Source organism: Paenibacillus lautus NBRC 15380, from assembly GCF_004000945.1.
Taxonomy (GTDB): Bacteria; Bacillota; Bacilli; order Paenibacillales; family Paenibacillaceae; genus Paenibacillus_AQ; species Paenibacillus_AQ lautus.
In genome coordinates this window covers 1-57671 of the sequence record NZ_BIMF01000016.1, presented here as the reverse complement: position 1 = coordinate 57671, position 57671 = coordinate 1, and the positions used below count along the sequence as shown (strand labels likewise).

General features: G+C 48.9%; 53 protein-coding genes, 3 pseudogenes and 1 riboswitch (1 of these 57 running past the window's edge). Of the genes and pseudogenes, 14 read left to right on the top strand and 42 right to left on the bottom strand.

The window, feature by feature from the left end; all coding sequences use genetic code 11:
- From PLA01S_RS23585 to PLA01S_RS23565, 5 genes are all read right to left on the bottom strand, one after another.
- Positions 1–885, bottom strand: partial view of an NAD-dependent succinate-semialdehyde dehydrogenase gene (locus tag PLA01S_RS23585; RefSeq protein ID WP_127594272.1) — the 5' portion only. 540 nt of this gene lie to the left of the window's left edge; the window shows 885 of its 1425 coding nt (coding positions 1–885); its start codon is at positions 883–885; its stop codon lies beyond the left edge, outside the window.
- Positions 886–1065: 180 nt separating this feature from the next.
- Positions 1066–2037, bottom strand: coding sequence for a siderophore ABC transporter substrate-binding protein (locus PLA01S_RS23580; protein ID WP_127594271.1), 972 nt, complete (start codon positions 2035–2037; stop codon positions 1066–1068).
- A 198-nt stretch (positions 2038–2235) separates the two neighbouring features.
- A complete protein-coding gene (locus PLA01S_RS23575) occupies positions 2236–2994 on the bottom strand; it encodes an iron ABC transporter ATP-binding protein (protein WP_076325073.1) in 759 nt (252 codons plus the stop codon).
- Entirely contained in the window at positions 2991–3938 is a 948-nt protein-coding gene (locus tag PLA01S_RS23570) for an iron chelate uptake ABC transporter family permease subunit (protein ID WP_127594270.1), read from the bottom strand. The genes PLA01S_RS23575 and PLA01S_RS23570 overlap by 4 nt, the downstream gene beginning before the upstream one ends.
- A complete protein-coding gene (locus PLA01S_RS23565) occupies positions 3928–4881 on the bottom strand; it encodes an ABC transporter permease (RefSeq protein ID WP_127594269.1) in 954 nt (317 codons plus the stop codon). The genes PLA01S_RS23570 and PLA01S_RS23565 overlap by 11 nt, the downstream gene beginning before the upstream one ends.
- Before the next feature lie 523 nt (positions 4882–5404).
- On the opposite strand from PLA01S_RS23565, the gene PLA01S_RS23560 reads away from it, so the two are divergent.
- Together PLA01S_RS23560 and PLA01S_RS23555 are read left to right on the top strand one after the other, a co-directional pair.
- Entirely contained in the window at positions 5405–6007 is a 603-nt protein-coding gene (locus PLA01S_RS23560; protein ID WP_127594268.1) for a nitroreductase family protein, read from the top strand.
- 182 nt (positions 6008–6189) lie between these two features.
- Positions 6190–6292, top strand: a riboswitch (TPP riboswitch).
- An 84-nt stretch (positions 6293–6376) separates the two neighbouring features.
- Positions 6377–6982 carry a YkoF family thiamine/hydroxymethylpyrimidine-binding protein gene (locus PLA01S_RS23555; RefSeq protein ID WP_127594267.1) on the top strand — a complete coding sequence of 202 codons (606 nt, stop codon included), beginning with the start codon at positions 6377–6379 and terminating at the stop codon, positions 6980–6982.
- Positions 6983–7057: 75 nt separating this feature from the next.
- Here PLA01S_RS23555 and PLA01S_RS23550 read toward each other — a convergent pair whose 3' ends face one another.
- Both PLA01S_RS23550 and PLA01S_RS23545 read right to left on the bottom strand, forming a co-directional pair.
- Complete coding sequence (locus PLA01S_RS23550) at positions 7058–7153, bottom strand: sporulation protein YjcZ (protein WP_100538228.1); 96 nt, start codon at positions 7151–7153, stop codon at positions 7058–7060.
- Between the two features lie 117 nt (positions 7154–7270).
- Positions 7271–7969 carry a nucleotidyltransferase domain-containing protein gene (locus PLA01S_RS23545; protein ID WP_127594266.1) on the bottom strand — a complete coding sequence of 233 codons (699 nt, stop codon included), beginning with the start codon at positions 7967–7969 and terminating at the stop codon, positions 7271–7273.
- A gap of 144 nt (positions 7970–8113) precedes the next feature.
- Between PLA01S_RS23545 and PLA01S_RS23540 the strand changes: the two genes are divergently transcribed.
- Positions 8114–8836, top strand: a complete 723-nt coding sequence (locus PLA01S_RS23540; protein WP_127594265.1) for a class I SAM-dependent methyltransferase — start codon at positions 8114–8116, stop codon at positions 8834–8836.
- 184 nt (positions 8837–9020) lie between these two features.
- Positions 9021–10271: a methyl-accepting chemotaxis protein gene (locus PLA01S_RS23535; RefSeq protein ID WP_127594264.1), complete on the top strand. Its 1251-nt coding sequence runs from the start codon at positions 9021–9023 to the stop codon at positions 10269–10271.
- Between the two features lie 200 nt (positions 10272–10471).
- Here the strand turns inward: PLA01S_RS23535 and PLA01S_RS23530 are convergent, their stop codons facing one another.
- From PLA01S_RS23530 to PLA01S_RS23445, 18 genes are all read right to left on the bottom strand, one after another.
- Positions 10472–11032 carry a histidine phosphatase family protein gene (locus PLA01S_RS23530; RefSeq protein ID WP_127594263.1) on the bottom strand — a complete coding sequence of 187 codons (561 nt, stop codon included), beginning with the start codon at positions 11030–11032 and terminating at the stop codon, positions 10472–10474.
- A complete protein-coding gene (locus PLA01S_RS23525) occupies positions 11029–11493 on the bottom strand; it encodes an NUDIX hydrolase (protein ID WP_127594262.1) in 465 nt (154 codons plus the stop codon). Before PLA01S_RS23525 ends, PLA01S_RS23530 begins: the two co-directional genes overlap by 4 nt.
- A 3-nt stretch (positions 11494–11496) precedes the next feature.
- Positions 11497–12204, bottom strand: a complete 708-nt coding sequence (locus PLA01S_RS23520; RefSeq protein WP_127594261.1) for a class I SAM-dependent methyltransferase — start codon at positions 12202–12204, stop codon at positions 11497–11499.
- Between the two features lie 101 nt (positions 12205–12305).
- Positions 12306–12854: a nucleotidyltransferase family protein gene (locus tag PLA01S_RS23515; protein WP_127594331.1), complete on the bottom strand. Its 549-nt coding sequence runs from the start codon at positions 12852–12854 to the stop codon at positions 12306–12308.
- 348 nt (positions 12855–13202) lie between these two features.
- Positions 13203–13388 (bottom strand): hypothetical protein, encoded by a 186-nt coding sequence (locus PLA01S_RS23510; protein ID WP_074961828.1) that lies wholly within the window; start codon positions 13386–13388, stop codon positions 13203–13205.
- 261 nt (positions 13389–13649) lie between these two features.
- Positions 13650–14561 carry a ribokinase gene (rbsK, locus tag PLA01S_RS23505; RefSeq protein ID WP_127594260.1) on the bottom strand — a complete coding sequence of 304 codons (912 nt, stop codon included), beginning with the start codon at positions 14559–14561 and terminating at the stop codon, positions 13650–13652.
- Between the two features lie 20 nt (positions 14562–14581).
- On the bottom strand, positions 14582–16702 hold the full coding sequence (locus PLA01S_RS23500) for an ADP-ribosylglycohydrolase family protein (RefSeq protein WP_127594259.1): 2121 nt from the start codon (positions 16700–16702) through the stop codon (positions 14582–14584).
- 46 nt (positions 16703–16748) lie between these two features.
- Positions 16749–17903 carry an ADP-ribosylglycohydrolase family protein gene (locus PLA01S_RS23495; RefSeq protein WP_127594258.1) on the bottom strand — a complete coding sequence of 385 codons (1155 nt, stop codon included), beginning with the start codon at positions 17901–17903 and terminating at the stop codon, positions 16749–16751.
- A gap of 13 nt (positions 17904–17916) precedes the next feature.
- The gene (locus PLA01S_RS23490) at positions 17917–19410 is read right to left on the bottom strand and encodes an extracellular solute-binding protein (protein WP_127594257.1); all 1494 of its coding nucleotides are present in this window, start codon (positions 19408–19410) and stop codon (positions 17917–17919) included.
- A 70-nt stretch (positions 19411–19480) separates the two neighbouring features.
- A complete protein-coding gene (locus PLA01S_RS23485; protein WP_100538239.1) occupies positions 19481–20353 on the bottom strand; it encodes a carbohydrate ABC transporter permease in 873 nt (290 codons plus the stop codon).
- 14 nt (positions 20354–20367) lie between these two features.
- Positions 20368–21261, bottom strand: coding sequence for an ABC transporter permease (locus PLA01S_RS23480; RefSeq protein ID WP_127594256.1), 894 nt, complete (start codon positions 21259–21261; stop codon positions 20368–20370).
- Positions 21262–21264: 3 nt separating this feature from the next.
- A complete protein-coding gene (locus PLA01S_RS23475) occupies positions 21265–21591 on the bottom strand; it encodes a DUF4387 domain-containing protein (RefSeq protein WP_127594255.1) in 327 nt (108 codons plus the stop codon).
- A gap of 13 nt (positions 21592–21604) precedes the next feature.
- Positions 21605–22954: an acyclic terpene utilization AtuA family protein gene (locus tag PLA01S_RS23470; protein WP_246059787.1), complete on the bottom strand. Its 1350-nt coding sequence runs from the start codon at positions 22952–22954 to the stop codon at positions 21605–21607.
- A gap of 90 nt (positions 22955–23044) precedes the next feature.
- Entirely contained in the window at positions 23045–23743 is a 699-nt protein-coding gene (locus PLA01S_RS23465) for a FadR/GntR family transcriptional regulator (protein ID WP_100538243.1), read from the bottom strand.
- 339 nt (positions 23744–24082) lie between these two features.
- Complete coding sequence (locus PLA01S_RS23460) at positions 24083–24376, bottom strand: hypothetical protein (RefSeq protein ID WP_246059785.1); 294 nt, start codon at positions 24374–24376, stop codon at positions 24083–24085.
- A 48-nt stretch (positions 24377–24424) separates the two neighbouring features.
- Positions 24425–25216, bottom strand: coding sequence for a lipid II flippase Amj family protein (locus PLA01S_RS23455; RefSeq protein ID WP_127594253.1), 792 nt, complete (start codon positions 25214–25216; stop codon positions 24425–24427).
- A gap of 96 nt (positions 25217–25312) precedes the next feature.
- Complete coding sequence (locus tag PLA01S_RS23450; RefSeq protein ID WP_127594252.1) at positions 25313–26224, bottom strand: IolE/MocC family protein; 912 nt, start codon at positions 26222–26224, stop codon at positions 25313–25315.
- A 29-nt stretch (positions 26225–26253) separates the two neighbouring features.
- Positions 26254–27336 (bottom strand): Gfo/Idh/MocA family protein, encoded by a 1083-nt coding sequence (locus tag PLA01S_RS23445; RefSeq protein ID WP_127594251.1) that lies wholly within the window; start codon positions 27334–27336, stop codon positions 26254–26256.
- Positions 27337–27702: 366 nt separating this feature from the next.
- Here PLA01S_RS23445 and PLA01S_RS23440 point away from each other — a divergent pair, with 366 nt between their 5' ends.
- Genes PLA01S_RS23440 through PLA01S_RS23430 form a run of 3 tightly spaced genes read left to right on the top strand, consistent with a single transcriptional unit; the run spans position 27703 to position 31557 of the window.
- Complete coding sequence (locus PLA01S_RS23440; RefSeq protein WP_127594250.1) at positions 27703–29241, top strand: spore germination protein; 1539 nt, start codon at positions 27703–27705, stop codon at positions 29239–29241.
- A 25-nt stretch (positions 29242–29266) separates the two neighbouring features.
- A complete protein-coding gene (locus PLA01S_RS23435; RefSeq protein WP_127594249.1) occupies positions 29267–30358 on the top strand; it encodes a spore germination protein in 1092 nt (363 codons plus the stop codon).
- Positions 30355–31557 (top strand): Ger(x)C family spore germination protein, encoded by a 1203-nt coding sequence (locus tag PLA01S_RS23430; RefSeq protein WP_127594248.1) that lies wholly within the window; start codon positions 30355–30357, stop codon positions 31555–31557. Before PLA01S_RS23435 ends, PLA01S_RS23430 begins: the two co-directional genes overlap by 4 nt.
- Here PLA01S_RS23430 and PLA01S_RS23425 read toward each other — a convergent pair.
- The 3 genes from PLA01S_RS23425 to PLA01S_RS23415 all read right to left on the bottom strand — a co-directional run bounded on the left by PLA01S_RS23425 (position 31536) and on the right by PLA01S_RS23415 (position 33559).
- Positions 31536–31964, bottom strand: a complete 429-nt coding sequence (locus PLA01S_RS23425; RefSeq protein WP_127594247.1) for a GNAT family N-acetyltransferase — start codon at positions 31962–31964, stop codon at positions 31536–31538. The genes PLA01S_RS23430 and PLA01S_RS23425 overlap by 22 nt on opposite strands.
- A 13-nt stretch (positions 31965–31977) precedes the next feature.
- Complete coding sequence (locus PLA01S_RS23420; RefSeq protein WP_174819243.1) at positions 31978–32352, bottom strand: sensory rhodopsin transducer; 375 nt, start codon at positions 32350–32352, stop codon at positions 31978–31980.
- Positions 32353–32452: 100 nt separating this feature from the next.
- Positions 32453–33559 (bottom strand): rhamnogalacturonan acetylesterase, encoded by a 1107-nt coding sequence (locus PLA01S_RS23415; RefSeq protein WP_127594245.1) that lies wholly within the window; start codon positions 33557–33559, stop codon positions 32453–32455.
- Positions 33560–33785: 226 nt separating this feature from the next.
- Here PLA01S_RS23415 and PLA01S_RS23410 point away from each other — a divergent pair, with 226 nt between their 5' ends.
- From PLA01S_RS23410 to PLA01S_RS23385, 6 genes and pseudogenes are all read left to right on the top strand, one after another.
- Positions 33786–35519 carry a cache domain-containing sensor histidine kinase gene (locus tag PLA01S_RS23410; RefSeq protein WP_127594244.1) on the top strand — a complete coding sequence of 578 codons (1734 nt, stop codon included), beginning with the start codon at positions 33786–33788 and terminating at the stop codon, positions 35517–35519.
- Between the two features lie 13 nt (positions 35520–35532).
- On the top strand, positions 35533–37080 hold the full coding sequence (locus PLA01S_RS23405; RefSeq protein ID WP_127594243.1) for a response regulator: 1548 nt from the start codon (positions 35533–35535) through the stop codon (positions 37078–37080).
- Between the two features lie 143 nt (positions 37081–37223).
- A complete protein-coding gene (locus PLA01S_RS23400) occupies positions 37224–38564 on the top strand; it encodes an ABC transporter substrate-binding protein (protein ID WP_127594242.1) in 1341 nt (446 codons plus the stop codon).
- A gap of 118 nt (positions 38565–38682) precedes the next feature.
- A complete protein-coding gene (locus PLA01S_RS23395; protein ID WP_127594241.1) occupies positions 38683–39582 on the top strand; it encodes a carbohydrate ABC transporter permease in 900 nt (299 codons plus the stop codon).
- 5 nt (positions 39583–39587) lie between these two features.
- Positions 39588–40421: a carbohydrate ABC transporter permease gene (locus PLA01S_RS23390; RefSeq protein ID WP_127594240.1), complete on the top strand. Its 834-nt coding sequence runs from the start codon at positions 39588–39590 to the stop codon at positions 40419–40421.
- 43 nt (positions 40422–40464) lie between these two features.
- A pseudogene (locus PLA01S_RS23385) lies at positions 40465–41495 on the top strand (glycoside hydrolase family 88/105 protein).
- Positions 41496–41704: 209 nt separating this feature from the next.
- Here the strand turns inward: PLA01S_RS23385 and PLA01S_RS23380 are convergent.
- Complete coding sequence (locus tag PLA01S_RS23380) at positions 41705–43786, bottom strand: peptidoglycan D,D-transpeptidase FtsI family protein (protein WP_127594239.1); 2082 nt, start codon at positions 43784–43786, stop codon at positions 41705–41707.
- Positions 43787–43813: 27 nt separating this feature from the next.
- Positions 43814–44431, bottom strand: a complete 618-nt coding sequence (locus PLA01S_RS23375; RefSeq protein WP_127594238.1) for an NUDIX hydrolase — start codon at positions 44429–44431, stop codon at positions 43814–43816.
- A gap of 147 nt (positions 44432–44578) precedes the next feature.
- Here PLA01S_RS23375 and PLA01S_RS23370 point away from each other — a divergent pair, with 147 nt between their 5' ends.
- Positions 44579–45061 (top strand): hypothetical protein, encoded by a 483-nt coding sequence (locus PLA01S_RS23370; protein WP_127594237.1) that lies wholly within the window; start codon positions 44579–44581, stop codon positions 45059–45061.
- Between the two features lie 164 nt (positions 45062–45225).
- Here PLA01S_RS23370 and PLA01S_RS23365 read toward each other — a convergent pair whose 3' ends face one another.
- From PLA01S_RS23365 to PLA01S_RS23310, 12 genes and pseudogenes are all read right to left on the bottom strand, one after another.
- The gene (locus PLA01S_RS23365; protein ID WP_127594236.1) at positions 45226–45564 is read right to left on the bottom strand and encodes a potassium channel family protein; all 339 of its coding nucleotides are present in this window, start codon (positions 45562–45564) and stop codon (positions 45226–45228) included.
- 103 nt (positions 45565–45667) lie between these two features.
- Positions 45668–49003 carry a DEAD/DEAH box helicase gene (locus PLA01S_RS23360; protein ID WP_127594235.1) on the bottom strand — a complete coding sequence of 1112 codons (3336 nt, stop codon included), beginning with the start codon at positions 49001–49003 and terminating at the stop codon, positions 45668–45670.
- 246 nt (positions 49004–49249) lie between these two features.
- Positions 49250–49759, bottom strand: coding sequence for a GNAT family N-acetyltransferase (locus PLA01S_RS23355; RefSeq protein ID WP_100538261.1), 510 nt, complete (start codon positions 49757–49759; stop codon positions 49250–49252).
- A gap of 105 nt (positions 49760–49864) precedes the next feature.
- Positions 49865–50755 (bottom strand): TIGR01777 family oxidoreductase, encoded by an 891-nt coding sequence (locus PLA01S_RS23350; protein ID WP_127594234.1) that lies wholly within the window; start codon positions 50753–50755, stop codon positions 49865–49867.
- Between the two features lie 129 nt (positions 50756–50884).
- Entirely contained in the window at positions 50885–52018 is a 1134-nt protein-coding gene (locus PLA01S_RS23345; RefSeq protein ID WP_246059781.1) for a class I SAM-dependent methyltransferase, read from the bottom strand.
- Positions 52019–52039: 21 nt separating this feature from the next.
- Positions 52040–52609: a methyltransferase domain-containing protein gene (locus PLA01S_RS23340; protein ID WP_127594233.1), complete on the bottom strand. Its 570-nt coding sequence runs from the start codon at positions 52607–52609 to the stop codon at positions 52040–52042.
- Between the two features lie 23 nt (positions 52610–52632).
- Complete coding sequence (locus tag PLA01S_RS32105) at positions 52633–52800, bottom strand: hypothetical protein (protein WP_164817503.1); 168 nt, start codon at positions 52798–52800, stop codon at positions 52633–52635.
- A gap of 25 nt (positions 52801–52825) precedes the next feature.
- A pseudogene (locus PLA01S_RS33200) lies at positions 52826–54087 on the bottom strand (glycosyltransferase family 4 protein).
- A gap of 220 nt (positions 54088–54307) precedes the next feature.
- Positions 54308–55237 (bottom strand): phosphotransferase family protein, encoded by a 930-nt coding sequence (locus PLA01S_RS23325; protein ID WP_127594230.1) that lies wholly within the window; start codon positions 55235–55237, stop codon positions 54308–54310.
- Positions 55234–55779, bottom strand: a complete 546-nt coding sequence (locus PLA01S_RS23320; RefSeq protein WP_127594229.1) for an STM3941 family protein — start codon at positions 55777–55779, stop codon at positions 55234–55236. Before PLA01S_RS23320 ends, PLA01S_RS23325 begins: the two co-directional genes overlap by 4 nt.
- A gap of 62 nt (positions 55780–55841) precedes the next feature.
- On the bottom strand, positions 55842–56729 hold the full coding sequence (locus tag PLA01S_RS23315; protein WP_127594228.1) for a PhzF family phenazine biosynthesis protein: 888 nt from the start codon (positions 56727–56729) through the stop codon (positions 55842–55844).
- 262 nt (positions 56730–56991) lie between these two features.
- Positions 56992–57671 (bottom strand): annotated as a pseudogene (locus PLA01S_RS23310) (collagen-like protein); the annotation flags it as partial.

Below are 57671 nucleotides of genomic sequence, written 5' to 3'. Positions count from 1 at the left end.
CTCCTGCGCAATGCCTTCCTGAACATAAACCCGGTTGGCACATACGCAGGTCTGTCCCCCGTTGCGGAACTTGGAGGAGATTAATCCCGCAGCCGCTTGATTCAGGTCAGCCTGATCCGTCACGATAAACGGCGCATGACCGCCCAGCTCCAGCGATATTTTCTTGACGTTAGCGGCAGCTCCGGCCATCAGCTGTTTCCCCACTTCGGTTGATCCTGTAAAAGACAGCTTTCTTACGCGGCTATCCGCCTGCCACACGCCGGAAATGTCGCTTGAAGATCCGGTTACGATGTTAATGACCCCGGCAGGAATCCCGGCCTGATCGGCAAGCTCCACCAGCTTGATGGCCGTGAACGGCGTCTCACCGGATGGCTTGATCACCACGGTGCAGCCGGCGGCCAGAGCAGGCGCCACTTTGCGGGTAATCATGGATGCCGGAAAGTTCCACGGGGTAATCGCTGCTACGACGCCAACGGGCTGCTTCGTTACGATGATGCGTTGGCGGCTGGATGATCCGGGTATGGTCTCGCCGTAGATTCGTTTGCCTTCCTCCGCATACCAGGACACAAAGCTGTTGGCATATTGTATCTCGCCCGCTGCTTCCTTAAGCGGTTTCCCCTGCTCTGTTGTCATAATCCGCGCCAATTCATCCGTATGTTCCTCTATGAGCTGATGCCAGCGGTGCAGCAGTTCCCCCCGCTCATTCGCCGTTCTACGGGACCACGCCGGAAAAGCATCGGCTGCCGCATCGACGGCAAGCCCGGCTTCCTTCTTGCCGGCCTTGGACACGGTTCCTATCACCTTTCCATCCGCCGGATTATATACATCCATTTGTTCCTCGGTCTGAATCCATTGTCCAGCAATATAGATTTGATTTCGAAACATAGTAAAGACCTCCTCATCGTCTCTTCATGGCTGCAAGTGCTTGTTGATCATCATCTGCTCAGGTCACGATCTTTCCTTCTTATTATCCGATACCCACTTACCCTAATGCAAAAAAATAAAACACCGGAGCTTCATGTGGAGGCTCCAGTGTTTCCTATATTCATAACGATTACGCTAAACTTATTTAATAGCTGCATCTACTTCCGTGATCATTTCGGATACGGACGTCAGGCCGCCACCGGAAAGATACCAGAAATCCGGGTTCAAGTAAACGATGTTACCCTCTTTCGCCGCATTCGTTGTTTTCACAAGTTCATTCTCAACCACCGCTTTAGCGCCTGAATCCCCTTCACCGGTGGCAACCGCTGCGCCACGGTCAACAACAAAGAGATAATCCGGGTTCATCTCAACGATGTACTCATTCGAAATGTCTTTACCATGTGTGCTGACTTCGATGTTAGGATCTACGGCTCCGAAACCGAACACGTCATGCAGAATGCCGAAACGGGAACCTGGTCCGTATGCACTGATTTTGCCTTCGTTAGCCAGGATGATCAATGCCTTCTTGCCGGTTGCTGTAGCTTTCTCATTCAAAGCTTTGATGTTCTCATCGATCGTAGCAAGCTCTTTTTCAACTTCTGCTTCTTTACCGAAGATTTGACCCAGCGTGTTCATGTTTGCTTTAAAGGATTCCATGTATTTGCTTGTATCAACACCCAGGAAGATGGTTGGAGCAATTTTGCTAAGTTCCTCATACGCATCTTGCTGTCTGCCGGAAATGATGATCAGATCCGGGTTAATGCTGTTGATTTTCTCAAAGTCAGGCTCTTTCAGGCTGCCCACATTCTCGTATTTCTTGTCTTCGAATTTGGACAGGTAGGCCGGGATATTGGCTTGTGGAACGCCCAAAACCTCAATACCCAATTTATCGACAGAGTCCAGAATACCAAAATCGAAAACAACGACGCGGGAAGGATTCTTCTTGACAGGTGTTTCACCCAGTTGATGGGTAATCGTGATTTCTTCGGTTGCAGCCGGTGTATCTCCAGTTGCATCTCCGCCACCCGTGCCGCTTGTTTTATCGTCTTGACCACAAGCCGCGAGTACAAGCGTGAACATTGCTACCATAAATAAAGCCAACCATTTTTTCATTGTTACACCCCATTTTTTATAATTAAAAGCTTCTATAATTCAACATATTTTTGAATTTATAGTTGAATATGTAATTCAATTTGAACAGATTAAACCATGCCGTCCTATATCCAAGGCAGCCCTGTCCTTGTATTTGATAAGGATTCCGTGCTGTTATCTTCCAGAATCCTTATCCTCTACTCTCTAATATCATGTCGCTTAGCCGTAGTATACGCACACCCGGTTGTCATTAATCTCTTCGATCTCAATATCCATGTCATAGATTCCGCGAAGCACATTGCTCTGAATGATATTCTCGGTCTTCCCTTCGCTTTCAATGGCTCCATCCTTCAATGCGACGATGTAATCCGAATAGAACGAAGCGAAGTTGATGTCATGAATAACGATGACAATCGTCTTGTTCAGATCAGCGACAAGCTTTCTGAGAATCTTCATAATCTGTACGGAGTGTTTCATGTCCAGATTGTTCAGTGGCTCATCCAGCAGGATATACTCTGTATTCTGGGCGATGACCATCGCTATGTAAGCACGCTGGGTCTGACCGCCGCTGAGCTGATGAAGATATTTATGCTGCATATCCCCAAGCTCCATATAAGAGATAGCCTCATCCACGTATTTCTCGTCTTCCGCGTTCAATCTGCCCTGTGAGTAAGGAAAACGACCGAAGGATACAAGCTCCCGCACCGTCAGACGGAGGCTGATATGGTTCGATTGTTTCAGGATCGAAACCTTCTTCGCCAGATCGCCGCTCTTCCATTGGCTAACCTCTTTACCGTCCACCGTAATTTGTCCGCTGTCCTTGCCTGTTAATCTGCTAATCATAGACAGCAACGTACTCTTGCCGGCGCCGTTCGGGCCGATAAAGGAAGTGATTTGACCTTTCGGGATCGTAACCGACACGTTATCAACGACTTTTTTGCCGCCATAGACTTTCGATACGTTCGTAACCTGGATCATGCTTTACTCTCCTTTAGTAGCAGGTATATGAAGTAGACACCGCCAATGAAATTGATAATGACGCTGAGCGTTGTAGAGAACGTGAACACCCGCTCTACAACCAATTGACCGCCGACCAGTGCAATAACGCTAATCAGTATGGATGCTGCAATTAAATATGAATGCCTATATGTCTTCATCACTTCGTACGCAACATTGACCACCAGAAGCCCGAGGAATGTAATCGGACCTACCAAAGCGGTAGCCACCGAGATCAGAACGGCAACCACAATCAGAAGCCGCTTCACAACATAATCATAATTCACGCCGAGGTTGATCGCCTGCTCACGACCTAGTGCCAACACGTTCAGGTACTTGGCAAATCGGGCAAAATACAGCAAGGTCAGCGCTACGACAATGACGGAAAGGACCAGAAGCTCGGTCTTCACATTGTTAAAGCTGGCAAACATTTTGTCGGCTACAAACTGGAACTCGTTCGGGTCAATCAGCACTTCCATAAAGGAAGACATGCTGGAGAACAGGGTTCCGAAGATCATGCCGATCAGCAGCAGGAAGTAAATGTTGTTCCCTTCCCTTTTGAACAGAATCTTATATAAGACTCCGGCAAACAGGATCATCCCGCCGACGTTGATCAAAAAGTTAACGTTGCTGCCCAGTTTGTACAGCGTAAAGGATCCGAAGACAAAGATGACGGTGGTCTGGATTAGTATATATAAGGAATCTAATCCCATAACGCTTGGCGTCAGTATCCGGTTATTCGTGACCGTTTGAAACACCGTGGTAGACAGAGCAATCGCTCCGCCGGTCAGAATAATGGCCAGCACCTTCTTGATTCTTCTTGGAAGCGCGTAATCCCAATTGCCGCCAAGATCAATGAACAGAAAGACTGCCACCAGGATGATTGCCGCTGCGGCCAACAGGCCGAGTTTGGCTTTATAAGTCATATGCCTTTCTCCTCATCAGTAAGAAAATGAATATACCGCTTCCGAGTACGCCCACGGTTAGACTAATCGGAATTTCATAGGGATAAATAATGATCCGGCCCAGGATGTCACAGAACAGTACGAACCCGGCCCCCAACAGCGCGGTATGCGAAAGGCTTTTTTTCAAATGGTCTCCTAAGTATAAACTGACAATATTAGGTATGATCAGACCAAGAAACGGAATCACGCCGACGGTCAGCACCACGGATGCCGTAACCAGCGCCACGATGACCAGTCCCAGATTCACAACTCTCCGGTAGTGAAGGCCCAGGTTGGTTGCAAACTCCTCTCCCATTCCGGCCACCGTAAACTTGTTGGCAAACAGATACGCCAGAATCACAAGCGGGATACTAATATAGAGCATTTCATACTGGCCCTTCATGATCATGGAAAAATCACCCTGAAGCCATGCGGACATATTCTGAATAAGATCATATTTGTAGGCAAAGAAGGTGGCTATCGAACTGACGATATTACCAAACATCAGTCCAACGAGCGGGATGAAGATCGAATCCTTGAACTTGATCCGATCCAGGATCTTCATGAAGATAAAGGTTCCTGCCAGAGCGAATACAAATGCCACAAGCATTTTGATAAGCGGTCCGCTTGTCGTGAAGACGAGCATCGCTACCAAAATCCCCAGTCTAGCTGAGTCCATCGTACCTGCCGTGGTCGGCGATACGAACTTATTGCGGCTGAGCTGCTGCATGATCAATCCGCAGATGCTCATGCTGACACCCGCCAATATGAGACTGACAAGCCTAGGAATCCGGCTGACAAGCATAATATGCTGTTGTTGTTCTGTCATCGAAAACAGTTGCAGTGGCGAGATATCTTTAACTCCAATAAATAATGAAATTATGGAGAGTACCACAACGGCTGCAAATAAGTATCTAATCTTCATGGCTCTTCCTTCTATGCGTATGTCTCTAAACACCCGGGATCTTGCAATTTTCATCACCATTCTCATTGAGATTGATTATCAATCGCGTTCTGATATGCATTATATCATCCTCATTCTGGCTCGACAAGTATAATTGAGAATGAAAATCAATTAATTGGTTCATATATGTATATTTTGTTCATGAATTGTTCATAATATGAAGTTTCGAGGAGACATAACTAATATCCACAGGCAGAGTCACACTTTCGTTAAACTTCCCTTTAATGAGGCTTCTCTAAAAACTAGACGAATTCAATTCATATTAAATACATAAGAAAAATTATATTTAATCAAAAGCCGTTGACAATTGCTCTAAGTTATATTAATATCCTAACATAATTATTATTTCTAACTAAACGTAAGTTAATATGGAATGATAATTAAATTGATTGCAAAAAAAAGCAAAATGCATATTTGCTTGAAGTAAAGGACATCTTCTTATCAGGCGAATGCAAATTCGATTACACCAGGAGGTTTTTTTTCAATGTCTAAAGATTTTTCAACTGCACTCAAAAATCGCCGTTCTTATTACGGGATTAGCAAAGAATCCGTTATCTCGGACGAGCGTATTCAGGAAATCGTAAACGAAGCGGTTAAGTATACCCCTTCTTCTTTCAACTCCCAAAGTGCACGCGTCGTTGTATTGCTTGGCGAACAGCATGATAAACTGTGGAACATGACGGAAGGCATCCTGAAGGAAGTCGTTGGCGATGAAGAAGCCTTCAAATCCACGGCCGACAAAATGGCTGCATTCCGCGCTGGTTACGGTACGGTATTGTTCTTCGAGGACAACAACGTCATTGCCGGGCTGCAACAAAACTTTGCCGCTTATGCCGACAACTTCCCGGTTTGGTCCAACCAATCCAACGGCATGCTGCAATTTGTAGTATGGACATCCCTTGAATCAGAAGGTCTGGGTGCATCCCTGCAGCACTACAACCCGCTGATCGACGAAAAAGTAAAATCCGAATGGAACATCCCGGAAAGCTGGAAGCTGATTGCTCAAATGCCTTTCGGTAAGCCGGTTGCTGAACCAGGCGAAAAAGAATTCGCGCCGCTGGAAGATCGCGTGAAAGTATACAACTAATCCAATAGATGAAAAAACCGCCTCCCTAAGTTCCTGCAACTGGGATAGGCGGTCTTTTTTATAATGGGCAAAGATTGAAAAACCGATCGCAAAACGATACAATTACACAGGTAAGAACCCTCGAACTCCTACGATAACGGAGGCTCCGGGGCAAACTTACAATAACCAACTACATAGGATGTTGGCTGTACTAGGGGTGCCATGTGCTGAGAGACGGCGGGCTGCCGTTAACCCTTATCACCCGATCTAGGTCATACTAGCGTGGGGAAGTGTAGCATTTATGTTTATTTCTTTTCGTAGGCATAACTGCACCTTCTTCATGGGGTGCGGTTTTTTTGCGTGGACTTATATTATGGGGAGGAAATGACAATGAATGAGCTTGTATGCGGAACCAGCCGGATCGTCGGATGCCGGTTCTCGGTATTTCCCATGACGGACCGGTTTGTGGAGGTCATCATGGACGCACTACAATCTGTGGATACGGAGAAAGTGTGGATTCAGACAGATGATGTGAGCACCTGTATTCGTGGACGAGCAGAGCATGTCTTTGATGTTACAAGGGCGATATTCGCCCATGCCGCGGCGAGTGGCGTGCACACCGTTTTTAATGGTACTTATTCCATCGGTTGCCCCGGTGATACGGACGCCGATGTATATATGACTGAGGATTCGACCCTCTTAAACCGTGACATCGGAGAACATGCCAAAATCGAGACTGCCTGCCAATTCGCTCTTTACCCCATGGGTACCGATAACTATATGGATGTCATCTACAGTGAAGTAAATCGTGCGAAGGAAGCCGGGACATTCGCCGGAAGCGTTCATTACGCCAGCCGATTGGACGGGTCCCTGTCCCGGGTATTTGGATCGCTTGAAGACGCGTTTTTACATGCAATTCAATCCGACAGCAGCCATCTGGTCATGACTGCAGTTGTGTCCGCACACAGCCCATCAATCAAAGCCGCATCGAATTGAGTTCCATTGAGGCAGACAAAAGCCCGGCAAAAGCCGGGCTTTCCTGTCACTAGCTGCCAAGAATCTTTTGGCAGTTTAAACCCAAGCACTCAAGATAATTACGAGCAGGATAAAGAGAACCAAGATAGTTCCTACTGAATTGCCCCATGCGCCGCCGTATTCTCCGCTCATGAAGATCCCCTCCTGGATTTAAAGAATGACGTGATGTAATCACACTATTATAGTATTGCCCGCTTTGTGCTAGTGTCACGGCTAATGTACCTCTCTTTATATATTGGTTAGGAAATATTATTCCTCATAACCAATGAGAAGCTTCCCTCCGTACGGACGGAGCATTTCCTCGGTAAATGCCATCAGAGCTGAAGGATCATCCTGGCGATACATCGCCGCGAGCGCTGCTTCCAATCGGTCTCCCAAGATTGTGTCATAGCGGCTGAACAGCCGGAACAGTGTTTTCCCTTCACCCGTCCACTCCCGGTTCACCCTAAGTACAAATTCACAGAGAATCGCCGCTATTTTGTGCACTGTAAACCATTTTTCGCCATCCCTTCGTGGACCCTCCAAGTCCAGCATGTACTCGGTTAGCATATAACGGTATTGGTCCATGTCGGTTAGCGTCAAGGGCATGGGGCCGTAATTCAAATCGCTTCGGGCTTCCGCCCGTACCTCTTCTCCCTCGGGCAGAGCGCGCAGCACCGTCCCTTCCGCAATCATCCTCTGCATTGACGGATTCGCCGCCATGACGCCCTCGTCGAAATATTCGCGATACGAGGATAAAGACAATATAAACATTTCCGCGATCCACCCATGTGCCTCTATCGTCTTCCTGCAAAAATCATATCCGTCCCGTTCTATGACCATGATGTCCAAATCGGATTGTTCATTATATTCGCCTCTGCTCGCACTGCCGCCGAGCACAGCAAGCAAACAGTCGGGATAATCGTGTTGAATGACACGTTTCGCTGCCTCTACCGGTTCCATCCTCATGACGTTTCCTCCAATACGACTCTAATCCTCCCGAAAAAAAGGGCTCAAAATATCTAATTCAGCTAAAACCCTAAACGTACCTGAATCATATGGTAAATAAACGATTACCCTCATGTTGATCATAAGGAAGAAGGGATAGATGAGATGAACTATATTCATATGCTCTCCAAATTAGGCATGGGCAGTGCCCACCCTGGAGGATTCGAGGCAACCCTCAGAATGCTGAAGAATTATCCCATTCAACCGGGCAGCCGCATTCTGGAGGTGGGGTGCGGAACTGGCAGAACCGCATGCCATCTTTCGGAGATGGGGTATCAAGTGACCGCCATTGACCTAAACGAGAATATGATCAAAAAAGCCCGCGCAAGAGCCGAGGCTATGGAAATCGATGTCCAGTTCCATCAGGCGGATGTATGCGCATTGCCTTTCGAGGACAACCAATTTGATCTGATCATGGCCGAGTCCGTTACTGTATTTACAGATACTTCGAAATCGCTGCCCGAATATTACCGCGTTCTGGATCATGGAGGTGTCCTGCTGGACAGAGAATTGCTGCTAGATAAGCCCATGCCGGAGGCAAAGCTTCAGGAACTGCTCGAATTCTTCGGGATCCCTAATCTCATGATGAGGGAAGAATGGGCGGAGTCGCTCTTGGCTTGCGGGTTTAAACAAGAAGAGATTCTGGAGTACAACCACTTCAATGAGCAGTTAAAGGAAGAGCAAACACGTCATCTGGATACATTTGAACAGCGCGATAAAGGACTTCTGTTCGATGTTGCGCTTTGGGAAACGCTGTTCAAGCATGACCGCATGATCCTGGACAATACCGATTATCTCGCTTCCGCCTTATTCCGGGCTGTAAAATAAAATCATTTCATATCTGTGCATTAAGGGGGATTCGCATATTCGCTGCGTATCCCCTCTCCCTCCTCGAATTTCAGTTCTTTCGACCTAATTCAACACTTTTTGTCATTTCGTTCTATCTAGTTTTGCCCGTCGATGCTATAATCATGGTAAATATATCCTATGTTGTTGAGGAGGACTCATTCTTATGGCATGGTTCAACAGACTCCCTATCTCGCGGAAAATCACCGCAGCCTGTTTTCTCATTGCCGCTTTGTTTGCGGTTCCAATGCTGCTTGCATTTATTCTAATGGGTAAAGCAATCATTGGTGTGGTCATCGTCGTGGCACTAACCGGTCTTACGTTTCCTCTTTCTCGCCTCATTGAGAAAGCGCTTACGAATTCCTTTGCGGAAATCTCCAGCGTTTCCGCCAAAATCGCTAAAGGCGACTTCACCTTCCAGGTAGAAGAGGTTGGGGGAATGAACGATCTCAGCCGAACGTTCAACAGCATGGTGGACAAGCTTCGTAAAATATTGCAGGAAACCTCGGATATCACCCGCCAGGTCATGACGTCAAGCTCAAACATCTCGATTAAAAACCAGGAGCTCATTCAAGTGATGAATCAGGTCTCCTTATCTTCCAATGAGCTGGCCGTCGGCGCTAACGAAATTTCGGAAGACGTAGCCGAAATGACGCATTCCATCCGTGAGATCGAAGAGAAGGTCAGCAATTATACGCATTCAACCCAGGAAATGAATACCCGTTCGATCGAAACGCTGGGACTGGTTGAGCAAGGAAGGGACTCCGTTGCCAAGCAGTCTGCCGGAATGCAGCGTAATATTGACGCAACGGCCAAGGTCTCGGAATCCATTGATGCACTGGCCCAGAGTGCCAGGGGAATTACGCAGATCACGGAGACGATCTCGGAACTTGCCGATCAGACCAACTTGTTATCCTTGAACGCATCCATTGAAGCCGCAAGAGCAGGCGAGCATGGCGCGGGCTTTGCCGTCGTAGCCCAAGAAGTGCGTAAATTGGCCGAAGAATCCACGTCATCGACACGGGAAGTATTCAATCTCGTTCGGAGCATCGAATCAGACGTGAAACATGCGACTCAGAACATTAAAATTAATGAAGAGGTCGTCAGGCAGCAAACCGAAATGATCCGTGAGGCTGAGCTGGTGTTCATGGAGATTGTAAACAGTGTGCAGTATATTTCGGAGCAGATCGCTGCTTTCTCCAAGGAGAGCGAATCCATGCTGGAAAGTGCGAAGAGCATTTCTTCCGCAATTCAGAATATATCGGCGATCACACAGCAATCCGCCGCAGGAACGGAGCAGGTGTCGGCATCCATGAATGAAGGCATCTCATCGATCCAGAAGATGGCCGAGGAAGCAGAAGCGATGAATAATGCCGTCTTCCGGCTGCAAAAAACGATCAACATTTACAAATTTTAAGTATGCTACAGACTACATAATGTATACTGCTTTCGAGGCGACTATGGACCGAAATGCAAGAAATGGCTGTGCGAGGATAACATCCTGAGCACAGCCATTTTTTCATTTGTCACATTATTAAATCTGACGAACCGTTTGTCATGAGAGCAAATCTTCAAATGGGGCAGCTCCCTTTTTTTATCATATAGAGTACACCAGCATTATTGCTCGCTCCATAACCGCGCTATATTCGCAAGCCGTCCTTCTTCAAACTCGACTCGGTATATATCCGGCAGCGTCATTCCTTGCCAGAACTGATAATCGAATCGTTGATCATAATGCTGCAGCATGAGTGTCATAATGTCGCCATGCGTGCCAATCACGACACGCTTGCTTATATGTGTATTCAGGATTTCCTCCAGCACCTGGACTGCTCGGCTTTGCGCGGTTTTGCTGGATTCCCCTCCGGGGAAGGAAGTGGCTGGATCCTGAAACAGTATCTTTTTGGCATCGAGGAATGAATGCCCCTGAAAATCTCCGACATTCCGTTCCCTCAAGTCCTCTTGCTCCGCAATCGGTAGTCCTAAAGCGTCCGCCAATGGTTGGACCGTATCCTTGGCTCGCTGATAGGGGCTTGATATGATAACGTCAATCCCTTCCCCCAGGAGTAATTCCTTGACTCGAACCGCAGCGAGCGAACCCTCCGCAGACAATCCCCGCGACCTTTCCTTCCCCTCGATAAAGAGAGATTCCGCATGTCTCACAAAATAGAAAGTTGTCATCCCTCAACCTCTGCTTCTTTAGGAGTCTCACCCTTTAACTCGGGCTCCATCATCATCTCTACAAATGGTGTTAAAGGTAACAAACCCAATGACTCCAAAGGAATCCATTTTGCTCCTAATGAGTCCTGGCCGTCACCGTCCGTCTTGATCACGGCCTGATGATCCAGCAGCTCGACATCATACATAATGCCGATGTGATGCAGCTCTTCCATCTGATTCGCTTCATACTGATATACGATCGTGTAGGATACAGCCGTCCGAATGCTCCCCTTAATTGGAGAAAGCCCGGTTTCCTCTATAAATTCACGCTGCAGCGTATACTCCGGCTCTTCTCCGAACTCAATGGAGCCGCCCGGTAAATCCCACTTCCCCTTGTGCGGCCCTCTCGCTTTCTGGATCAACAGGATATGATCATGCTGAATCAATACTCCATAAACGCCGAGATGCGTATGTTTCACCACGGGTCAACACACTCCTTTTCTTGCAGTGAAGGTGATCCATTGACTTCGGAATAGTACGTCTCTCCCATCCTTCACTTCTTGAATATTCTGCTGCACCTGCCGCCTCGTTAAGATCTCCCATTCCGAATACAGCTCATCAAGGATGGAAAAGGCCCTGTCGGCGGATAGATTCAACTCGATTAAGCCTTCCTCCTCCAAGCCCGTTTCCTGATCGATTTCCTTAACCTCTGTGCTCATCAATATGCAATGTATACCCTGCTCCACGGTTCCTGCCTGCATCTGTTCGATCTTGGATACGAAGGCTTCCTCGGAGCTCATATGCTCCAGACATGAACATGCAACGATGTAATGATAGGTATCCTCGGCAATTTCATAGTGCTCCACGTCTGCCACAAGTGCCTCAAGGTTTGAGCTTACGCCATGCAATGCGGCATACTGCCGCAGCTTGTCGACTGCCGATGGCAGCAGATCCACGCAGGTGACCCTCCCGTTCGCCGATTGGATCCGCTGCGCAACCGGGATACTATTACGCCCAACGCCACAGGCCAGATCCAGTACCCGCATCTCTTGAAATGACAATAATTCCAAATGATCCAGGACCGTCTGAACGGGCTTGGCTAACCAGCTTCCAGGTTGAAATAATACAGCTTGTTCATATAGTTTCTCGTGATACGACATTTCCTTTTCACGTGAGCGGTTAAATATGTCCATACAACAGCCCCTCGTTCCGGCCGTTAATAGGCCACTCTATAAATTCCACATGGACAAGCTCATTTCCTTGCTCACCGCAGCTCCTGGTTGGATACCTTTGTCTAATCATCGCTTATCGTTAGCTGTGGCCAAAGATCCTTCCATTGCTTCTTCCCTACCCGTTCCAAATAATAGCTTCGCTTATGGAAGTTAGGGCTTCTGCGAACCCGAAGCGCAAATAAATCCTCCAATCCGTAAGGACAGCAGAGCTCAAGCTCTCCCTCGGCGTTCAGCCTTGCCCCGACCGCGGTAGCCGTCTCCGGCCAATAGGTTAACGCTGCATGGGTCGAGTTATAAGGCTCATCTCCATTCTTCACATGCATTCTGGCCTGATTCTTAACCGACCATTTCAGGTTCCCCGTCGAGATCCTTAAATGTTGCTCCAAGTCTGCATCCCGCTCTTCAGAAACATCCTCCGGATCGAAGTATACAACATCGATATCTGTATGCCGGTCCGTCCCTTCTAACCCATGAAGCAAGTCCCACACATAATTTCGAATGTAGCCTGCAGCAATATAGCATTGCGGCAGCCCCAAGTCGCGAACGCTGCCCAAATCGGTCATCAATTGCTTATGCTGGCTTATGTACTCCTTTAACCGTTCCTCTAACATACCATCCACCGCCATTGACATGATATTCTTCTTCGCCCTCTTACAATTCAACCTCCACCGGTTCTTCTATTGGATAGCCCCAACTTGAATAAGAGCATAACCCTAAAATCCTGTATCCGTGTAAAAAAGCATAGACCGCTTCACGAGGAAAACGGTCTATGCACGCTCATAGGTAAATCTATTATATTCCAAATAATCCCTGATCGGCAAGACAGGCAGGGATTATAGGGCGCAGCGGGTGATGCCCGAGCTGCGTGTTGGGCCAAGCTGTGCATTCCGGGCTGGAGAGCAGGCTGCCCAGCCCAGCAGCTGTAAGAGAGCTAGGCGTGTCTTTCATCGGGAAGCAGGCTAAACAGCCGCGTCCACTCGCTCCTGCGAAGCACCGTCGCAGCGCTTGCACACTTTCAGGGCAGTTCCGTCCGATTTGGTTCGGGGATACAACAGTTTAGTCCGGGTACTCTTGCACACCGGGCATGTACCGCGGGCGCGAGTTGGTAGGTTCCACAAGGATTTGCCTCTTTTTTGTTTTGCCATTAGCCAGATACCCCATTTCATAGATTCATTATCTTCACTCTTACATATATGAATGGGTTCGGCAGAACATGTCGGGCAGCTCCATTTAGATCACATAACATGTCTCACAGCCATTGCAACCTCATCAGATCCGGAGTAGATGGTTCGTATAGATGGTGGATCACCGTCATGACACGTCTCCATAGCACGTTCGAAATGCGAGGGGGGAAGATAACAAAAGCGAGAAGGCAACTAAGACGCCCTCTCGCTTTTTGCAACGGATTACTTATTCATAAAAGTCAAAATCTCTTCCTTGGACGGTATGGAGGCTTGTGCGCCCGGACGGGTCACCGTCAGTGCAGCCGCTGCAGTTGCAAACTGAAGCGCCTCTTCCGTTTCCAGTCCCTCCGTGCAAGCCGCCGCATAAGCACCGATAAAGGTATCTCCTGCGGCCGTGGTATCCACAGGTTTGACGCGGAAAGCCGGAACAGTGAAACGATCGCCCCGTGCATTCCCATAGAAGCAGCCTAACTCGCCAAGGGTGATGATCACGTTGGAGGTGCCTCTGCCGATGATCGATGCTGCAGCAGCATCAGCTGATGCAGCGTCCTCCACCTTTAGGCCGCCTACCACTTCTGCTTCCGTTTCGTTCACAATCAATGTATCTATCAGCGGTAACACATCTTGAGGGATCTTTCGCGCAGGCGCCGGATTCAGCCAGACGCGTACGCCTGCATTGCTGGCCGATTGGATAACATATTGCGTCGTCTGCCACGGAATTTCATTCTGCAGCAGCACAGCATATACTCCATCCCACTTCACCTCGGCGGCAACATCCTCTTCGGTCAGCCGTCCATTGGCTCCTTCCGAGAGCACGATATAATTCTCGCCTTCATCATTGACCGTGATGATCGCAATTCCTGAGGTGCCTGGCTTGGAGAGGACCGATGTAACGCCAACCCCGCGCTCTTCCAAGGAAGTAACCAGCGTATTCCCAAATGGATCAAGGCCAACCGCACCGACCATGGTACAATCCGCACCGGCCGAGGCTGCAGCCACAGCCTGATTCGCCCCTTTACCTCCAGGAAAAAAAGATGTGCCCCTGCTATGAATCGTTTCCCCCGGCCGGGGAAACTGCACTACTTTACTCACAACATCCATATTAATGCTTCCAATGACAACCAGCTTACGCAAAGATAACCCGCTCCCTTCTCTTAAATCGGCTTCGGCTCCGTTGTACGGACGTGAACATCCTTGATCTCATTCTCGCCGTCCTCGAGGCAGCCAAAGCCGAACATGCCATGACCATAGGCGGTTTCCTTGCATTCCAGCACATTCTCTCCATTAATATACAAGATGAACCGATCCTTCTCGGACACCAGCTTCAGGCGGTATTCTTGACCCAATGCCCAATCGTATCTTGCCGTAATCAGACGCTTGATCCCGAAGTCCTGTTTCATAAACGATACGGAGTTCGGGCCGTCGAAGCCGGCCAGATAATGACGCATGACGCCCTGCGCCCTCGTAATCAGACAATGGCTGTTGCCGGATATCGGTTTGATGGTCGCCTCCATCTCCATATCTCCGGCGTAGTAATTACCGGAATAGGACGAGGTATCCCCTTGCGAAGTACAATGCAGCACGCCGTCACGCAGTCCCCATATTCCCCGATGATGCGAGAGTGGAGTGATAGAAGCGAACTCTTTAGCCTGCTTGGCAAAATCGATTGTATAGTCCGCAGCTCCCGTGATGCGGAATTGCCCGACGAACAAACTTCCGATGGCGCGGTTCAAGAGCGGCGACGGGCTCTCGAGTATCCAGCCGATCTCATCGATCATGGCGCCTTCGGTATCCGGAATGACGAATTCAACCGCATTCCACTCTCCGCCCGCGGGAGTAAACGTTGCCAATCGAATGTCCTCCTGCGTATAGGTATTGCGCACATACGGAGTCAAGGTTACCGGTTCCCCTTCCCACTGATCCACATGAATTTGGGCGGATACGGTCTGTCCGCTGTAGGCCAGGGGGGCAAAGGTCGGCTTATATTTCTCATCATTAAACTCCGCCCGGCGATAGAACGGTTTATAGTAGATTTTGCTGCTGTCGCCTTCGACCAGTCGGTCAAAGACGACTTCTAAGGAGCCTCTGCCGTCATAGGCATTCTTGGTTGAATGGCGCAAGACAGGCGTCTTGAACGAATTACTCGTCCGAAAGCCGTGCGTGGAGCCCGGCAGGTCGAAATCGAAGTAGACCTCCCCTTGCTTCACCCGCCGCACCAACGCTTCAGGTGCCTTCTCTCCGTTGAGGCGATAACCCAGCAGGGCAAGCTCTTTTGCGAATGTCGGAAAATCCACCAGGTTCAAGTACCCCGACACGCTGGAGGCTACGATAAAGTCATTAATCGGCTTGCGATAGTGTTCTGGAATCCCCGCCAAACCGCCGTATACGCCGAGGATCGTCCCTACGTTTCCTGCATTGCAATCGGTATCCCAGCCGCACATTGATGCAATCTCTACCGTACGTGCAAAATCTCCCTCACCGTACAACAGAGCTACCACGCAGACCCCCGCATTCGGGATAATGTGGCAGACCCCCGTATATTTATCGTATCCCCAGTGATCCTCCAAGTATTGACGACACGCCCGGAAATCCGATGGATGCTCCCGGTGGAAGTCCAACACCGCATGGACCACGCGTGCATAGGTGGAGTCATCCGGAATCATGCGAAGTCCTTCCGCGATAATCTCATCCATGGTTGAAGCATCAAAGGCTTTGGCTATGCAAGCAGCCATGAAGCGGGCGCCATACAGCCCATTGCCGTCGTGGGAGACGCTGGCTGCTTTTTCGGCGTAATCCGCTGCTTTTTCCGCTTGCCCAGGGAACAGCAGGCCCCATGAATCAATGAAGATCTGGCCGCCGATCTGCTCCGCCATCTCCGTGCCGTTGACCTCGATCGAACCGGAACGAGGGGCCGGGATGCCTTTGCGCAGATTCACATAGGCGCGGTGCTCGGTACTGATATCCTCGCCGCCCCACCAGAACATGCCGATCCCTTCCCTTGCGTAATTGAGCCATGCTTTGCCCACATCTTCCGGCTCTAACTCTCGGTCCGTCGCATCGTCATACAGCGCACGAATAAAGAAAACCGGACCGTTTGCATCATCGTCCGCGGCAAAGGTTTTGTACGGCTTCACGTAATCCCGGATATCGCCGTATACGTCCCGAATGCGTTCATACGTCCAAGCAACCGGTTCAATGGGGGCACCGAGTCTTATGCCAATGTTCATACCGATGAATCCCGCATATACCGTCTCTACATAATGTTTAGGTATCATTTGCTCTCCCTCCTAGCTTTGAAACCATGTCCTTGCACATGAAAAGCTAACGATTCATAATTCGCTTTCGGTTCTCGTTGATCCGCAGATCCTCCTCAATGATCTTCGCGGCAATGCCGCTGAACCGGTCGGCGATGACACACAGGTCCAAGCGGTTCACCTTATTCAATTGCTCGATATCTTCCTTGCGGATGACCTCGCCGCCATACATGGCGCCCAGGATCACCCCGGCCATGACGCCGATCGAGTCCGTATCACGTCCGGAGTTAACCCCGTCCAGAATCGAACGATAGTAATCGCCTTCATTGAGAACGATAAACGCCAGTGCTATGGGCAGCTCTTCAATCGACCATAAGCGGCTTGGGGTGTAATGGTTGCTTGGGATGCCAACCTTGTCGATATGCCGGCTCACGTCATCGCCCATCGGGGAATATTTAAGCATGATCGCCTGAAACACCTCGATCACTTTGTCCATGTCTTCCCGCTCCTGCCGCAGATCATAGGCAGCTTGCGTCATCTCTTGAATGGCAGCTTTCGTGCCGTCTTTTGCCAAGCTGATGGCGGTGCGGACAATATCGTCCACACTCACCCCCGGCTCAAACGCCTTCGCCACGCAAGCGGCCAGTACGCCCGCAGCTTCCAGGCCGTAGCTGCTCTGATGACCCATCGCAAACAGGATGGCTTCATCATAAGCTGCCTTGGGATTGCCCGCATTGACGATCCCGATCGGGGCGATGTACATCGCCGCCCCGCAGTTCACCATATTCCCGATGCCGCCTTCTCTCGGGTCGCAATTGGCCAGCACATGACGCATAAAGATATATTTTTCCGGATAGAACAATCGATCGATGATCAACGCTTCCTCATTCAGCTCAGGGACAAACATCTTGCGGAACGCAATCTCCTTCACGAATTCATTGCCCATATCATACGCATCCAGATGCCTGCCCTCGGTAAGATACACATTCATAAGCGCAATGGTCATCAGCGTATCGTCCGTGACAATCCCGTCGCCCCTTACCCGTCCGAGCCGGACGTCGGCGGGCAGATCCATCTTATGCCACCTTGTCATCAGGGATTCCACGCGTCCGTATTTGGACTTGATCTCCCCGTACGTCAATTTCTCGATTGGAGCTCCCATTGCGTCTCCGAGCGCGGTGGATATCACCACGCCCCTCACCCGGTCACGAAACGAAGTCATAGTCATAGGCTCCTTACTTGATGTTTTCGTTGGCGTATTTCGTAATTTCTGCACCGCCCGCAGCATTCCAGGCTTCAACGAATTGGTCGAATTGGGACAAGTCCTTCTTGCCCGTAATAAAGTCCGTCGAGTATTCCTTGTACAGGTTGTTCATCGCGTCCCAGTTGGCAATGAACTGCTCGGGAATGATAAAGTTGTTGTCTTCCGTGTAGAATTCGGTAGCCATTTTCAGCGATTCGGTACCCGGCTCACCCAGAAGCGGCGTTTTCAACGGCGTTTCGGATTGGATCTCGGTCGGCTCCCAGAAACGCGCATACCATTCGGTGTAGTACTTCTCGTTCAGCTCGATCTCGCCGTCAACCACCTTGTAATGCTCATCTTCGAAACCGAGGCGGTCCAGCATTTGCCCCTTCGGACTTGCAAGGTAATCAAAGACCTTGAACGCTACGTCTTTATGCGGCGACTGCGAAGAGATCGCAAGTCCTCTGGATTCCTTCGTCACATCGGTAGCCCCGAAGCCTTGAGCTTCGCCCTTGGCTGGCGGCAGCACAATCAGATTGGCGTCGTCTCCGCCCAGTTCCTGCATTCTTCCGTCATACAAATCGATGATTTTGCCGGCTGTGCCCGTAATAACGGCAGCTTCTCCTTTATAGAAGGCATCCTCCTTGGTATCCCACTGCTTTGTAATAAATTGCGGGTCAAGCAGCCCTTCCTTGTAGAGCTTATTGTAAAACGTCAGCTTTTCTTTTTCCTTCTGAGAAACCTTGGAGTACTCATAAGTTCCGTCTTCCTTCTTGAGCCAAGTCGTATCCAAGCCGAAAGCCGTATTGAAAATGAAGTTGATCTCGGCAATATCGCCTGCTGCCGTCAGCGCGTAACTCGGCTTGCCTTCACCCGGCTTCTTCTCCACCAGTTCCTTGAAGAAGGCGTAATAATTGTCGACAGTCGGATTCTCCATCAAGGCCTTGGAGCTCTCCATGTCATTAAACCAATCGGCCCGGATGACAGGGGTCTTCGGGGCGAGCGGTTTGATCCACAGCAGATACGGATAACTTGCCATCCGGGTCTTGTTGTGCGGCTCGATGATATCCTTAATGTAAGTGGATTTTTCAATGTAAGGCGTCAGATCCTCCAGCAGGCCTTGTTCGGCAATTTGCTGGTCGCCGCCTTGGAAGTAGATGATATCCGGAATGGTTCCGCCTAACAGCAAGAGATTCAGGTTCTCGGCATAACTCCCTTGAGCCAGATCCACAAGCTCGAATTTCACGTTCAAGCCTTCATCTTCAGCCAGAGATTTCTCCAAGGTCTCGAAGAATTTAACCGAAACAGGGTTCGCCGTTCCTTCATCCTTGTACACAATTTTCAGCGTAACGGGATCACCGCTTCCGTCAGGCTGCGCGGTCCCGGGTTCGGTCTGACCCGCCCCCGGTGTCTTCGAATTCGATGTACATGCTGACATAACCATAACCAGCATGGCAACGATGAATAACAGGCTTAATTTTTTCATGTTCATCTTTCTCCCCTTTTTTGAATTTGAACATTTATGCCTTATAAGTAAGCTGCCTTCGCCCTCCCGTTTAATCCTTCACTCCGCCCTCCAGTTCGCCTTTCGCGTAATATTTCAGAATGAACGGATATAGGAACAGCAGCGGTACAATCGCAATCATGATCGTACCTGCCTGCAGGGAAGCGAAATCAAAGTTGATCGAGCTGTCGAACATGTTTTGGTTGCCGATTAAGGACGTATTGTCCTTGCGGACAACAAACTGTCTCAGCACGACCTGCAGCGGCCATTTGGTCGGGTCCGAAATGTAGAGCGTGGCTCTGAAATATTCATTCCAGTGATACACCCCGTAGAACAAACCCAAGGTCGCCAGCCCCGGTTTGGACAGCGGCAGGATGATTCGGCTGTATAAGCGAAAATGACCTGCGCCGTCGATTCGGGATGCCTCCAGAATTTCCTCCGGAATGTCCTGAATGAACCGCATGAGAATAAAGAGATAGTACACATTGATCGCTTTGTACAAGATCAGTGAAGTTAACGTATTCATCAGTCCGAGATCCTTCACGAGCAGGTATTCGGGAATCATGCCCGGCTCGAACACCATAATGACGATCAGAAAGAATAACACGACCTTTTTACCGATAAACTCGGTTCTGGCCAGCACGTACGCTGCCATCGAGGTCAACAGCAGATTCAGGAATGTACCCGCTACGGTAATCCATACCGAATTCAGAATGCTGCCCGTGATCAAGGGATTGGACAGCAACAGCTGGTAATTGATCGTCGAGAATCCCTTCGGAAAAATGTCCAGTCCGCCCATCAAGTGGGCTTTGCCGGGATCGGTTAAGGACAGCGCCAGCAGATTCAGGAGAGGAACCAATACCATGAGCGTAAACACAAACAACATGAGATAAATGACGATTTTCGAAATTTCCAGCCGTCTCATCGTAAAACCCTCCTTTACCAGACGCCCTTGCCCGAGAAGCGCTTCGATATGAAGTGCGTGCCCAGGATGAGGATGATACCGATAACGCCCTTGAACAGACTCGCTGCGGTTGCATAAGCAAACTGTCCGTTCCCGATACCGATTCGGTACACGTACGTGTCCAGAATATCCACCACACTGATGATGGAATCGTTCATAAAGTTAAACACCTGATCGAAACCAGCATTCATGAAGAAGCCCAGATTCAGAATGAAGACGGTTACAACTGTGCTGTATAAATGAGGAAGCGTAATGTACCTCATCTGCTGCAGCCGGGTCGCCCCGTCGATCTTGGCTGCTTCATACAATCCTGGGCTGATCTTCATGATGGCTGCCAGATATATAATGGAATCCCAGCCGGCGCTTCGCCATATTTCGGAGAAAACGAGCACCCAACGGATATGCTCCTTGCTGGTCATGTAATCAACGGATGGCAGTTGAAAGAAATTCGCAATCAGATTGACTCCGCCTTCGGCAGGATTCAAGAGACTGATCCAGATCCCGGCAATAACAACCCAGGACAGGAAATGCGGCAGATAGACTACGGATTGCACATATTTGCGGTATTTCGAGCTTCGAACTTCATTAATAAGCAGTGACAACATGATCGGAATCGGGAATACGAATACGATTTTCATCAAACTGATGATTATGGTATTCTGCAGCACGCTTGTGAAGGCGGGCGAGCTGAACAACGTCTTGAAGTGCTTCCACCCGACCCATACATGATCCCCCAGAATCCGGTAATCCTGAAAGGCGAGTTTCATGCCGTACAGCGGAATGATATGAAAAATAAAAAAGTAGAGCAGGGGCAGCGACAGCATCGCGTACAGTACCCAATCCTGCCTTAAGCGTCTTAACCCCTTCATGGCTTACCCCTCCTCCAGATGTTCGATGGATAGCTTCATGAGTGGAGCATGCTGCTGGGCTCCGTACACGTCGCGGTCGCCGACACTACCTGACGATATGTCCCGAGACATCGTGATTTTGAAGCCCAGCGCCTGGTCGAAGAATACCAGGTGATGAATCTGCTCCTCCCTGATCTGATACAGCTCGCATATCGTCCGTTTCGTAATGATACCGGACTGTTTCACTCTGTCATATTGCTCCTTGGAATCAAACAACACGTCTAATGTAATTTCGAAGGGGCCTGAGTTTTTACTTCGCAGCACCTTTGCCAAATCGCCGAGTTGAGTCACGGTTTGATCCTCCTTATCGATGCTCTATCCGAAAAGCATTATTTTTCATTTCCATCAGGTGGTAGACGGAGAATTCATAGACAGGACCGAACTCGATATCGCTTGGCGCGAATGGAAAAGCCAGATTGCCTGCCGTTGATTTGCGGCCTTCGTAGCCATAATGCAGGAAGGTGGAACGCACCGTGGCGCAGATGCTGTTCGCCAATTCCTGCGTCTTGGCCACCACTTCGAACATGACGCCGACCTCGTGTCCGGCGAACGACTCCGACTCTTTGCTTCCGAGAACGCCATTCTTGCCGTAGTTGTAAAATTGAATCTGATAATCCGTTTCCGGAATTTCCCGGTAATATTCCCGTGCCTGGCTGCGAACATATTCCTCAACCTCTTCCAGCTTCCCGATCAGGATCGGATCCCGGATCCCCGCCACCACGAAGGTCCGATAAGCGACCCGTCTAGCGCCTTCCAGCTTGATGAAATATTTCTCCGCAGGAAGGAGCCGGCTGCCGGTTACACGAACGACACCTTCCTCCTCTTCCTCGAAGCGGCAATTCTCCAAATCAAGCGTAAATCCGGGACCATGCAGAATATAAGGATGTTCCTTCTCATAAAAGGTATGTGCCGCAACGCTGGTCGGGCTGCACGTCCGGTTCGGGTTGAGCGACTGAACGGTAAACGAATCGTCGCTGATCGTGCCAAGAATGCTGTCCTTGGTTGTTCCAGGTTCCGCGCACAATGCGCCGCATTCCAATATTTTGCCGAGATGATAGGATAGCCCCGGGTCCTTGCCGTGATAGATCCCGATCGCCGCGAAAGGCGAAGGATCATAAGCCCGGCCGCAAACGATGATGTCCACGCCTTGTTGAAGCGCTTCCACAATTGGCTCGTGTCCCATCTGGGCAACGATGCTGTTGGTGGAATCGATCAACTCACTGGTGAGTGGCGGAATATTCGGACTTAGTGCCTTAATCCGCCCTTCTTCCCTCGCCTGATGGATTTCCTCCTGCGTAAAGTCGGCCCATATGACGGATACCTTGGCCTGAAGGCCCCGTTCATCCAAAATTTCATCAATAATCTCTAGCGTCCAATTCACATGGGTCCGTGCGCCCGAACCGCCAGCCGAGCCAATGATGATCGGAATTTTTCGAGGCAAACCGTTCGTGAGCATAATGTCCAGGTCTTTCTTAACCGCCCGCTTGCTGACGATCGATACGCCGGCGCCCAGCTTATGGGGTCCCCCATCCGTTGAGCCCGCATCAACAACGATGCCGTGCAACTCGAACTCCAGTCCGTTTATAAAGGATTGTTCAGGAAAGCCATATCCCAGCATGCCGCAGGGTGATAGTATTCGAATGTCTGTATTCATCAGCAGTCCCTCTTTACCAACATATTCACCCATGACCATTGGATAATTGGATTATCCAATTTGTGCTAAAAGGGGTACGTTTCTCCCCTCTTATACATGAATGTAGTTTTTCTGTATGTTTTCTTTAACCCGGCTGAGATGGTTCAGCAAAGCCAGCTTCGCTTTTACCGGATCGCGTTCCTTAATGGCTTGCAAAATAAGTAAATGCTCTTCGTAGACCTCGCTCTTGCGACCCGGAATCTGGGCGGTTTTGCTCAGCGTCCGCTGAAGCAAATCCATGTGCAATTCAATCATGTTGACGAGGACCACGTTATGCGTGGCTTTGGCGATCGACAGGTGAAACGCCTGATCCGGCTTCGAACGATCCTCCGCATTCTGATCGATCTGTCCCCATGCTTCAAATGCAGCCACAATCTCGGCAATATCCTCATCGGTTGCCCGCTTCGCCGCCAGCTCCACGATTCCCGTCTCGAACAATTCCCGCGCCTCCAGCAATTCTATAATGGTAGCGCGTTCAATATTGTCCAGAATGCGGCTTCGATCCTCGGCTACATCCAGTGCTTTGCTCAGGAAACGTCCGCCGCCCGGTCTGGCTTCAATCAATCCCTCGCGCTCCAGAATACGAAAGGCTTCCCGCAATGTCCCGCGGCTAATGCCAAACGATTGGGCCAGCTCTCGTTCCGTCGGAAGTACGTCACCCGGAGCCAGATTCCCTTCCAGAATCAGATTCTTGATCTGTTCGATAACATCCTCGTACACCCGATGATATTTAATCTTCTTAATGGTCATATGACTACCCTCTCTATCCCTACTTGCGCAAACAATAATTGGGTGATCCAATTAACCGCACGTTTAGCATAAACGCATCTGAATAGGCTGTCAAGCATAAAAATAGCGCTTACACTGTCGTTTTAAAGGTATTTAGTACCTAATTTACGATATGTATCGGATAATTGGGTGACCCAATTATCTTCGTTTCTCCTTATTTTCCACACCGTCGAGTATGGATTACCTTCAAAGATGAGGTAAGGTTTTTGATCCAATATCGACTATCAATTTAAAGACAAATAACCCTGGCTTTGGACAGGAATCCATGACAGGGTTTAATGCTCTCTAGAAAATCCAATGTTAGGATTGACGTCTTCGTTTTGCCAACATCCATCTAACACTTCCATACAAGCTGCCTAATAAAATAAAGCCTCCCATTGCAGCCACGGTAAACCATTCGCTATTCCGCTCGATCACTCCAAAAGCTACCTGAGCCTGGAGAGATTCCGCCTGTTCATATTGCCTTGTCAAATCCAGATCCCGCACATGTCTTTGTGTTAGCACCATCCCTTGCAGCATCATAAATACAAAATAGCCTATATATATCGCTGCAGCAAACAGCACGGATTCCATCACTACACGTTTACGTGTCATTATGATTCTTCCTCTCTCCTTCTGACTTTCTAACCACAACCACTGTCCTTATATCCACTTCACAATCTCGCTGATCACATAAGCGGCCGGAATGATCACGAGCTGTGCCAGCATGGTCCCAAAAAACCTTGAAACCATCAGCATCGTATATACTTTGCCAAGCTGGTCCCTCGCTTCTTCATTGCGGGTGGCTTTGTCCGTAATCAAACCAAGCTGGGGATCGATAAATATCGTTAAGATAATTGTTGCAATCCCGTTGATCAGTCCGGACGCTTGGGAGGCCATGGTGCTGTACTGGGGAACGAGATGTGCGGCATACAGGGATGCCAGGACACCCACCGTGTAAAAAGCCGTAACCACGATATTCAGCAAAATAAACCGTTTAGGAACTCCTAAGTAACGAAACTGGCTCCACTTCAGATTCGGCTTTCTTATGTAATGCCGTGTGTTCTTGAGCTGCCCGATGGTCACGCTCGACACAAGCTTCGGAATGGATCCGGCGACCTCCAGTTTACTGATAATTCGGCTGAACAGATTGACGAAGGTAGGAAACAATGCGATCGCCACAATCGTTCCGATGGATGCGGCCAGCAATATCGCCCTGAAATAGGAGAGCACGTCAAACGAAGGATCCACTTTTGCATAATCCACGAATTTGCCCGTCAGCGGAGCTTGAACCAGGTTGGACGTTCGGGAAACCAGCACAATGATCCCCGTCAACGATAATGCAACAGCAATCTTGTTTAGCTTCACCCCCGCATATCTTGCGGAGTATGACAAGGTTTCCGCCGTATGAATAATCATTGTCAGTACAAACACAACAATCAAGCTCTGTATCATAGAGGGTTCCTCCCCACCTGAGGTGCAGGCTAAGTCGTACCATATCATGTCACCGATTGAATCTGCAGTCTGTGTCTCCCTATATGTCTATCGCGTTTACGGCCGAATTAGTACGTGCCCTCCCTGCTCTTGAAGCATGAATGCCGTCCGGTCGTAGATCTGCTGCAATTGCTGCCGAGTGATCAGGCTCGCGTTATGTTCAAACGTCACATGAAACCGTGAATTGCGATCTGCAAGATACCGCAAATAGGCGTAGGCATCTCCATGATTCACATCATGATCATGCTCCGGCAGTACAGGCAGATGATGCGTAAACTTGTCCTCATCATAAAATACGTTACTGTAATGGACCGAATATACCTGAGATGCCATCCGATCAAGAAAATAATACGGGTCAAATCCGTGAAAGGCCCTGCGGGCAATATCAAGCCTGGCCGTATCCAGCACAAACCCGATTTCAGGATAAGCGTGAAAGCTATCCACAAACACATCCTCGTAATCACCAAAAAAATCATGCTCCAGCACAATGCGCTGCCCGTAGCGAACCTGCAGCTCACAGAGGAACTCAAATAACCGCTTGGACATTTCCCGGAATTTTGGTTTGCTTAGTTGGTTGTAACTATAACGATGTTCGGGATCGGGAAGTCTCGGGTACGGTGCGAAGGGCTCCTGAAAGACCGGATAAAATGGATAATGAAACAGCATATAATCTGCCCCCATACTGGAGGCTAACTGAACCTCGGCCGTGATTTGTTCAAGTGCTTCCCGAAAAATCTCGGGTTCGGGTGCATTGACTTGAGGCAACCGATATCCCCCTTCACGAAGAATCGGGGCATGAACACCGAACGCGATCCGCTGGTTACGGCAAAAATCGCTAACCTCAACCAACGCCTCCCGATTCGGAAAACTGCATATTTCCATCCCGCTGATATGTTTGTCCGCAAGCCGTTCCCATCGCTCTTCCGTAAACTGATCCCACATGCCTATCTGTAAACGCCTCGGAATCATGCCTCTGCCGCCTCCTTTGACCATTTCCATTAGCCATTCCGAATCATGGATCCATAATTAACGCTGACTCGGCTGTGCGTCTCGGACGACAGACAAATCGCATCCAGAACAGCTTGTACCCTGTGGCCATCCACGAAATACGGCATATTTAACGTTGATTGGTTTGCAGTTATACTGTGGTAGATCCCATCTATCATCTGATAGAAGCCGTTATAATAGTGCACTGCCGGAGCCTCCAGATCAGTAGGTGGTTGGAACGTCTCAATATCGACAGACTCAAACGCCCCGCCAAAACTGCATTCGAGAGAACGGTCATCTCGCATGATCAGTGTTCCCTTGGTCCCGTAAATCTCCAACGTCCAACCCATGCCACGGATTCCCGGAAAAAATACATCCGCAAGGAGAGAGGCTCCGCCCTTAAAACGCCCCGAAAAACTAAAAGCATCTTCCGCATCCCTAAGCTCAAGCCCTTCATCTCCCTTATAGGCCGGGATCTGGATTCTCAGGTCGCCGTACACTTCCGTAATCTCTTCGTCCATCCACCATAAGAGTGAATCTACCATATGCGAACCGATCGCAAACAGGAACCCACCGCCTTCCTCACGGCGCGCTTCCCATCCCCGGTAAGAATTAGCCATTAGGGAGTACCCGGGGAAGCTCCCTGTATATTTGATATGCTGAATGTCTCCCAGCTCTTTACCTTGCAGCATGTGCTTTATTCGTTGCCGAATCGGCGTCCATCTCCATTGAAAATTAACGAAACCTTGTCGATCCACCCGTTCCGACTCTCTCAGCATTTGTAACGTTTGCTCCGTATTCATGCCCAGAGGCTTCTCCGTCAGGACATGGTGGCCGGATTGCAAGGCGAGCATTGTCATTTCATAATGATGGACCGGTGCCGATACGATCGATACCAGATCCAACTGCTCATTCTCCAGCATCTCACACCAATTCCTGTAATACGGAATTCCATTCCACGAGCGGTCCTCCGTGCGTTGTCGATGGACACTGGCAATGGATTTCACCTCCATCCCCGGGTGCATCCGAAGAATGGGAGCATGAACAGAACCGCCAAATCCGGTCCCTATGATTCCTACTGACAATGTCTTCATCTTGGAACCTCCTAACGTACATTAAGCTACCCGCTTGATGTTATTTTAACATTATTTCCCTCCCTCGTATCCTGCGACTTTGACCAAGCGAAACTTTCCAAGGTCAACGTACTCCCGCATCCCCGAGGTTTAAGTTTAAACGGTTGTTGCTTAGATAATAATGGGAAAGATAGGGGCTTATGCTTATACGACGCTAATGCTGGCTTAACAGGGGGATTAACATGTGGAACATGGTGCTTTCCTACCTTCCGGATTGGAAGGTTTTTATGCAGGGTTTCATCGCATTTATGATTCCGTATATGATCTCAAAGCTTTTTAAATGGATTCATAACTCAAAGGAAGACTGAGGAATGGCGGGTATTAACAATGAAACAACATGAGAATGAAAAAAACAAAACATTGAATTCTGCTCAACCCTCATTAGAGCATTTTACGGGGAAATTCGCCTTGGATCTTGAACTGGTGAGAAAAGAAATCGGTCATAACTCGGATGTGCACTTTAGGGAGTTCCACATAGGAGGCACAGGCATTTGTGCAGCCATCATTTTCGTAGACGGACTGTCGGATAAAGAACTCATCGACAAACATATTATGAAATCTCTTATGGTGAGCTTCTCCGAAAAAAATAACCAGGATCCATCATTTGTGCTAGGGGCCATTTCTAAAGAGTTTATTAAAAATCAAGTTCTTACCATTAGTGAAGTAACAGAAGCACCTCATGTAAACGACTTGGTTTCCAAGGTATTGACAGGTTCGACCGCACTGTTAGTGGATGGTGTGCAGAATGCGCTCATTCTCGGTACAACCAAAGGGAAATCGCGCAGTATTGAAGAACCGTCTGCGGAACCATTGGTTCGAGGTCCACGGGTAGGTTTCACGGAATCGTTAAGTGATAATACCGCCCTTTTACGACAGCATGGTGACAACTACAACTTATCCATCATCAAGTTTCAAGTAGGGCAACGTTCGAAAAAAGAACTTGTCATCGCCTATATCAAAGACATGGCAGACCCTGCTTTGGTGGAAGAAGTCCAAGCAAGAATCAAAAAAATAAATATGGATGATGTACCGGAATCAGGCTATGTAGAGCAGCTAATCGAGGATAATTACCTCAGTCCTTTTACACAAGTACAGAATACGGAGCGTCCCGACCGCGTTTACAGTGCCTTGATGGAAGGACGAGTTGCGATTTTGTTGGATGGGACACCTTTCGCATTGATCGTTCCGGTTTCATTTAGTATGATGCTGCACTCACCAGAGGACTATTACGATCGTTGGTTACCTACTTTTCTCATCCGCCTATTGCGTTATTTCGCGGCCCTTATCTCGCTTTTTGGACCCTCCTTGTATATTTCGTTTGTCTCGTTTCACCAGGGATTGATCCCAACCAAACTGGCTTTGTCTATCATGGGCACGAGGGAAGGCGTGCCGTTTCCCGCACTAATCGAAGCACTGATTATGGAAGTAGCGATCGAGATTTTGCGGGAGGGTGGGCTGCGATTGCCTAAACCCATTGGTCCGGCCATGGGTATCGTCGGTGGATTGGTCATAGGAGAAGCTGCCGTACAAGCGGGGATTGTCAGTCCAATTATGGTGATCGTGGTGGCGTTAACCGCCATTTCTTCCTTTGCCATCCCTCAATACAGCGCTGGAATTACGTTTCGGATGCTTCGTTTTATAGCCATGTTTTTCGCTGCTGTGTTTGGATTATACGGAGTCGTTCTGTTTTTCCTTTTCCTTTGCAGCCATTTAGTAAGGTTGGAGAGTTTTGGTGTTCCCTTTGTCACTCCGGTCGTTCCTTATCGAGTAAGTGATTGGAAAGACTTTATGATTCGTATGCCACTCGTGAAGATGAAACGCCGTCGGAAGGCGATACATAGAAAAGACTCCATCCGCAAAGGATAGCTCTCTATGAAAGGAAATAAACAACATGATTAGTAGTCCAAAAGAACAAATTACGAATTCGCAAGCAGCTGTTATCCTCGTCAACTATATTCTTGCTGCCGGGATCCTTACCCTACCCCGAACATCTGTGGAGAAAGTGAAAACGCCGGATGTGTGGATCACCGTTATTTTGGGCGGGATGATCGCCATGATCGTGGGGGTAATCATCGTGAAATTAAACCAGCGATTCCCCGAAAAAACCTTCTATCAATACAGCCAAGAAATTGTAGGAAAATGGGTGGGCGGGTTCCTCAGTTTACTTATTATCGGCTACTTTTTTACCATTTCTGCATACGAAGTCAGAACCATGGCAGAAGTAACCGGCCTTTTTTTGCTGGAAGGCACCCCCACCTGGGCCATCATCCTGCCTTTTATGTGGATAGGTCTCTATCTGATCATAGGCGGAATAAACACGATCGCCCGTTTGTTTGAAATCATATTCCCTATTACAATCGTCATTTTTTTACTGGTTGCCTTTTTGAGCTTAGGCATATTTGAGATGGATAATCTCCGTCCCGTATTAGGATTGGGAATTGGCCCCATGCTAAAAGGAATAAAGACAACCGCTCTCGCATTTTTAGGTTCTGAAATTATGCTGCTCCTTGTAGCGTTTATGAAACAGCCGGACAAAGCCGTAAAAGTTGTTCTAGTTGGAGTATTCATCCCCTTACTCTTTTACGTTATCACCGTTGTCATGGTCTTAGGAGCCCTGTCTATCGATGGAGTGGTCACGAGTACATGGCCTACACTTGAGCTTATGCGAAGTTTTGAAATCCCCGGTTTGATCTTTGAACGGTTTGAATCTTTGCTGCTTGTGATATGGATTATGCAAATATTTACGACCTTTACCATTACCTACTATGCGGCTGCTTTAGGGCTGGCGCAGCTCTTCAAAAAGAAGATTCATCCATTTACATATGCCTTGATTCCGATTATTTACATCATTGCCATGGTTCCAAAAAATATCAATGACCTCTTTAAACTTGGGGATATCATCGGCAATGTCGCTTTATTATTATTTGCTGTCCTGCCATTCATCTTACTTCTAGTATCGAATCTGAGAGGTGGAAAAGCTTGAAGCACATCACGATACGGATCCTCTTGAGTGCGCTGTTGATTCTTATACTCCTACCTCTTACAGGTTGCTGGAGCAAAAAAGAAATTGAAGATTTGGGCCTAATTGTAGGCACTTCATTGGATTTGGAAAAACAAGGTGGGCCTCAGGAAGAGTCAGCGGGACAAGCAGGCGGGCATTTTAACCGGGATCGAATTACGATAACCAATCAATTTGTCACCTCAGAAACAACAGGAAAAGGAACAAAAACAGGATCATCACCACAAAAAGCTTACAATAACGTTTCTGAAACAGGAGATGCGATCCTGCCAACTTTACGCAATATGGTATTAAGAATCGACAAACGTGCCTTTGCCGAACATTCAAAAGTGATAATCATTGGAGAGGACCTTGCGCGTACCTTGGATTTGCAAAAGATTTTGGATTTTTTTATTAGAGAACAAGAGATGAGACCAAGCGGCCTCCTTCTAATTGCTCAAAACCGTGCGAGTAAAACACTAGAATCGAAAAAACCGATGGATATCCCAGCATTCCGACTCGTTGAAATGACACACGGTCACGGAAGAACCACCAAAATTTTGCCTCCCACTACACTTACCAAAATAGAGGGGAAGCTGCATTCCGGAGCCAGCTTTCTTTTGCAAAATGTCGTCTCGTCATCGAATGGAGAAATAAAATTTTCAGGAGCTGCCGTCATTGAAGGGAAAACTAAAAAACTACGTGGTTTTTTGAATGAAAAGGAAATAGAGGGCTTAACGTGGATAACCGGAAAGGGGAAAGGCGGTTTGGTTAAAAGCGTTGATAAAGAGACAGGTCAGCCTGTTATATACGAAATATTGTCTATGAAAAGTAATATTAAACCTCATGTTGATGGAAACGACATCTCGTTTAATATAGAAATCGAGTCTGAAGGAAGAATTGCCGAGCATTGGGTGGTTTCGGAGAAAACCATCGAAACTGAATTTTTGAAAAGAGTAGAAAAAGCTATTGAAGAAGAGGTTGAGCGCTTGGTAAAGAACGTACTCGATAAAATTCAACATGAGTACAAAACCGACGTTGCCGGTTTCGGAAACCAATTGAGAATTAAGTATCCTCATAAATGGAAGACAGCCAAAAAAGATTGGGATCAAATATTTAGTGAGGTTCCGATCCAGTATGAGGTAAAAATAACGATCAAAGATTATGGGACGTCCGATGAATGAGTTCGCTGTATATCCTTCTTCATCCCAATGGTAAATCGCTGAAAGCCCAGCTTCTCATAATACGGTTCCAGCCCTTCCTCACACATCAGTTGCGGGAAGACCCGGGACTTCTCGCAATGTTCAACCAATCGATGGAGGATCTGTCGGCCGATCCCTCTGGACCGATAATCCGGATGTACGCCTAATCCGCATATAACGCCGGTAATAACCCCATCGGAGATCAAACGTCCCATGCCTACCAGTCTCCGTCCTTCATATGCATAGATGGCATACCAGCTCTGCAAGCACATGGTTTTCAATTCCGTAACGGTGAGATGAATGGAGTTCCAACCTAGCGAAGCATACAAAGCCTCTAGTTGACGAAAGTCCTCAGGCGGCTCTGAGGTATATATCACAGTCTGTACCATACAATCACCTTCTTTAGGATTTGGTTACCGGATACGCCATAACACTCATCAAGGCATTCTCGGCCTGAGTGGAATCGAGACGGCTGTATTGAACAAATACGGGTGCACTGCTCGTAACTTCCATGGCATAGGGAATACCTGGAGGAATACCGTGTCCGCCGTCCGTTTGAAGCGAGCTGGTTCGTATGTGCTTGGTTCTTCTTGCTGGTACGATGGTTTCCATTCCTAGCAATGGATCACGATCCTCGAAGTAAGCATGAATCGTAACCACAACGTCCTGCTCGGTTAAGTTCAACACACAGACGGATTCATGACTGGTTAGTTCTCCGCTGCTTTCAGGAGGGATATACCCGTCGGGAATAATCCATTGTTTTTCACCTTTTGACATGCGTTTCACTCCTCGCACTCATGGATTTAGGCTGCATAAATAAAAATACATTCGCTATGGACACCGAAAATTCCTTTAATCCTCGTTCCGACCCATCACGCTAGCGCAAAAACAGAGACAACGGCTGGAGTCCAAGCGCCTTCAAACCGCGAGCCACCATGTCGGCCAACCGGGCCGCACCGCGCTCTTGAAAATGAGTGTTGTCCATTACGCCCTGCGGAAACAGAAGAAACTCCCCTGGCCTCCCCCACATAAACACGGATTTGGTCCCTTCGGGACCCAGCTGGTTAAAATACTCCAAACTCAGCGCAGCCAAATCGATTAAAGGTATATGCTCCTCCTCCGCCAGTTCCCGCACCGCCGTGATATAATCGCCATGCGTGTCCTCCAATAACCCCTTGCTATCAAAACAGCGGCGGTGAACGGGCGTTACCAGAATCGGAGTCGCCTGTTTCTCCCGGCAAACATCCACGTATTTCTTTAGAAAATCCTTGTATGTCGAAAAAGGCTTCGTATACCTCTCCTCATCCCGCTTTTGATCGTTATGGCCAAACTGAATCAGCATATAATCATAAGGCTTCATTTTCTCACGTATTTGCTCCAAATATCCCTCCGTAATAAAGCTCTTGGAGCTTCGGCCGGAACGAGCATAATTGCTCACTGCCGCATCCGCTTTAATATAAGCGGGCAGCATTTGCCCCCACCCGGCATAGGGATAACCGTCCGCCGGTTGGTTCGTTACCGTTGAATCCCCCGCCAGAAACACATGGCAAGCATGCGGCGCAGGTGCCACTTCCAATGCATTAATCCGGGGAGCACGGCCCGAGAAGGTCAATACGATTTTGCCTTGAACAGCCGGCAACGTCACACTAAATCGTTCAAAGTGACCTGCCGGTATGCGTTTCCCATCCAGCAGCATCTGCCCTTCCGTACCCCGAATGGAGGTTTCGGTATCAAACCAGGCATCGCCGATCAGCAGATGCAGGGTGTACAGGCCATCGATCACATCGACCTGAAACGCAGTATGCAGCGGTATTACAAAATCTCGCATTAACGCCTTCTCCCCTGCCCGATTCACAGCGGATAAGTGAGATAGAGAATGGAATCCATAGCCAAGTTCCGGACTATATAAGGTTTCAGCGGTTATTTTGATATGTTCGTGGCCCGGCGCTTCCGTACCGAAATCGAACTTATACAAATATTGCAACTAACTTCACCTCTCCCGGTCGCTTTTATTTAAAAATATTATCGTATGGGAGACCCCAAACATAAATTCAAATAACAGACCTCCTTGTTCAATTAACCGACTATCTGGCACATCTGCGATATTGATATTCCAGATGCTGTAATATCGGTGTCTATATTGACAGCGTTTACAACCCGGTACATAATGTGTACACGACATTTTAGGCCCTGCGCAAGGAGATGTTGCCGTGCAAAAATGGATGACGATCTATAAAAATATGAAAATCAAAAATAAGCTTTCCCTTCTTATCAGCTTAATTGTTGCGATGGCATTTACTTTCGCCGTCATCGTCCAGCAATATGCATTCTCCATCTACGACGAGCAGCTGTACCTCAAATCATCACAGGTCTTACACCTGTCCTCCTCTGCGATTGAGTCAGAGCTCGAACGGATCGAACAGTTATCCTTCAACATCATTACCGATACCCAGATTCAAAATATGTTACGTTCCATCGCCGGGAGCGACTCCGACTATGACCGCCTCATCCTGCGGCAGCATTTGGTGGACCGCCTCCTGAATTATGTAGGCTCCGAGCCGATGCTGTATTCCATCCATCTGATCGATTCCTACGATAAACAGCAGGATGTCGGCAGTGTCGTCCCGATTAATCCCGCCAAAAAGGAGTTTATTCTTCAGCTTGCCGGAGATGCGGATGGAGAAGAACGCTGGGTGTACCCGGACGAAACAGATTCGGCTCTTGTACTTTCCCGGGAAATAAGATCCTACTCTGGAACCTTATTCGATCTTAACTACTTGGGAACCATCATTATTCGGATCAATATGGACAAAATCGTCCGGAAATCCGCCGGTGGAGAAGGCGACCTGATCGTGACTTCGGGTGCGGATGTGATTTACCCTGCAACGCCGCACTTTGATCCGTCGGTCATTCAATCCTCCCTGTCATCCGGAAACGGGTACCTTACCCGCGAAATCGATGGCCATACCTACTTCATTGCACATAACCGATCGGGCAACACGGGTTGGACGTATATGAATGTCACGCCTTTTAATCAGACCTTCAAGCAAATCATATTCATTAAAGAGCTTGTCATCATCGTGTTTACCGTTATTTTCGCGGTTTCGATTCTGCTGGGCATCCGGTTCAGCCGAGGCCTAACACGTCCTATCGAAAGTCTCATCTCTCGGATGAAGCTTGCGGAAAAAGGAAACTTTGCGGAAGCCAACGTACTGCCTCAGGACGCTGCTCCTGTCGCCATGAACGAGCTGGGCCTGCTGCATAGGACATTCCGTCTCATGATCGAGAGAATCAACGCGCTGATTACCGAGAACTATTCGAACCGGCTGTTAATCAAAGAGACCGAGTTCAAAGCGCTGCAAGCGCAAATCAACCCCCACTTTCTGTATAACACGTTGGAATCCGTGAACTGGCTGGCGAAGATGAACAAGCAAACCCAAATCTCCGACATGGTGCAAGCCTTAGCCTTCCTTCTTCGTAACTCCGTCAGCTTGAAGGAGCCAATTCTGACACTGGGAGAGGAACTCGAGATTGTCCGAAACTACGTCATTATTCAGAAGTTCCGGTTTGAAGACCGCCTAGATTTCACGATGGATGTGAAGGAGCAGGATTTGCAGCGCAAAATTCCAAAGCTGTCCCTTCAGCCACTGCTTGAAAATGCGATTCATTATGCGCTGGAGCCATCTGTTAACCCTTGCCAAATAACGTTGTCCTGCAAGGAGACCCCTTCCGCTTTCTGCGTCATGGTTGAGGATGACGGCCCCGGCATGCCGCCGGATACCTTGTCCCGTTTGCGAAACGGCGACTTGGCTACCAGCGGTAACGGGATTGGACTGTTAAACATTGATGAACGGATCAAGCTGGCTTTTGGCGATCACTACGGTTTAACCATCGACAGCGGATCGAGTCTTGGGACCCGCGTAATTCTGTATTTACCCAAATAACGGAGGGATTCGGATGTACAAAGTTCTGCTCGTGGACGATGAACGAATAATTCTGGACGGCATATCTCGGATGGTGGACTGGAAGGCATATCAAACCGAGCTGGCGGGTACCGCCCAGAACGGAATTCAAGCGTATGAGAAAATCGTCAGGGAGAGCCCGGATATCGTCGTTTGCGACATTCGCATGCCCGGGCTGGATGGGCTTGAGCTCGTAGCCAAAACTTATGCCTCCCATCCACATATCAAATTCGTGCTGCTCTCCGGCTTCGGTGAATTTGAATACGCCAACCGCGCCATGCAATACGGCGTGAAGCATTACCTGCTCAAGCCGACCGACGAGGTAAAGATCGGAGTAGCGTTGAAAGAGGTCACTGACGAGCTGACCCTGAACCAAAACAAGGAGTCTTTTATCCATGAGATGAAAGGCCGTCTCCGAAAGGTGCTGCCTCATGTCAAAGAACAGGTGCTCAAGGAGTTTGTCACCAACAAAACCTATGGACGCCATGACTTGGAGGAGTACCGCAGCCTGTTCGAAACTAATTTCGATCAGCCCGTCCGTCTGCTGTTGTTCCAGCTGGAGGGCATCGTTGAATATGAGCATCAATTTGCCGTGAAGAACATTGCCGAGGATCTGTTGGACACAACGCTCCTGAGTACGACGATCGGGCAGCATGTACTGGTGCTCATTGAGAACCAAAATGATCAACAGCGGCTCCATCAACAGCTCCAGGATATCCGGTGTACTTTTAAACAATATTACAAGATGGACGTAACGATCGCGATCAGCGATCCCGGGCCTGTTACCCTGGCTCGAAAGCTGTACCGGGATACGCTGCAATGCCTGAACTACCGTTTCTATCTGGATGAGAGCGGGATGATCACTACGGAAGACACGCTTCATGCCGGCGGCTTGGAAGGAACGTTTGTCCTCGACGAGGAACGCCTCTGCATGCCGGTCCGATCCGGACATCGCAACGAAGCGGAGCTGGCCCTGACCGAATTCGTCCAGGAGCTGAAGCGTGCGCAGCTTAGTATCGACATGACGAAATCCTATGTCATTCAGCAGTACGTATCCCTTATCCGACTAACCGATCCGGATCAGATGCAAGAACGCTATGCACGGATTCCGGAAATCGCCGAGATGAGTACGCTTCAAGCCATTCAGGCCTTTTTGGAAGAAACGGTACGGGAAATCACGCTGCGAAACTTCGAGCAGAACAAAGTCAAATATAATGCCATCGTCCGCAAGGTAGTTGAGATTATCGAGGAGCAGCTGGGGAACTCGGAGCTTACGCTCAATCTGGTGGCAAACGACATGCTGTATATGAACGCCGACTATCTCGGCAAGCTGTTCAAGAAGGAGACCGGTGAGAAATTCTCCAATTACGTGATGAAACTACGGATGAAGCGCGCAACCGAAATGATGGCAAGCGATCCCGATATCAAGATTTTTGAAATGGCCGAGCTGCTCGGTTTCGGCGATAATCCTCAATATTTCAGCCAGGTGTTCAAAAAACAGATCGGGTGCACCCCCTCCGAATATATGAAAAAGAGTGATTAACTTGTACGTACATCTCTGCTTTTTAAACAAATTGCACGGTTTTTTTCCTTACTCTTTCCCCGCGGAAACAAGATAATTGGGAATGTAAGCACTAACATTTGAAACGATATGAAGTGGTTTATCAACAAAGGGGAGGAAATGGAATGAAAAAAGTGTTAAACGCGGTTCTAATGTTTTCCCTGATCGGAAGCTTGATTGGCTGTTCGGGCGGCGGCGCTGCAGAACCGCCAGCCAGCGGCGGAACCGGAACGGAGACACCGCCGGCGGCTGCAAGCGATAGCAAGGATCCGGTCAAGCTCCGCATTGCTTGGTGGGGCGGACAGTCCCGGCATGATTATACCTTAAAGGTCATTGAAATGTATGAGTCCCAGAATCCGCATGTCACGATTGAGCCGGAGTACGCTCCATTTGATGACTACTGGAAAAAGCTTGCTCCCCAAGCGGTGGCTGGCGGACTCCCGGACATTATTCAAATGGACATCTCCTATCTGAATCAATATGCTGGCCGGAATCAGCTGGCGGATTTGAAGCCGTTCACCGAGAGCGGCGAGCTGGATGTCGCCGATGTCAGCGAGAATGCGCTGAGCGGCGGTGAGGTCAACGGTAAGCTGGTTGCCATGAACCTCGGCGTGAACGCACTTCAGACCACCTTCGACGTTGAGACGATGAAGAAGAACGGCATCGATATTCCATCCAAAGAATGGACTTGGGATGACATGGACAAAATGGGTGCCCAAGCCAAGGAAAAAGGCCTGCAAATCGGAGGCTTTGCTTACCGGCATGACGTCTTCTTCCCGTACTACCTAAGAACCATCGGCCAGAAAATGTACAGCGTTGACGGCAAAACGATCGGATACAGCGACGATAAGCCTTTTATCGATTATTTCACCCGCTACCAGAAATGGTACGACAACGGATATATCCTGTCTCTGGACAAGGAAGCCCAGAAGAAAGGCGTAGCAGAAGAGGATGAAATTGTCCTTGGCAACTCCATATCGGGCACCGGCTGGTCCAACCAATTCCTTGCCGTGGCCAATCTGGTCACCGATCGTCCGTTGGAGCTGAATCCGATGCCAGGGCCTGGAACGAAGGATGGTCTTTTCCTGAAACCTTCGATGTACTTCTCGGTCACCGAAACGTCCAAGCATAAAGAGGAAGCCGCTAAATTCATCAGCTTCTTCATTAACGACATCGAGGCCAACAAACTGATTAAGGGCGAGCGCGGCGTTCCCGTATCCGCCAAGGTGAAGGAAGCGCTCAAGCCGCTCCTCTCCGAGAACGAAGCCAAAATTTTCGACTATGTCACATGGGCTGAGGCCAACAGCACGCCAGGCGATCCTCCTAACCCGATTGGCGCGGTGGAGATCGAGAAGCTGCTGCGAGATCTCAGCGAACGCATCCTGTTCAAGAAAATCTCGATCGAAGATGCCGCGGCCGAGTTCCGCAAGGAAGCGAATGCCATCTTGGCCAGATCTCAGCAATAACCAGGACACGGCTAGACAAGGCATCTCCCGCACGTCTTTCCCGTGCAAGAGATGCCTTTTTACATCAGTGACCCCTGCACGGGGCGCAACCAAATCTGAATCGTAGGGGTTGAAATCTATGAAGAGGCTCCGTGAGAACGAGCACATCACCGGTTACGTGTTTTCAGCGCCGTTCGTTCTTGGTTTTCTCATCTTTACCTTATATCCAATCCTGTCGTCCCTGTATTATTCGTTCACCAATTATAATCTGATGGAAGCGCCAAGATGGCTGGGCTTGGGAAATTATGAACGATTGTTCCTGGAGGACGACAAAATCGGCAAGTCATTTCAGGTCACGTTCACCTATGTATTCGCAAGCGTTCCCCTTCGCCTCATATTTGCCCTCTTCGTTGCCATGATTCTAAATACCGCAACCAAGGCCGTGGGGCTGTACCGCTCCGCCTTCTACCTGCCTTCCCTCATCGGCGGAAGCGTGGCCGTGGCTATTATGTGGCAGCAGATCTTTGGTGACAAGGGACTCGTGAACTCAGCCCTGTCCCTCTTCGGGATCCATTCCACGACCTCTTGGATCGGGAATCCGAGTACGGCGCTTTGGACGCTGATCGCATTATCGATTTGGCAGTTCGGTTCCTCGATGATCATTTTTCTGGCTGGCTTGAAGAATATCCCGAGGGATTACTATGAAGCAGCCAGCGTGGACGGCGCCAACGCGGTCCATCGATTTTTCAAAATTACGCTGCCTATGCTCAGCCCGATTATTTTGTTCAATCTGACGCTCCAAACGATATCAGCATTCCTGACCTTCACCCCCGCCTACATTATTTCGCGCGGAGAAGGCGGACCGCTCGATCAAACGCTGCTCTATTCGCTTTACTTGTACCGCAAGGCGTTCTCGCATTTTGAAATGGGTTACGCGTCAGCGCTTGCCTGGATCATGCTCATTATCGTCGGTGTCCTGACCTTGCTCATCTTCAGATCATCTACCCGCTGGGTTCATTACGAGTCGAAAGGAGATTGACGGTTATGACCAAATCCAGACGTATCCTATACCATACGCTGGTCGGATTGTTCGCCCTCGGCATGACCTATCCGATTCTGTGGCTGGTGGCAAGCTCGCTTAAACCCAACCATGAAATATTCACGACGGCTTATAGCCTGATCCCGAGTCGGCTGGAATTCTCGAATTATGCTACAGGCTGGAAGGGTTTTGCCGGGACTACCTTCGGCACCTTCTTCAAGAACTCGTTCATCATTGTCATCATTTCCACCATCGGTGCCGTCGCTTCCTCTGCGCTAGTCGCCTTCGGCCTGGCTCGGACCAAGTTCTTCGGACAGCAGTTCTGGTTCGCCTGCATGATGATTACGATGATGCTGCCCCATGATGTCGTAATCGTTCCGCAATATGTCATGTTCGCCAAATTCGGCTGGCTGTCTTCCTTCAAGCCGTTAATCGTTCCCCAATTCTTCGGCATACCGTTCTTCATCTTCCTGATCATGCAGTTCATCCGCACGATTCCGAAGGAGCTGGATGAAGCGGCCAAAATTGACGGATGCAGCAAGTACGGGATTTTCTTCCGTGTCGTTGTGCCGCTGATCGTGCCCGCTCTCATTACATGTTCGATTTTCTCCTTCTACTGGAGATGGGATGATTTCATCAATCCGCTCATTTATTTGAACAATCCGGAGAAATATCCGGTGTCACTTGCCTTGAAGCTGTTCCTGGACGGGGAGTCGCTCAATAACTGGGGCGGCATGTTTGCCATGGCTACCTTATCGCTGCTGCCGGTCGTCATCGTCTTCTTTATCTTCCAGAAATACATCGTGGAAGGGATCAGCACGACGGGATTGAAAGGGTAATTCATACACATCGACGCAATTGAATATGAAGGGAGTTTTAACAATGCCTGCACTTGTATTTGATGATCAACAGATTGAGAATGTCATAGACCGCGTGGTCGACCGGACCTTTTGCATGGATTTCAGCTGGGATTGGCCGGGCGGGGTTGCCTTTTACGGAGTATGCGAAGCCTATAAGGCCACTGGCAAAAAGGAGTATCTGGAACAACTGAAAGCCTGGGTCGACGAAAACATGGATGAGGGGCTGCCGAAGCTGTCCGTCAACGGCGTCTCCATCGGCCACTCCCTCCTGACCTTGTACGAGGTTTATGAGGATGAGCGTTATATCGAAACGGCCAAGGAAATGGCCGATTATCTCACGCATGATGCGCTGCGTTTCGGCAACGGCATCTTTCAGCATACGGTGAACTCCGAAACGTATAACTTTCCGGAACAGGCGTGGGTCGATACCATGTTCATGGCAGGCTACTTCCTGCTTCGGATTGGCGTGATGCTGGACCGGGAGGATTACTTCGAGGATGGATTGAAGCAGTATCACGGCCACGAGGATTGCCTGCAGGATCCCGTGACGAATCTGTATTACCACGGCTGGGACAACGTCGCTGGCAACCATATGTCAGGTGTCTTCTGGTGCCGGGGCAATGCTTGGGCCGCCATCACGATGGCCCGTGCCCTGGAGCTCGGCCGGTTACGCATCCCTCCTTCATGATCATCGAAGGCTCGCTGCGCGACCAGCTTAGCGCCTTGGTCAGGCTGCAGCATGAATCCGGCCTGTGGCATACGATCACAACCGATCCGCAATCTCCGCTGGAAACGTCCGGCTCAGCCGGTATCGCTGCTGCCCTGCTCACCAAAGGACGCATCTACAATAAATACACGCAGAAATCGATTGACGGGATCTTGTCCAAGATCACCGAGGATGGCACCGTTACCGGCGTCTCCGCCGGAACGGCCGTCATGAAAGACGCCGCTGGATACAGAGGCGTGCCCGATAAGCGAATCCAAGGCTGGGGCCAAGGCTTAGCATTGACCTTTCTCGCCGAAGTGCTGAAGATCAAGGACAATCCTTATTGATTAAATGAGATACAAAAAAGGCAGGATTGGAGAGGATGAGTTCGCCTCTACAGCCTGCCTATTGTTATTTACATCGCTCAAGCGAATGTTATTGAAAAATAATCGACTAACAGGGAACGACTGTCCCCAATATACTTTCATCCAATATCATTGGTTTAGTCGCTCCGCCTCTCATCGCCTAATCTTCAATATTCTGCATCTAGCGCTTCTTATCTATTGTCCCCTGTCTCTTCTTCGCCGCTATCCTTCTTCTGCTCTTCAGTCTTCTTCGGATGCGGCGTTCCATCAAGTCCGTAGACTTCGTCATAAGCGTCGAATATTTTCCTCGCAATCGGCGCGGCGCTTTGCGAGCCGAAGCCGCCTTCCGGCACAACAACGGCCACCGCCAGCTTCGGATTATCGCGCGGCGCAAAGGCGATGAAAACGCCGTTATCAATCTTCTTCCACGTTCCATTCACTTTAGCCTCCTGCTCGGAGGTTCCCGTTTTGCGGGCAAAATCATATTTAAAATCATCGAAGGCTGCGAGACCCTGCGTATTCATTCCCCGCTTAATGGTCTGCCAATACGCTTTTGGGAATTCGACCTCGTTCAGGATCTCGCGACCGAATTCCTTGACCACGTTGCCCTCCTGATCCGTGATTTTGCTGACCAGCTGTGGCTTGACCCGCTCGCCTTCATTCGCCAGCATGACGGTGTATTGAGCAAGCTGCAGAGGCGTGTATTTTCCCATCTGTCCGAAAGACGCATAGGCTAACGCAGCGAGATTACTTCCCGCTGCCTTCGTATTGGTATACTCCCCACGGCCCTCTAGTTCCCCTGGCAAACCGCTTCCCGTATTGACGCCAAGCCCAAACTCCTTCATATATCGACCCCAGACCTCAACGCCCTTCTCCCCACCATACTTATTGACTAGCTTTTTGCCAATCATATCGATCATAAAAGCATTTGAGGATTGCTGGATTGCTAACTGCGGCTTGATAGGTCCATTTCGATGGCCGCTCGAGTTGGAAATTTTCGTTTCGCTTCCTTCTCTGCCAATTGATGCATAACCCTGATCAGGATACGTTTCGTTCAAGCCAAATAATCCCTCATTCAATCCGATTAATACCGTCAGCGGCTTTATAACGGAACCGAGATAGATCATGGATTCAAACCCGTTTCCCGAGCGACCTGATCCATAAATCGTAATCGTGCCGTTACCTGACGCGTCCACGATATCCGGCGTAATCTTACCACCATTTACCCGCACATTCGAGTCGTAATCCGGCATGCTCGCCATCGCGACTACATTACCGGTATCCACCTCCATGGCGACCGCATATCCAGTTAGGGCATCCTTATGCAGCTTACCCGATACCGGATGGGTATGAAGGTATTGGAGCTGATCCATAATGGCCTGCTCCGTGGCAAGCTGAATGTCTTTATGAATCGTGGCATGAATATTATGTCCTTTTTCAGGAGCGACCATCGTCGGTACGCCATCCACCATATTCTGCGGATTGATCGGAATGCTGAGATACCCGCTCTTGCCGCGCAGTTCTTCCTGAAACATCCGCTCCAATCCGTCATAGCCAATCCACTCTTCTTCCGTGTAGATCAAGCCGGGATTTTTCTGATCCTTGTTGCTCTGATCAATAGCCTCATAATCCTTAAGGTCTTTAGAGCCTCTGAACTTCTTTAGAAATCCAATCGTCTGAACGGCCACCGTATCCGGGTCATAGTGCCTTACATTCTCCTCCACGATCTGGATGCCGGGAAACTTGGCTCGGTTCTCCATGAAATAAGCGATCTCTTCCTTCGTCAAATCGGATTTGATTCGTCTGGGTTCATAACCATGCTGCTTAATATATTCCAAATCCAGGTCGTCCATCACTTTTTTGACGGTCATCGGTTCCAAGTTCGGATCCCCATACTTGTTAAACGCCTGGACCAGCCGCTTCGCCATCGCCTCCGCTTCCGGCCGGTTTTCTTTTCCCTTGTCCGTCTTTTTGCTGTAATCCTTCATGAGCGTGATATATAGAGAATTTGAAGCCGTAGAATAAGCAAGCTTGGTGCCGGACGCATCGATAATGGATCCCCGGATCGGCTGCAGCGGGAAGTGCTTCTGCTCTCCTCCGGTTTCCTGACTCGCAAGCTCGGGTCCCTCAACGAACTGCAAAATGGCCATTCGAACGATAATGACACAAAAGATAAGAAAGGCACTAAAAAAGAAAATATTGATCCGTCCATTGAATCTGCGTTTCATTTCCGCTTCATCCGGTACGTCCTTATAAGGTTTAAAGCCTATCACATTGTCTACGCTCCTTTGTTATATGGATTAATCCAACCAAGTTGGCAAGTGGGGCTGTTTCTCGAATTCGAAGATTCGCTGTAATTGTTCCTTCGTATTTCGTTCCTCAGACAGCGGCGGCAGTTCGTCCTGCCGGAAAAAACCGACCGCGGATGTCTCTGTCCCCACGCCTGCAGCTCCGCCCGTAATGTCGCACTGAATGAACATTTTGTACACGTGGAAGGCCGAAGGCGGATGGTGATGAAACTTTTTATCCAATACGGCCAGCAGTCTTCCTGCACGCACGTCGTAACCGGCCTCTTCCTTCACTTCCTTCACCGCGACCTCCGCAGGCGATAGACCGATGTCCGCCCATCCTCCCGGCAGCGCCCAAGCCCCGTCGGCCTTTTCCTTCACCAGCAGCAGCTTGCCGTCTTGAAAAATAACGCCGCGGACATCCACCTTCGGCGTTTGGTATCCGGTTTCACTCGCAAACAGCGTACGTATCTTCTCGTCGCCTGCTTCGGTATACTCCTGCATGATCTTGATGCTGAGCTCCCTCAGCTGCTCAAACCGTTCCTTGTCATAGACATCCCTCGTATATTCCAGTCCGGCCTGGCTGATCGCCTGTATCTCTTTTGCCCAATCCAACCATTTCAATGTCATAGATTCATCCCTCTTCAATTTCTTCTCATCATATATAACGCCTGCTACCCATGATTGGTTTATAATGAAAGTGTACGATTTTTCAAAATTATAACATATTTTCCGACTAATTATGAGGCGAGTGAACTATTAGGAGGCTTTATTTGCATGAAGAAAACCCGATCGGTTCTATATATAATCCTGCTAATCGTTATGTTTGGTACGGGGTATTATGTCGGATCAAGGTCAGAGAATTTAAAACCGATCTCAAAGGACAATGCGCGCCAAGCCATCCAAACCTTGTGGGTGAAATCCGCCGAACCTCCGCTGCCCAAAGTAAGCATTGTCGGCATCGAAATCAAGCTGCAACGTGGCGGTTACTCCTGGTGCAACAGAGATAACTGCGCGACGACGGATGCGGCTCCTCCCAAGCTCGAGGATATGACGCCGGTTGCCGTCACAGGCGGTGCCGACATTCAGACGACGCCACCCGAAGGAATACACGGCTTCACCATCCTAAACCAGACGGATCCCGATAATGACGGATATACCGTACCGGCAGTACCCGGCTCGTACCTGTACGAAATTCAATGTACATGGCCTCTGGATCAGGGACGCGCCAGCTTTTATTTTGCGGTAACGGTTCTATAGGGTAAGCGGCTCATCTAAGCGATACTCGTGGACATAAAAAAAAGATGACCTCTGACGAATTCAGAGGTCATCTGCTTGCTAGTTAAGTCCAGAACTGTTTTCTTCACAATCGAGTCACATTTCATACGCCTAGGATGTTTCCTTTTTTTCCATTAGGTATTCTTTCAGTCCTTCTCATCCCTTTGGTTCGTTCGGATTAAGGCATACGCCAATTGTCCGGCCATCCCAAGGAATAAACCCGTACCGACGACAATATAGACCATCGTGAATGTTTTACCAAGCGGTGTCTGCGGCACGAATTCCGGATGACCTACCGTGCTCAAAGTCACCACGCAGAAATATAGAGCATCAAGCACCGATAACCCTTCCTGCCTGGTATAAAACATCGTGCCCGATATCAGCATAATGACGATCAGGACAAACAGCGCTACAAAATACCGCTGCTTAAACGCCCGAAACAGACCGCTGAAGAGACGTTTTAACGTTAGTAAAAAAGATATCATCCCAAAAACCGTCCTATTCTATAACTGGAGTATACGTTACATCAATCACATACAGCTATTATATCAGCGTTTATGCCCTGCGCCCATCCATAACCCCATGAGGTTAACCCTGAAGCGTCAGCAGCTCCCGGATTTCCGCCTCGGTCCAGCTTGGAAGCGACTCTCCTCCCGGTTGAACCAGTTCCTCGATCAGATCCTTCTTCTTCTGCTGCAGAGCGACCATTTTATCCTCGATGGTATCCTGAGCCACCAGCCGTATCACCTGCACAACCTTCTTCTGTCCGATGCGATGTGCCCGGTCCGTCGCCTGCTGCTCCACAGCCGGATTCCACCAAAGGTCATACAAGATCACCGTATCGGCCCCGGTCAGGTTCAGCCCCGTTCCGCCTGCCTTCAGCGATATGAGGAACACTTCCCGTTCTCCCTCGTTAAAGCGTTGGCACAGCTCCACTCGCTCCGAGGCCGGAGTCTGTCCATCCAAGTAGAAAAACGGGATCCCCCGATATCCGAGCTCCCCGGCAATCAGATTCAGCATCCCCGTAAACTGGGAGAATACCAGCATCCGTCTTCCCGCAAGCCGACATTCCTCAATGGTTTCCAGAAGCTGCTCAAACTTGGCCGAACTACCCTCATAGCCCTCCACGAATAGGGCCGGGTGACAGCAGATCTGGCGCAGACGAGTAATGCCCGCTAAGATGCGAATCCGACTCTTCTGAAAGCCATCCTGCGCCAAATGCTTGAGCGTCTCTTGCCTTAACTTCGCAAGATAGGCGGTATAGAGCTTCTTCTGTTCGACCAGCAGGCCCGATGCCTGAACCGTCTCGATCTTCTCCGGCAGCTCCTTGAGCACATCCGATTTCAGCCTGCGAAGCAGGAAGGGACGCACTCGCCTCACCACGGTTTCTTTCGGCAATTCCTGAAACGCTTTTCGATCTCCAAAGAGTGCCGGGAAAACGGCATCATATATGGACCATAGTTCCTCAAGTCGGTTCTCGACCGGGGTACCTGTCAGCGCAAACCGATAACGGGCATGCAGCGTTTTGACTACCTGAGCCGTTTGCGTTGTGTAATTTTTGAAGAATTGGGCTTCATCCAGAATTAACGTTAAGAACGGCAGCTTCGCATAGCGTTCAACGTCCCTGCGTAGCAGCGGGTAAGAAGTAATGATGACATCTGCATTCCCCGCATTCTGTATGATCTTAGCCCGCTCGTTCTGCGTACCATCGGCAATGACGGCCTTGATCTCGGGAGCAAACTTCTGAAGCTCGTTATGCCAGTTATAGAGCAGAGAAGCCGGCGCGACGATGAGTGCAGGTTCGTTACGCTCTCTGATCTCCGGGAGCACCGACAGAATGAAAGCAATGCTCTGAATCGTTTTGCCGAGACCCATATCATCGGCCAAGATGCCGCCAAAGCGGTAGTGGGCCATCGTCTTCATCCATTGGAAGCCAAATTTCTGATAATCCCGGAGGACCGTTTCGAGGCTCGGCGGCACGGCAAAATCCAAATGATCCGGATTCTTCACGTGCTGCAGCATTCGGCGCAAGGATCGGCCAAGCTGGACCGTTGATCCCGTATCTTCCCAATCCAGCAGCTGAAGTCCTTGGACTGCCGGCATTTTGAACTGCGTGCCCTCCCCTTCGTATAACCAAGGCCCTACCCGGTTCATTAAGGCGACCACCGCCTGGAACTCGGCGCTTTCCAGGGGAAGCAGCGCGCCGTTTCGCAACCGGTGATATTTGCGTTTTTCTTCAAGCGATTTGACGATCTCCCGGATTTCGGCTTCTCGAATCCCCTCCATGTCAAACTTCAATTCAAGCCAATCCGTCCGTTCGTCGACCTCCACCCGCACCTTGGCACCCATCGGTTCAGTAAGCACCCGTTCCTTCACGGCCGTCGTTGCATAAACAACCAGCAGCTTCTCCAGCTGCGGGATCGTATGATACAGGAAATCGTATTCGGCATCCTCATCGTTCATGAAGAAACCGCCATCGGTCTTGGCAAAGGAGGCGCTCTCCATGAGCTCAAGAATCCGCTTCTCCTGCTCGCCGTCGCGAACGAGGATCGAGCTGCTGCTGCGTATGGCGCGATGTCCCTCCAACGGATTAATGGTGATTTCTCCGTATTGAAACTCGAGTCCGGCCAAAAGCCGGCCACGCACCCGATCCAGATAAAGCTTCGCTTTTAAAGGCGTTTTGACAATACGGTCAGATACAGTTTGTGCCACATGGACACTTCCAAGCTTCATCAGTCCCGGAACTACCCGCTCCATAATGGACTCCATCATCTCAGGTTGAATCCGGATATGCGGTTTATTCGCATTCTCAAGCAGCTGCTTCATCTCGGAGAGTCTTCTGCAAGCATCCAATTCAAGCTGAATCAGCTTTCCGTCCACAATGACGATTCCGTAGCCTTCCAGAACGATCATTCGCTCCAGTCCCTCGATCTTCATCAGGTAGTGATCATCCCCGGCTTCATCAAACTCGAATTGAAGGGGGATCGGATCTTGAACGAATTCCAGCTTATCCGTGAGGATCCCGTCCAAAGACAACAGGGAATGGTTCGAATGGGATAATCGTTCCCTTACCTGGGGCCAAAAAGTGGGAGGAATAATCAGCATTCGGTCACCGCTTCCGTTTTTCCCATGCGAGGTATACATGTCCATTGACTGTTTAAACATGCTTTCATGATCGTATATACGAATCAGCTCCTGGAGAATTTCATCATCCTCCTTTTGAAAGCTGTGCAAGTCCGGATCGTACGTGAAATTCTTCGTGAACATGCAGGTTTCAGCGTGTTTTACACACGCCAAAAACTCTCGAATCCGCTGTACGATGTACAAGCGTTTCTTACCTACTCGCAGTTCAACGCCGAACAAGTATTTCCGATTTCCGTAAGGATATAATTTCAAAATGCACTCCATCTCCAGCACCTCTCGGGTGTCAAACCTGGACGCTGCCGTAGCTCTCCGGCCTTCAGAATATGAGAACAATCCCAGCAGCTGGCTGCTGAGCAGTGCATCTTGCTCCCCTTCATCCGAGCTTCTGTCATGCTCCGGGGAGTACCGAGGCGTTAATTGGCCGTCTCCGATATTTCCATTGACAGAAGGATGTAATAACGATGGATAGGGGCGCATTGGAGCTTCTACCATTTGCTCAATATCACGGATGTTCAGGAGCAGCGCCGCAATATGTCTGCACCGCTTCCGGGAGAATCCATAATCGATGCAGCTGCATTCGGTGAATACATCCCCGTTCGAGTCAATCTCGGCATAGACGATACCCGACTCCTGATCCGTCACTTCAGCCTCGTATTTTCGAGTGTCGGGATCTTGTTTCAGCATCGTTACTTGCCCATCTCTATATAAAACCCCGCCGCGATCGTAGGAGGTCTTTCCGCATAATAGTTTGATCACCCGTTCGGTCAGCTGGTAACCCATAACCACAATCCCTTCTCTATTTACTGCTAAAAAACAGTATACCATTTTGTGCGGAAAGGCCCATGCTTCCAAGTTTATACTTTCTGATATCTAAAAAAAGAACTCGCCGCTACGGCAAGTTCTTGCGCTGCTTCTCATCATACCGGATCAATCGATCATAACGCTTGTTTTTCCCTCTCCATGCCCCGTTAGATATGATGAAACCGACAATCCGTCCCGCTCCATCCAACCCCTCCGCTTCGTGGCTTAGATACGTTTGTAATACAGCACCGTCCCGTCCAGTTGGCCGTTAGAGGATATGGCATAATCAGGTATGACTCCAGCTTGGATGTAACCCAGAGACTGATATAGCTTGTTGGAGGGGTCCCCCTCCCGGGTATCTAAGACCAGCAAGGTTCTGCCCTCTTCCTTGGCTTTAGGCTCGAGATGTTGCATCAACGCTCTGCCGATCCCTCCGCGACGGGATGCAGGATCCACCATCAGTTTCGCTACCTCGGCCCGGTGTCTGCCATTCGCCTTCATGGCGCACTGCAATTGAACCGTGCCGATCATCTGCCCATCCTGCACAGCTACCCACAGGGTAACCCCTGGGCCAAGCACATCCTCCCAGTAAGCGGAAGCTTCATCATAAGACAGTGGAGCTAAGAATCCCACCGATGCTCCCTCTTCTACTACCCGAATCAATAATTCCGTTAATTGATGATGCGTGTCGGTTTCTAATTGTTCGACCTCCATAATCGTAAACGAAGCATTCATGATAGGACACTCCCTCTCTCGTCTAATAAACTCATTCTATCCGTTCGATTACCATATGCAATCATTTTTTACGATGCGAAACCAAGGAGCGTGCTCGGAATCCCCTTATCGTTTTAAGATGTCAGCCAGTGCTTTATTCAGCGTGTCGTATGTAAAATGAAAACCTGCCTTGCAGAGTCTGTCCGGAATCACCCAGCGGCTCTTCAGCACGAGTTCCGTTTCGGTTTGAATAAGCCGGGCGCCCAGCTCAAGCAGCCATTTAGGTGATGGCAATCCCGTTCCGCGATTCAATGCTAACCGAAGCTGCTCCATCAGTTCCTTGTTCGTAACCGGATAAGGAGAAGCACAGTTGATAACCCCGCTCAGCTCTGCCCTCTCTTGTAAAAACAGAATAATGCGATACAAATCCTCTACATGAATCCAGCTGAACTTTTGCTTGCCAGTGCCTTGAACGCCACCGAGTCCGTATTTTACCAAGTTAACATAAGGAGTCATGACGCCGCCGCCCGGCCCCAGCACGATAGCAATACGCAGGGCGATCTGTCTTGTCTTAGGCAGCAAGAACGAGAAGAAGGCACGCTCCCATTCCTTGGCAACCTCAACGGAGAAGCCCGAGCCGATTTCGCCCTGCTCCTCCGTCATCGGTTTATCATCGGCATGGCGATAAATCGTGGCCGTACTGGAATTAAACCAAGTACGCGGAGGAGTATGGCATGCCTCGATAGCACTGCCGAGTATATTCGTTGTATCTATTCTTGAATTCAGAATAAGCTCCTTATTTTTTTCATCGTAACGGCAATTGACTGATTTACCTGCCAAATTAATCAGCATATCTGCCCCGTCCAGAGCAGCGACGATGGCTTCTTGATCGTTCCATGCGATATGGCCTTCCCGTCGGGATATCATAAGTAGTTGTGTTTGCTGCTCATTCGCAAATTTTTTTGCAAGATAAGTTCCGATAAAACCAGTTCCACCAGCCAGAACGATCTTTTTCATAGAATAGAATCAGCTCATTTCTCTATGATTTATCCACATCATAAACGTCCAATTTAACCATGGTTTCTTACAATATATCATGGTTTCAATAGAGAATAAAAAGAAAACACCTTCCATAATCGAAGATGTTCATTCATAGCTGCCGGAATTGTAGGATGATTTCAGAAAAACACCAAACTCTCTCTTCTTCCCGGTTCCTTCGGTATCTGCCAATTTCTCATATCTGTCAAAATGCGTTCCCGCAAGCAAAATAGCCTTCTCCTTCTCCGGCTCGGCCCCGGATTCCCAAAAAAGCATCCCTGTCACGCTCTGGTCTAATTTCCTCAAAAATGCTTCCCGTACCGGCACATCGTCCATCAAATGATAAAATACGGTTAAAAGCAATCCGATATCGCATGTATCCGAACAAGTTGAGCGTTCAAACCGTTCCTCCTTCAGGTCAAAGTGAACTCTTTCTAGAACGTTCAGCTGCCTTGCCAGCTCGTAATGCTCAGCCAATGGCTCATAGCCTGTTACGATGGCCCCCTGACGCGTAAAGTGTCTGGCATAAAATCCGATATTGCAGCCAATATCGATCACCCTTTTTCCTCGAACGGATGAAGAACCCAAATACTCCATAATCAGGTCCATACGGGTCGGATAGACATCATCCCGTTCACTTTTCAAATGCATAAAGTGAGGATTCATAATCGGTGTATATATCAAGGTTCGAAGATGGCGGGAAAAGACCTCGGTTACCTGGTTTACAACATCCGTATGCTTCCAAAACTCATAATCATGTTCGATCATTCGGGCGGGGACCTTCCTAACTCCGCTGCAATACTGAAAGATGGCTCGATGGTGACCATCTTTCACATGAAAATAACCGCCCTTCCTGTCGTATTCGACCAAAACCGGATTTTCATTGAAATACTCCGGATCATTGGCGAACAAGGCAGCCATCGTGCGATATTGTAAGCGAAAATGCTCCAAGATATCGTAATCCGAGATCGGTACTTCCATATCACGGGTGGTAAATAAGGAGGCATGCCAGTCCAGATACAACTTCGGGTATTCCCCTTGACCCATAAGGTAACGGAACAATTGCAAATGAGGTGTCAAGCGAGCAATGGGTAGATCCCCATATCTTTTATGGACTTCATACCAGGCGTCCGTGTAGTGTGGAATTAATACGGTTTTATGTTCTTCATCTATGAAGTCCGTAAACAACAATTCCAGCGGTACTTTCGTGACCATGGTCTGCAGATGTGGTTCGGATGACATCGTACAAGCCTCCCTACTGACCTACTTGCCTTGTATCGAAAACAAATACGTGGAAAAATCACGGTTAATGTAATCCTTAAAATGCCTTTTGTCGACGACGGGAAACAGTTCCAGTTCCTCCGTTGTCCATGTGCTCAAGTGGGTCTCGAATTCATTGCCGTACGCAGCTCCCTGCGGCCAGTTAGTTCCAATCGGAATATTAAGCAGGACAAAACGGGATTTTTCAATACAGGTCTGCAGCAGGACAAGCGCCCGCTCTTTTGTAAAGTGCTCCAGAACGTCACCTAGAATGATCAGATCGAATTGTCCTGGCTGAACCTCCGCTTGTACATGATCGAACGCATCCGCAACGTGGATGATATTATAGAAACAGGAATGATAGGTATCGATATTAACCGGATAGATTTCAATCCCTTCGATTCGCGTGTCCCAATATGTGCGGAATACGCGCCCCTCCCAGACATCCAAATATTCACGGCAGATCATCCCCCATCGGCCAAAACCAACGCCGACATCCAGGACGGACTTAGGAGATACATACCGGATCAGATCCACACAATAAGATAAATTCTGCCAGTTTGACGTTCCCATTCCCATGCCTCCATTCAATCTCACTACGCCATATTCATCATCATGTTAATGATCCGGAAATCCGGTATGAAGTAACCCTTGGGGAGCCGGCTTATGGTTTGATCCCAAACCGCTTGATTTACCATTAAAGCAGGCTGGGATTGATAGATCAAAAATAGATTACAATACTGATCTCCGGGTACCACTGTCATGGTCATTCCCCCTTTCCCGGGTTTATCATGTCTTGCTCATCTCTTTTCGATAAACTTGCAGCACTCGCTTCACCATGGAATCCAGACCACGATGGGCCAATGCAAACTTCCGCGCTTGTTTACCAAGGAGCCCCCGGTACGCTTCATCTTCCAGCAACTGATTCAGATGTGCAGTAAGCATATCGTCATTCCCCGTCTGAAAAAGAAGGCCGTTCACCTCATGCTGCACCGCTTCTTTAAGACCACCCGCATCCGAAGAAACGATCGGCAATCCGGCAAGCTGCGCCTCCATGACAGAATAGGAAGGGTCTCCATCAGACTAGGCATAACAAAAATATCAGCCATTCCCAACAATGCGGGAACATCGTCACGCGAGCCCCAAAAGCGGACTGCCTCCCCTATTCCAAGCTGACGAACACGCGCTTCGTACACGGAACGCTGATCACCGTCTCCAACAAGCCAGCACTCCCAGTCCTGACGCATGCCATGGAGTTTGCCCAGGGCTTCCAGCAGTACATGAATGCCCTTTTCATAACTTAGTCTTGAAGTGCAGATAATCACTTGTTTGTCCTCTGGCCGGGTCAGCGAATGCTCCTTCCTCAAGCTTTTCTCGAAGCTTGGAATATCCATCGCATAGGGGATCAATGAGATACGGGATTCCGGCAGATTGAACTGCGATACCATAATATCCCGCAGCCATGCAGAAGCTAGCAGTACCCGATCGCTGGATGTGCCTCCTATGTTCTCAATCGATTTGTAATAATTCCAAACTAGGGGAGGACTGGAAGGTTTAATTCCTTGATCCGTCTGCAGCATATCCAATATGGTAAGTGCCACGGAGGCATGGATGCTGGTTACCAAGGGAATGCCCGCGGGTTTCACGCGACTGACGGCGGCCGCAGCCAACACATCCTGCGCATGGATCACATCGTATTGCTCCAAACCCAAATAAGAAAGCGTCAGCTCCAGACATAACCGCTCGGACTCTGCATACTTGATCCAAAGGTCTGAGAAAATAGTCGATGCGACAGGGAGATTATTCTCCAAAATCGGCTTAAAATGGCTCTTGGGCACCTTTTTGTTATCATCTCCATATACATAAAAGCAATCAAGTCCGTCACCGATCATGTCGACCTCGTGTCCCATTGCCTCAAGCCCTTGCTTCAACTGCAGCATGTACTTCCATAGTCCTCCGACATGAGGAATCAGAAATATCGTAACGAGCAACACCCTCAAGTACCTCACCCTTTCCGAAAAAACCTTCGTCTTGACCAGCTTCCCGATCATGTGAATGTACTTACAGAATCTGCTCTCCAAACCAGCAGTCGTTAAACTCTTCTCTCGTTAAATAAACGATCTCCATGCTCCATCGATAGAAAGAGAACACGGAGGTCCCACCCTTCAACTTAACCTAGTCCAGTATATTCTTGGCCAATCATTCTGGACTCGTCAGTTAACTATTCCCTTTCACACATTTAGCCTCATAAAAAAAGATCCCCGTAGGGATCTATCGATTTAATAGAGATATGATTTGGTTTTTCATGAACTGATAGCTGTGGGGATCATCCTTCTTCGCATAAAAACGAAGTCCGTCCAGCGCTTTGAACAGTTGATGGCCTAACAGTCTCTCTTCAAAATAAGGAATACTTACGCCTTGCTGCTCCAATGCTTGCTGCAGCCTTTTCGGAAACTCCAGCATCGGGTACCACGTATGAAGAACAGAGACATCCAGCATGAAGTCGCCGAACATGGCCATCTCCCAATCCACGATCCCCGTTACGTTCCCGTTCTCTCCCAGCATATTGCCCAAATGGAAATCTCCATGTACAAGATATCGCTCCGGAGGCGAATAGCGAACCAGTTCGATCATCGTTTGGTAGATTTCTTCGAAGAACGCTTTTTCCAGAAAACTGTTCTCATACAGATTGTGCCATCCATGGTAGAACCCTTCTTGCTCCTCATCGAAAACAGACGTGATGTAGTCCAGCCATGAACGATGGACAGCCTTGCCTTCCGGAGTAATCCAGCCATAACCCTCATGGGAATCCGCGACATGTACCTGACGGAACCGCATGAATTGATGGACAATGCCCGGGATGAGCCCTCGAATTTGCGTCGGCTCAAGAGCACTTATCGGTGTACCGGATACTTTGTCCGAAATGGAGAAGTGAATATTCTCCACTTTCCCTATCTTGTGGATACGGGGAATGGGCAAAGATTGCGTGCCGTACATATCGTAGATTTTGAACACTTTATGAAGGCTGTCCCCATTATCCTTAAAATGAATGACATAATCGGCATCGCCCTTACGGTAGCTGAACACCTTGCTCAGTTCCCCCATCTCGATGGGGGTGACATTCATTACCGATTCCCCTTCAATATGCTTCAGATGACTTATCGCCATATCCAAAGTCATCTCCGGCTTAAATGTTTTCATAACATGCTCTCCTCCTTCATCATCTGATCCGGGCTCGACTTGGACGCATTCCATCTGCGATATAACAAGGGGAACAATTCATATAAATTAGCGGAGATACTCGATGCAGAAATATGAATAGTAGAACCCGTCATGCCTTTATTCATGTTCATGAGCTTCCGTTTCCAGGCAGTGTGCCGGGACATCAGATGATCAGGATCATAAACCTCAATTCCTATGAAGTTCTCATTCTTGATCTGATAGATATGAATATTTTTAATTTCGTTCCACGCGACGGCTCCAGCGCTCACATAGGAGGATTTATCGACGATTCCCTCCATATTGATCAAGAGTGCCGGGTCCGATTGGAAAAGCTTTGTGATGGCAAACACCAGTCCCGCGCCAAAAAACAACGCGCAGATAATTCCGACAATGGCGATAACCATGTTGTCCGATGTCACCCCACCGTATACCAATCCACTACCTAGCAGCACAAACGCCAGAGAGCCTATTAGCATTTTGGTCACCTTGGGATAAATCTTTATTTCTTCTTGTTCCTGCATGAGTCGCACTCCTTGTTTGTATTAACCTATGTAGGCGTTTTTATCATCCGATGGACCATCCATCAATAGCTAACCTGGAATTCCTTAACGAACACCGCCGTACCGGAAATATAGACATCCATGGTCTCTTTCCAGCGCTCCACTTGAACATGTACCCTACCGTCTTTCCCCATTTCCTGGCCTTGTTCAATAGTAAATCGAGCAGAGGATATCTCAGGGTTCAAGTACGTCAAATAGTAAGCACCCATTACGCCCGATGCCGTTCCAGTTACTGGGTCTTCGACGGTGCCGGAATACGGCGAAGAGAAATGTCTCGCATGCATGAACGAAGACCCATCCATCGTTTCCAGGCAAAAAGGATGCAGCGAGGCTTTAGGATTTTCTGTTAAAATATCCGGAAACGCTGCATTGTCAGGCACCATTCGGTCAAAATGCTCCAATCCTTTTATCGGCACCAACAATGTCCAGATCCCCGTGCTTCCATACACAATGGGCATACTGAAGTCCAAATCGTCACGTTTCAGACCTATGGATGATGCCAGACGGTCAACATCTCCCTCATAGGATATGAATTGAGGATGATCCTGCTTCATTTTCATGGTTAACTGGCCCTCGGCATTTTGAAATTCTATAGGCAAAATACCCACCTTGGTCTCAATCCACACGGTTTCTTTTTCCGGCAGCAGTCCCTCGGTTTTCAAGGCATACATGGATGCCATGGTAGCATGTCCGCACAAATTCATTTCATGGCCGGGCGTAAAATACCTTAGTCTAATATCCGCTTGCTCTGATTTTAAGATAAAGGTGGTTTCATTGAATCCAACGCTGCGGGCGATGGATTGCATCTCTGCCTCCGTGAGATCATCTGCATTCAAGACCACACCAGCAGGATTTCCCTGGTTAGGCTGCACCGAGAATGCATCATAATGAAGTACGTTTATTGAATTCATGTTCCTCTGATCCTTCTTTCTGCACCGTCTAGGATTTAGCGATCGAAGTTTAGTGAAAATTTTACCATTCGAGATTTGTTAAATCCAGACCAAATTTACAAACGGCTTCCTTCATACGATAAACTTTATATCATCGGGAATACATGTATGGACTAAAAGCAATTAAAAAACCCGGCCAAGGATGGCCGGTTTTATAATCCTATGCATTTTCTTCGATTCGTCTTCTTCACCCGATAGCTCCAAACGTCGGCATCTTCTCAAGTTAGGCTAATCTGAATATCGACCAGACAATACCAGATGAAGTTGCTCCTCCAAGATTTAGCGAAATGGTGAGACCATTGGCATCGTAAAACAAGCCGACCACATCTCCTGCATTCAATTGAACATCGCCAGCCAAGGTCACAGCACCATTCCCCAGCACTGCTCTTAAGGTTAAGACCAAGGCAACGTTCACATTTAACAGTGGGAACAATCCGCTGATTAAATTCGTGACGGTCGGTGAAATCCTTCGTACGGTAAAGGCCGGATTGATTCCCGTTCCGAGGGAAACAGTTACCGCAGCTGATGTGGAATAGTTTATCGTAGCCTTGATCGCATATCTCCCTGTCGCAGGTACCGTAAAGCTCCCTGTCGTTGCATTAAAACTTGCATCCGGATAATAAGGTGCCGTCACGGTCCAGTTCGCAAGCTGTGCAGATGTAGTCACTGACAAGGCTGTTTGAAAAGCAGAAAACCCCGTCGTTGCAAAGTTAGGCCCGGTGGCGCCTGTTTCTCCTGTTGGCCCCATAGCTCCGGTAGCTCCTATCTCTCCCGTTGCGCCCGTTACGCCTGTTGCTCCTGTTACTCCCGTGGCTCCGGTCAAACCTGTAGCTCCGGTTGTTCCTGTTGCCCCTGTTGCTCCTGTGATGCCAGTCGTTCCCGTGGCGCCCGTTGCACCTGTAA

What these genes read in the sequence shown, in the direction of transcription:
- PLA01S_RS23545 (WP_127594266.1), bottom strand. Translation starts at nt 7,969, where the DNA reads ATGAGGATGGAACCGGTAGAGGCAGCGAAACGTGTCATTCAACACGAT.
- PLA01S_RS23580 (WP_127594271.1), bottom strand. Translation starts at nt 2,037, where the DNA reads ATGAAAAAATGGTTGGCTTTATTTATGGTAGCAATGTTCACGCTTGTA.
- PLA01S_RS23390 (WP_127594240.1), top strand. Translation starts at nt 39,588, where the DNA reads ATGACCAAATCCAGACGTATCCTATACCATACGCTGGTCGGATTGTTC.
- PLA01S_RS23550 (WP_100538228.1), bottom strand. Translation starts at nt 7,153, where the DNA reads ATGAGCGGAGAATACGGCGGCGCATGGGGCAATTCAGTAGGAACTATC.
- PLA01S_RS23490 (WP_127594257.1), bottom strand. Translation starts at nt 19,410, where the DNA reads ATGAAAAAATTAAGCCTGTTATTCATCGTTGCCATGCTGGTTATGGTT.
- PLA01S_RS23515 (WP_127594331.1), bottom strand. Translation starts at nt 12,854, where the DNA reads ATGTTAGAGGAACGGTTAAAGGAGTACATAAGCCAGCATAAGCAATTG.
- PLA01S_RS23480 (WP_127594256.1), bottom strand. Translation starts at nt 21,261, where the DNA reads ATGAAGGGGTTAAGACGCTTAAGGCAGGATTGGGTACTGTACGCGATG.
- PLA01S_RS23350 (WP_127594234.1), bottom strand. Translation starts at nt 50,755, where the DNA reads ATGAAAAAGATCGTTCTGGCTGGTGGAACTGGTTTTATCGGAACTTAT.
- PLA01S_RS23325 (WP_127594230.1), bottom strand. Translation starts at nt 55,237, where the DNA reads ATGAAAACATTTAAGCCGGAGATGACTTTGGATATGGCGATAAGTCAT.
- PLA01S_RS23460 (WP_246059785.1), bottom strand. Translation starts at nt 24,376, where the DNA reads ATGACACGTAAACGTGTAGTGATGGAATCCGTGCTGTTTGCTGCAGCG.
- PLA01S_RS23320 (WP_127594229.1), bottom strand. Translation starts at nt 55,779, where the DNA reads ATGCAGGAACAAGAAGAAATAAAGATTTATCCCAAGGTGACCAAAATG.
- PLA01S_RS23485 (WP_100538239.1), bottom strand. Translation starts at nt 20,353, where the DNA reads ATGAGACGGCTGGAAATTTCGAAAATCGTCATTTATCTCATGTTGTTT.
- PLA01S_RS23315 (WP_127594228.1), bottom strand. Translation starts at nt 56,729, where the DNA reads ATGAATTCAATAAACGTACTTCATTATGATGCATTCTCGGTGCAGCCT.
- PLA01S_RS23495 (WP_127594258.1), bottom strand. Translation starts at nt 17,903, where the DNA reads ATGACTTCGTTTCGTGACCGGGTGAGGGGCGTGGTGATATCCACCGCG.
- PLA01S_RS23400 (WP_127594242.1), top strand. Translation starts at nt 37,224, where the DNA reads ATGAAAAAAGTGTTAAACGCGGTTCTAATGTTTTCCCTGATCGGAAGC.
- PLA01S_RS23520 (WP_127594261.1), bottom strand. Translation starts at nt 12,204, where the DNA reads ATGGACATATTTAACCGCTCACGTGAAAAGGAAATGTCGTATCACGAG.
- PLA01S_RS23575 (WP_076325073.1), bottom strand. Translation starts at nt 2,994, where the DNA reads ATGATCCAGGTTACGAACGTATCGAAAGTCTATGGCGGCAAAAAAGTC.
- PLA01S_RS23565 (WP_127594269.1), bottom strand. Translation starts at nt 4,881, where the DNA reads ATGAAGATTAGATACTTATTTGCAGCCGTTGTGGTACTCTCCATAATT.
- PLA01S_RS23355 (WP_100538261.1), bottom strand. Translation starts at nt 49,759, where the DNA reads ATGAATGCTTCGTTTACGATTATGGAGGTCGAACAATTAGAAACCGAC.
- PLA01S_RS23450 (WP_127594252.1), bottom strand. Translation starts at nt 26,224, where the DNA reads ATGATTCCGAGGCGTTTACAGATAGGCATGTGGGATCAGTTTACGGAA.
- PLA01S_RS23420 (WP_174819243.1), bottom strand. Translation starts at nt 32,352, where the DNA reads ATGTCAAAAGGTGAAAAACAATGGATTATTCCCGACGGGTATATCCCT.
- PLA01S_RS23465 (WP_100538243.1), bottom strand. Translation starts at nt 23,743, where the DNA reads ATGACCATTAAGAAGATTAAATATCATCGGGTGTACGAGGATGTTATC.
- PLA01S_RS23470 (WP_246059787.1), bottom strand. Translation starts at nt 22,954, where the DNA reads ATGAATACAGACATTCGAATACTATCACCCTGCGGCATGCTGGGATAT.
- PLA01S_RS23445 (WP_127594251.1), bottom strand. Translation starts at nt 27,336, where the DNA reads ATGAAGACATTGTCAGTAGGAATCATAGGGACCGGATTTGGCGGTTCT.
- PLA01S_RS23425 (WP_127594247.1), bottom strand. Translation starts at nt 31,964, where the DNA reads ATGGTACAGACTGTGATATATACCTCAGAGCCGCCTGAGGACTTTCGT.
- PLA01S_RS32105 (WP_164817503.1), bottom strand. Translation starts at nt 52,800, where the DNA reads ATGACAGTGGTACCCGGAGATCAGTATTGTAATCTATTTTTGATCTAT.
- PLA01S_RS23365 (WP_127594236.1), bottom strand. Translation starts at nt 45,564, where the DNA reads ATGATATCTTTTTTACTAACGTTAAAACGTCTCTTCAGCGGTCTGTTT.
- PLA01S_RS23455 (WP_127594253.1), bottom strand. Translation starts at nt 25,216, where the DNA reads ATGATACAGAGCTTGATTGTTGTGTTTGTACTGACAATGATTATTCAT.
- PLA01S_RS23360 (WP_127594235.1), bottom strand. Translation starts at nt 49,003, where the DNA reads ATGGGTTACCAGCTGACCGAACGGGTGATCAAACTATTATGCGGAAAG.
- PLA01S_RS23535 (WP_127594264.1), top strand. Translation starts at nt 9,021, where the DNA reads ATGGCATGGTTCAACAGACTCCCTATCTCGCGGAAAATCACCGCAGCC.
- PLA01S_RS23555 (WP_127594267.1), top strand. Translation starts at nt 6,377, where the DNA reads ATGAATGAGCTTGTATGCGGAACCAGCCGGATCGTCGGATGCCGGTTC.
- PLA01S_RS23540 (WP_127594265.1), top strand. Translation starts at nt 8,114, where the DNA reads ATGAACTATATTCATATGCTCTCCAAATTAGGCATGGGCAGTGCCCAC.
- PLA01S_RS23375 (WP_127594238.1), bottom strand. Translation starts at nt 44,431, where the DNA reads ATGACATTGAAATGGTTGGATTGGGCAAAAGAGATACAGGCGATCAGC.
- PLA01S_RS23370 (WP_127594237.1), top strand. Translation starts at nt 44,579, where the DNA reads ATGAAGAAAACCCGATCGGTTCTATATATAATCCTGCTAATCGTTATG.
- PLA01S_RS23510 (WP_074961828.1), bottom strand. Translation starts at nt 13,388, where the DNA reads ATGGCAAAACAAAAAAGAGGCAAATCCTTGTGGAACCTACCAACTCGC.
- PLA01S_RS23435 (WP_127594249.1), top strand. Translation starts at nt 29,267, where the DNA reads ATGATTAGTAGTCCAAAAGAACAAATTACGAATTCGCAAGCAGCTGTT.
- PLA01S_RS23345 (WP_246059781.1), bottom strand. Translation starts at nt 52,018, where the DNA reads ATGTCATCCGAACCACATCTGCAGACCATGGTCACGAAAGTACCGCTG.
- PLA01S_RS23530 (WP_127594263.1), bottom strand. Translation starts at nt 11,032, where the DNA reads ATGACAACTTTCTATTTTGTGAGACATGCGGAATCTCTCTTTATCGAG.
- PLA01S_RS23395 (WP_127594241.1), top strand. Translation starts at nt 38,683, where the DNA reads ATGAAGAGGCTCCGTGAGAACGAGCACATCACCGGTTACGTGTTTTCA.
- PLA01S_RS23440 (WP_127594250.1), top strand. Translation starts at nt 27,703, where the DNA reads ATGAAACAACATGAGAATGAAAAAAACAAAACATTGAATTCTGCTCAA.
- PLA01S_RS23570 (WP_127594270.1), bottom strand. Translation starts at nt 3,938, where the DNA reads ATGACTTATAAAGCCAAACTCGGCCTGTTGGCCGCAGCGGCAATCATC.
- PLA01S_RS23560 (WP_127594268.1), top strand. Translation starts at nt 5,405, where the DNA reads ATGTCTAAAGATTTTTCAACTGCACTCAAAAATCGCCGTTCTTATTAC.
- PLA01S_RS23405 (WP_127594243.1), top strand. Translation starts at nt 35,533, where the DNA reads ATGTACAAAGTTCTGCTCGTGGACGATGAACGAATAATTCTGGACGGC.
- PLA01S_RS23340 (WP_127594233.1), bottom strand. Translation starts at nt 52,609, where the DNA reads ATGGGAACGTCAAACTGGCAGAATTTATCTTATTGTGTGGATCTGATC.
- PLA01S_RS23500 (WP_127594259.1), bottom strand. Translation starts at nt 16,702, where the DNA reads ATGATACCTAAACATTATGTAGAGACGGTATATGCGGGATTCATCGGT.